Consider the following 57,671-nt stretch of genomic DNA (forward strand, 5'->3'; position numbering starts at 1 on the left):
TTGCTCAATAGCCGTAAAAAGTCAGGCGATAACGAATCAGGAATTTATTATGACAGCCTGAGGAATCAAATTATAGCATGGCAGAAAATAGCGCAGACCAAGAATGAAAGTACAGCCACAAATAAAAAAACGGTTTATATCAAAGGAGATAAACTAATAAAATATGTTCCGGTTAAATATATTCCTATGTGGGTTAAAATACTGGCTTTTATAGGTGGTTTGGCAATCGTGTTTTTATGTTGGAGAATAGCGAGAATTTTTATTTAAAAAATCAAAAAGATGAGTCTTAAAAAAATAGTTATTGGAGTGGGAATAGTTGCCGTTGCGGGTTATTTCTTTTTGGAATATAAGGTAAAAAAGATAATAGAGCAGTTCCAGTTTGTCAAGATTTATCCGGTAGCTTTTAAAAAATTGGATGCTAAGTGGAATGATGGCAAGCCATTTGTAACGTTCAATTTGGATTTTAAGTTAGTGAATCCCACTTCGGAGAATTTCAGCGCACAAATTCTGGCAGTTACCTTAAAGAGAATTTTATTTTACGATAAGAAAAATATGCTTTTAGGGTCAGCAAATGTAAATGTGAGTGCCGTCACCATTAAAGCAAATTCCAGTACTACAATTCCAAACGTACCCGTTCAATTGGATTTACAAACTACCATAACCAACATTCTTGCCTTTGTCAGTACCAGTAATTTTAATAGCAATGATATTCGAATGGAAGCCATTGTAAGTATTTTGGGTACGGAACATAAAATTTCTTAAAATGACATTAGCCCAAGAATTTAACAGCCTTAACGGACTGATCGTTTCAAGAAAAACACTTGAAAACCTGCTTTTGAAAGCAGAAAAGGAAAAGCACACCGTTATTTCTAAACGAGTTATAAAAGTGCTACAGGCTTTTAAAGACGATACATTTTTGATCGAAATAAATAACCTCGTTGAGCCTTATGGATTAAATGCTCCAGATAAAATGGCATTTGAAATGCATACCAATCTGAATCCAAAAAGGGTATGGAGAAAACCAGTTATACAACGAAAAGACAGTTATAAAAAGTCAAAACCAAAAGTCTTGGATCAGTTAAAAAAATCAAAGACCGTAATAAAAAATCAAAAAAAAATTGCGATCAAAAAAACCATTGCAAAGCCAATAGAAGAAAAGAAAATCTTTTTAAAGCCAGTTGCAAAGAAAACAGAGAGAGTTGCAACGAAAATAAAACCCGTTGCAATGGTCAATATCAATAAAAATTCATTGGCGTATAAAATGTCAAATAAGCCAACTAAGGTAGATTTATTTAAAATTGATAATACGGATATCTCGGAGTTTTTAGGTAAAATTGAGCGTAAAGAAAAAGAAAGTGTTGTTATTTCTCTTACTGGCGGTCAGGGTTCAATGAAAACAAGAATGTGTTTTCAGTTTATAAATACTTTTGCTCAAAATTACAAAGTTGGTCATGCCAGTATTGAAGAACATCCCGAAAGTTCGTTATATTATGACAAAGCAAATGAGTACCTAAATAATCAGGCTTTGATTGATACCGAAGCCCCCGAAATAAAAAGTATAGCTGATTTAGATAGACTGATAAAAAATAACGATGTTATTGTAATTGACAGTTTCTCTAAAATGCAGGAAATGCATAAAGGTTTTGAAGTCGATAAAGATTTGAGAAAGAAATATGACGGGAAATTATTCATTGTTATTTTCCAACAAACCACAGACGGCAAAATGCGTGGCGGGAGTAAAAGCCAGTTTGATGCCGATGTAGTTTTATTCACTGAGAAAATGTCCAATTATAAGGAAAATTATATTTGGGCGGATAAAAACCGTTATCAGGATAAACCGCTCGACGAATTAAAATTCAATATTTTCAGTAAAAAACTCGTGCGGGCGACACCCGAAGCACCGCCGGAACCGCTAGCAATCCAAATTAAAAAATTATCGTTCACGGTAAATTAATAAAGTAGATTTTTTTGATAACCGGCACTTCATTTCTCCAGGGAATTTTGCCTTAAAAATCTACAATTTAAAATTAATCAATCACAAAAACAATCAATCATGGCAGTAAAGAAAAAAACAGTAAAGGGATTAAAGAAATTATGCAGCAGTGTTGTAAAAGCCACAGGACTTAAAACAGACGGAACATTGAAAAAAGGTTTCAAGTATGTTAAAGGCGGTAAGATTGTTAAAACTACAGCTAAAAAAGCGATAGTTAAAACGAAAGTAGCCAAGAAAAAACCAGTAAAAAAGGTAGCTAAGAAAAAATAATGATAGCAAATCAAAATAGATACTTTGAAAAGCGAGAAGGTAATACTGTTGCTTTAATGACTGAGGGTGAAGATGGAGAATTAGGTTACGAGATTTGTTCTTTTGCTTCAAAACAAAGTGTAAAGAGATCAGGAGATGATTTTGAATTAAAATCAGATCAGTCAAGAGACTGGAGTACACAGTTTTTAAATTACAATGATTTTAATCTTAACTCCTGTAATCCTCCAATAATGGCTGAGAGTGCCAATGAGTTTTTTGCTCAATTATCCAAGAAGTTTTTTTCAATTTCATTCGCGCCACCAGCCGAGAAAAGGATTATAAAATTTTTAAAGGCTAAAAACGGAAATGTATTGCTCATGAAGATGGATAACACGTTAATTGCTTCGCTTTCATCCTCTCAGAGTGTTGTAAAAGATTTAAATCGTCCTGATATGGTTATGATACAGTCAGAAACGGCGTATAATATAAATCCTTTGGTGTTTAATTATCAGGAGGTTTGGGGTGAACTTTGCCAGCCTGCAATTGATAATAGTTCTATGGATAATTTGATAAATGCACTTTCACAGGATTATTTCTTTGATAAGGATTTATCAGCGGTGCAACAAGTATCTGTAAATAATTTTCCTAAAGAGAACATGAAGTTCTTTAAGGTTTATGATAGTCCACAGTATAGAGGAAATGTTTATGGTTTTACTTCTGCTGTTCGAATTCCTTTTATTGTTCAGAGTGTTTTAAATATTAGTAGTACCTCTTCATTTTCAGCATGGAGTATTAATCATTTTGACAATCAAACAGGAGAAAATACAATGACTCAGGATTTATCGGAAAATAGGCTGTTTCAAATGGCTGATACTTTTCAGTTAAATGGCATGTATATTAAAATTTTTACGAAATTTAATTATTATGGAGGGAAATATCATTTGCTAAGAATTTATCAGGACGTAAGGACAAACGAGGTTTATCTGATGGTAAATAGCAGTGATGCTACTGGCACTTATGTTCCTTTTGATTTTAGTTCCATAACGGCTAAAGATGGGGGTTTTGAAATTTATTGCTATGCATTCGGTTTAAAAGTGGAGATCAGAAATAAGTTTTTTTAGTTAGTTTTTTTGTTTTAGTTAGAAAATCCCCTTGCAAAACTTGCAACGGGATTTTTTAGTTATTTATTCTAAGGATTATTTGCTTAGTAATTTGTGATTTCCTTTTTTAAATTATCACAGGAAATATTTTTAAGTTCTAGTTTCAAACGTAAATTAAGATGCACATTTTGACTATGATTTATGAATCCGACTCCTGATTCACTTATAGCCACAAGACAGACAGAGTAATGAAAATATTTTGCAAGATTTGTTTTTAAATAATGAAACAATTCTGATTGCATCTGGTCATATTCAATTATTAGTGTCGATTCGCAATAAGAAGATATTTTAAGATATCCCGTATTTCCTAGCACACATAATAGGTATCTTCTAGCTTCCACATAGCTATCGCTGAAATCTTTTTTAACATTTATTGCATCATAAGATAATTGGTATTTTCTGCTCATAAAAAGTTCTTTAATTAGTTAAAATCAAATGTATGAAAAGTTTTATGATTACGACTGGGGTAATTTAAAAGTAGATTAATTTCAATCCCGGAAAGATCTCCAGAAAGAAGCGCATGCAAAAATAATCTACAATTCATTTTTATAAAAAATAAATTTATTTATCAATGGTTAATAACTCCAATTTTAAATCTTTTTGCTTAGATTTCACATTGGATGATACATAATAAAATCAATATTATATATTTTCTTACTTTTCGCACATTTTCACTCTTATAGTATCTTTTTCAAAAACAAAACCAACATCTCCTGTTATAGCTTTTTGAATTTGTTCAGGTGTCCATTTGTTCTCTCTTCTTACCCCGTGGATAAAAACATTTGGACGAAAAAAAAATGTTGCAACTTTTAATATTACAATATTTTTATCTGTTTTGGATGGTATTAAATAAGGGGATAGTAAATGAAAATAATCTTTCTCTTCTTCTCTTACAGAGTATAGTATTACATCCTGAAGTTTCTTAAAACTTAATTTCCCTTGTAAGAAACCCTCTTTATCTTCGATATATACATTGATTACAGATTCTGGGACGAGCATATCTAATTGAGAAATGTACTCCATTTTTATTACACACGGCTCTTCTTTCTTTGATTTTAAATTGCATGATACACACAATAAAATCAGAACTATAATTTTTTTCATAGTTTTTATTTAAAATAAGATTGATATTCAAGAGGATGAACATATCCTCCAATTACATACCAAATTTGCTTTTTAAACTCCGGAGAAGTTTTTACCCAAGTTGGATGGTTTAACTGATACATATAAGCTCGATGCTCAACCGCATATGGACCAGGAAACACATCCCAAAGAGTCTTTTTATATTTCATAAGATCTTTTATATGCTGTCCTCTTTCATGAGCAAAAAGATTTATTGCATCCCAACCCGTATTTATACTAGAACCAAAACGCAAAAGATTAACACTTATGTCTATTTCTCCTTCTCTTAACTCTTCTGAATGTGATGACGTGCTTCCTAATCTCGCTAAGGCGAAAGTTCCTCCGGGTATTTTATCAGGTACTTGTGTGATAGACTTGTATTTCAATTCATTCACATCATAACCCGCATCAGTGTAATAATGACTGAGAATTTTTTTAGAAACGATTAACTGCCTATCTGTCGGTACAGCAGTTATTATAGTACCGTATTTTGTCCCTGCTCTTAAATTCACGATATTGCCTATCCCATCGGTAAATGAGACTTGTTTATCAAAAAAATCTTCGGGAATGTTCCCAATAGAATATGGCGTTGCGAAAGAATTTAGTCCTGTGATATAAATTTTTTTCTGGCTATTTGCAGTTGAGCCTAAATAATTCCCTTGCATGTCAAAATAATCGCCATCGACATTTGGCGTAATTTTTAATGTTACGTGCTGAAAACTTGTATCTCCATTAACTGATTTAATTCTAAAAGTTCTATCCATTTAGTTTTTTATATACGTCTCTATTTTTACTTGTTCTTTTAGTTCAGCAATACCTTCGGCATTTACTTCTCCACTATATGTGATCTCTTTAGTATTGGATTTAAGGTATTTTCCGTCTGCTTCATCAACTATTATAGTTATTTTTTCTCCCTGCATGTAATTTACAGTTTTTACTGTAAGACTTGCTTTTTCACCGATGCCAACTTCTTTTATAGAATCTTTCATTTTTGCACACATCCATTTTATGTCAGTAATCCTTTTGGATTCTTGCGGTGCAATTTTTACAGGCTGTACGATAGCTTCTTTAGGTAAAAGAGTTCTAGGTTCAGATATTGATATAAATTGGTAAACCCAAACTCGTTTTTCAAATATAACAATGTTTTTCATACAAAAAAATAATAGGATCTAATTTTCGAATTAGTTTATTTTTTATAGGAAAAAATAAAAGCATCATGATATGGGAAATGATTAGCTGTTAAAATCAAAAATGATAATATTGTGAGGGTTTCGGTACTTACATGACTGCCTATTATAACTCGATTCCTAGACAATCTTAGAAGCGGAACATAGTAAAAAAAAACTACAATTCATTTTTACAAAAAGTAGATTTTATTACGAACCTGGACAAACTGCAGCTGCGGATTTATTCAAAAAAAATCTACTTTTTTAACTAATTTTTTTGCCTCAAGCCCAAATGTTTATAAATTTTTTTTACCTTGTTTATAAATATAAATATTTAAAAAAGCAGTTTATAAACCTTTTGTAAACAATATAAATAATTTATAATCAGTGTATTATGAAATAGAATTCAATTGTTTACAATGTTTACATTTTTTTTCTATAGCCTTACTCCGTAGTGTGTTAAAAATTAAATTTTGAGTTCCTAACCGTTTCGTCACAAGTTTTATTTCTGGCTGTATATCCCTCTGTTATTTTTAAATCATAGTGTCGTGCTTGATCTCTTACTTTTATGGCAGAAACACCGCTATTAAGTAAATCCGTAATTCCGGTATCTTTCAAAGAATAAAATTGATATATGTTTGCTACATTCTTTTTTATCCTAAAATAGTTCCATTTATCGGTTACTTTTTTAGAAGTTAATTGCTTTGGTCCGGGTGCGAAATTATCGTAGCTGAAAAGATAATCCTGATTGTTTGCTTTTTGAAGATGCATAGCCAACAACTCAACTAATTCATTCGGTATTGTAACCGTTTCATCTTTTTTGTTTTTGGTGTTATTTCCATGTAAAACGATGTAGCCATCATAAAGTTTTACATCTTGAACCTTTATTTTTGTCAATTCAGTAGTTCGTATATAACAGTAGTAAGTAAGCATGCAGGTGGTATAAAATGTAATGTTGTCTTCTCCGTATTCTCTGAGCTTTCTCTTTACTTCATCATCCAGTATTTGTCTAATTTTTGGTTGTTTTTTTTTCTTTAAAACGCCCTCTGCTGGATTGTTTTTCAAATAACCACGTTCAACACACCATTTAAAGAAAATTCCTAATAGGATTAGGTTATTATTGTAGGTAACGGCTTTGTTTTCCTTTACATAAAAAAGATAATCTAAATAGCGTACGATCATATCTTTTTTTATCTCTAGGATTAATTTCGTTTTAGCTTCTTTTTCCAGTAAGTAAGCATAGAATTTTTTGATTACACTTTTATAAGACCTCAGAGTATCATATCTTTTTTCATTTGAAGTAAAATCTTTTTCAAGATGTTCTAAATACAAATCGATACAGTATGAGATTGTTTTAAATTCCTTTATATCGGATATTTCATAAAAAGGCAACCAACCGCTTTTAAGTTTTTCGTTTAATTCAAATACTATTTTTTTTCCGTATTCTTTCCGCTCACGAATATTTTTTAAAGAAGGAACACGATTTCTAAAGCGTTCCATTTGGTTTGTTATAGGATTACGTGCATAGTAAACAATTATCCATGTTTTGCAAGTTCTAAGTTCAGCGGGTTTGTAATCTAAAAAAGCAGTCGCACTATTTTTGCGTGGGGATGTTTCTTTGAAATTTTCCATTTTTTTATTTAGCTCTAAAAAACAGTGTTTTTTGAACCAAATAGTTGTGTCACGGTTTTGACACAGGATTTTAAGAAAAAACCCGCTAACCTTACTGTTTGTAAGGGTCGCGGTTTTTTTGTGGAGGATACCGGATTCGAACCGGTCACCCCTTGCCTGCCAGGCAAGTACTCTAGCCAAATGAGCTAATCCCCCAAAGCGTTAGCAAATAAAGTCAATTAATTTTCAAAAAACAAATTTCAAATACGCTTCGATTAAAAATAGTTGTCAAAATTGTAACTTTACGATCAAATCTATTTTTATGAGTTCACAAAATCAAAACGGTTCTTTACAAACTACTTTTAATAATGCTGTTGCAACGGTACAATTTGGTCATCCGGCAAGTAATTCTTTTCCGAGGGAATTATTGAATCGTTTGACAGCCGAAATCAATTCTTTAAGCTTAAATGAAACTGTTTCGGTTATTATTTTGCAAAGCGAAGGAGTAAAGGTTTTTTGTTCCGGTGCTTCATTTGATGAATTGCTGCAGGTAGAAAATGAAGTTCAGGGAACAGAATTTTTTTCAGGTTTTGCACATTTATTAAATGCAATGCGCAATTGTTCCAAACTAATTATCGGAAGTGTTCAGGGAAAAGCAGTTGGAGGAGGAGTTGGTATTATTTCGGCTTGTGATTATGTTTTGGCTACGCCCGAAAGTGCCATTAAATTATCTGAATTAGCAATAGGAATTGGTCCGTTTGTTATTGAACCAGCGGTTTCACGTAAAATAGGAAAAGCTGCAATGACCGAAATGACTTTGGCTGCACACGAGTGGAAATCAGCAGAATGGGCTTTAGGAAATAAATTATTTTCGGAAATTCATAACGCAGAAAATCTGGATAATGCAGTTACAACTTTTGCTCAAAAATTAAGTTCGTACAATCCCGAAGCTTTACAAGAAATGAAGAAAATTATATGGGAAGGAACGGAACATTGGGAATCATTACTTCTGGAACGTGCATCAATTACCGGAAAATTAGTCTTATCTGATTTTAGCAGAAAAGCTTTGACACAATTTAAAAAATAGGTAAAAAGGAAATACAAATAAAAAATTCCAAATCCAGTGACATTCAGTCTTATTGGAATTTGGAATTTTTCTTTATTTGGAATTTATTATTTAAACGGTTATTAATTTGTAAATTTGCAACCTAAAATTAAAATCGATGAGTAATATCAGAATTACAAAACAATTTAGTTTCGAAACCGGACATGCTTTGTACGGTTACGACGGAAAATGTAAAAACGTTCACGGGCACAGTTATAAATTATCGGTAACAGTTATTGGTTCACCAATCACGGATAGATCGAATGTGAAATTCGGAATGGTAATTGATTTTTCGGATCTAAAGAAAATTGTAAAAGAAGAAATCGTCGATCAGTTTGATCATGCAACTGTTTTTAACGAAACAACACCACATTTAGAATTGGCAAATGAATTAAAAAATCGTGGACATCACGTGATTTTAGTAGATTATCAGCCAACAAGCGAAAATATGGTTGTTGATTTTGCTGATAGAATTATTGCGCGTTTACCAAAAGATATTTCGTTGTTTTCACTTAAACTTCAGGAAACAGAATCTTCATTTGCAGAATGGTACGCATCTGATAATATCTAAGTTAAATCCCAATTTTAAAAATTCCAAATTCCAATTCTTCGACTTCGCTCAGAATGACATAGGTTTAAATCTAATATTCTAAGAAATCTAACAATCTAATTATCTAAATGAAAAAAGTATATTTCGCTTCTGATCAGCATTTTGGTGCTCCAACTCCCGAGTTGAGTTTCCCGCGCGAACAAAAATTTGTCGCCTGGTTAGATGTTGTAAAACAAGATGCGGAAGCTATTTTTTTATTAGGAGATTTATTTGATTTTTGGTTTGAATATAAAACGGTCGTTCCAAAGGGTTTTGTGCGTGTTTTAGGCAAATTGGCCGAAATTCGGGATAGTGGGATTCCAATTTATTTTTTCGTGGGAAATCACGATTTATGGATGAACGATTACTTTCAAACCGAATTGAATATTCCGGTTTATCATGATAATAAAGAATTTACCTTTAACGGAAAAACATTCTTAATAGGTCACGGCGACGGAAAAGGTCCCGGAGATAAAGGATATAAGCGAATGAAAAAGGTATTTACAAATCCGTTTTCAAAATGGCTTTTCCGTTGGTTGCATCCGGATGTTGGGGTAAGTTTAGCCCAATATTTATCAGTTAAAAACAAACTAATTTCCGGCGCTGAAGATGTAAAATTTTTAGGTGAAGAAAACGAATGGCTGGTTTTGTACGCCAAACGCAAGCTCGAAACCCAACATTATAATTACTTTATTTTTGGTCACCGTCATTTACCAATGATAATTCCGGTTGGAGAAGATGCTAAATACGTAAATCTAGGCGATTGGATTGGCTATTTTACCTACGGAGTTTTTGATGGTGAAATATTTGAACTTCAGAAATTCGAATAATAATTACTTTTTATTGTTAGGATAAATTGCCATTTTATGCGTTCTCAATGAATAACTTGACATTGTTTTGCTGTTAGATTGCTGAAAACGGATTGCTTTTGAATCTTGTTTTGGCATATGACATTCCACACAATTTTGAGCCAATAAGTTTGCAGGCATTGTTTTTAATGTTGTGGCATTATGTTGGATTCCTTTATGGCAACTCATACAAATTTTAGAATAAGAAGCCAGATTTTGTGAAGCATTCTCATGCGGATTATGGCACGTCATGCAATCCATAGTAGCGCTTTTTTTGAAACATTTACTTTGGGCAAGTAATCCTAATTGATTGCCGTGAACATCATAATGTATACTGTCATTTGATCCCGGAACACCTCTGAAATATTCTAATAAATCATCTCCCGGTTTGTATTCAAAACGAGATTTTACTTTTAGTTTGTCATTTCCGGAATGGCAAAGGGCACAAGCGTCAATTTTTTGCTGTCTCGTTAGTTTTTTAAACGAAGTGATGTTTTGTGCTGTCTTTAAATCTGGAAATTTTAAATGTTTTTGAACGTGTTCTTTTGCCGGTCCGTGACAGCGTTCACAGTCGATTCCGTAAATTAAAGTTTTAGGATTCATGAAATCCTCTACTTCCTGATTTAAAAAATTAATACTATCTGAACTTGTAGTAATGTATCTGCTGGCAATATTAGAGCTATGACAACCATAACATTCCTTATCAATTTTTCGCTCAAAGTTTACTTTAGAAGCTGAATATCCCGGACTTGTTGCCCAACTATTTAAAGATTTATAGTAAGAAATTGGCAATTCGAAAGTGTAATGATTTTGCCAGAAAGCACTTGTTTGAGCATGTTTTGTTCCAAAAAGAACTTCAAACGGATGCGCTTCAACTTCTTTTCCGTTTTTATAAAGTATCTGATAAAGACTATCGTTGCGTTCTTCCATGACAAGTTTAGTGTCTTTGTCATAAACAAAAGTATTGCTGCCATTTGTAAAATGACCCAAAATATTTTCTTTTGTAGCGGGAGATGTTGCTTTGAAATGTGAATTATGAAAAGAAGATTCAGATTGTACCTGATGACATTGAATACAGCTTTGAGAACCAGCATAATCTGTTCCTCGTGGATCAATGTAATTGTCGGATTCGTTTTTACAGCTTGAGAGAAAAGCGATCAGAACAACAACAGCAAAAAGAATGCGGCTTTTTTTCATTGCTGTAAATATACTTTTTTCTGAAGAAAATAAAAATATATTTCAATAATGAAACGATGATGTTAAAATATTTAGAATGCTTCTTAGTTTAAGCCAACTCCGTAAACATATTCATCCAGCTCAATTCTGAACAAAGAACCTTCTACTAAATCCTTAATTGATTTTAATTCTTTGATTGAAACGGCTAAATCTATGGCGGCGCAAGGGGTTTTAAGTAAAAATTTGTGACATGAATTTTTTAATTCACAAGCTTCGCAACAAGCATTTTCGATCATGCTGTCCTCGATTAAATCACAAAACTGATTAAGTTCTGAAACAGTAAAGTAAAAACCTGTTTCCTTAAAAACTAACTGTATTTTATCAGTTAAAGTTTCATTTTCCTTTTTCCAGTAAAAGGCTATTCCAAAATTATTATGATATAATTGTTCTATTTCTCTCATTATAAAATCTTTTATTGCAACAAATATAAATATTATTTATATTAATTCTAAATAAAAAACTTATAAAGTTTAGAGAAATATTTACCATATAAGTGATGTGAGTTCATTTAAAAAGAAGATGCTATTTAGCAAACTATATTTTCTTATATCACTTATAGGGTTTAAAAAATTATTTTAACCATTTTTCGATATGAGACAGAAATTTATCTTGTTGATCTACAAAAAGATAATGTGAGCAATTATTTAGCAAAGCAAAATGATTTTCACCGGCTAAATTTTTAATATCGTTGATTTGTGAAGTAGAAAAAACACCGTCATCTTTTCCATAAATAGCATAAATTGGAACACCTATATCTTTTATTTTTTTTAAGGAAGTTTTGGTGTCAATATTATTTCGCTTTTCATTTTTATAAAAAAGTAAAGGAGCATTTTTATTTCGGATATTATTTTTAAAAAACTGGCTTGCTTCGTAATCAGCGTATAATTTTTTTGATTTTTTAGTTGGATTTGGCATTTTAAAATAATCGTTATCACCTGCCAGTTCAAAACAATGTTTTCGATATCCTGCAGAATTTTTATCCAGTTTTTCTACGTATGATATTTTATTTAGAGTTTTAGAGTCGCCTTTATGACTTTTCTTTAAAGAATTTAAAATATGGTCATATGTTTCTTGTTGAGAAAATAATGCACCGGCCAAAACAAGTGCGTTAACATTTTTGGGATATTTTTCAGTATAAAGAGTTGCAACTAAACCACCAAAACTATGTGCAAGAAGCGTGGCTTTTGTTAAATGATATTTTTTATAAATGACATTTATATCCTGAAAAGCTTCTGCATAAGTAAAAGTTGCATTAAGATCTGCAGATCTTCCTTCGCCTCTTCTGTCATAAACAAGCACGTAAAAACCTTGATTTGCTAATTTTTGAGCCGTTGTACTTTCGAATAAAGTCGAATTTCCACTTGGACCACCGTGAATAAAAATTATCGTTTTGTCTTTTTTGTTTCCATATGTTTTGATATAAAGATTCTGACCGTTTACAAAAACGGACATTATAAAAAAGAATGATAATATTACTAGTTTCATTTACTCCATATTCTGATGATCTTCCATATCTTTTCGAAGATCTAAATTTCTAAATGTCGGTGATTTTATTCCGAAGCCTAAAACGGTTAATAAAGTCATGCTTCCGCCAAAAACTACCGAAACTACAGTCCCCATCAATTTAGCGGTTAAACCGCTTTCAAATGCGCCTAATTCGTTAGATGAACCTACAAACATCGAATTTACGGCAGCAACACGACCACGCATATGATCCGGAGTTTTAAGTTGTAAAATCGTCTGGCGAATTACAACCGAAATTCCGTCAGCAAGTCCGCTTAAAAATAAAGCAACAACCGAAACCCAGAAAATAGTTGAAACTCCAAATAGAATAATCGATAATCCGAAAACAAAAATGGCTCCTAAAAGTTTTATTCCCGCTTTTTTGTATAGAGGTACGTAGGCCGAGATCATCATAGTAATAAAAGCACCAACTGCCGGCGCAGCTCTTAGAACTCCAAAACCTTCAGGTCCAACTTTTAAAATATCTTGTGCAAAAACTGGCAATAAAGCCACGGCTCCACCAAAAAGAACTGCAACCATATCAAGCGAAAGAACACCTAAAATGGTTTTGTTATTGAATACGAATTTTAATCCTTCTTTAAGGCTTTCCATTATTGGCTCACCAATTTTAGGATTCAATATTGGTTTCTTGCTGATTTGTGATAATGCGATTAAAGCGAAAAGGGAACAGGCAAAAACAGAACACATTGACCAGTGAACACCAATGTAATTAATAGAAAATCCCGCAATCGCAGGTCCTAAAACCGAACCAATTTGCCAAACTGAACTACTCCATGTTGCAGCATTTGGATATACTTTTTTAGGTACAATTAAAGATAAAAGAGAAAAAATTGTCGGACCAAGAAAAGCACGAACCAGTCCGCCAAGAAAAACTAAAAAGTAAATAGAATATAAAATGGCATCTGTCGACCAGCCTCCAATTACTTTTGGCCAGGTTAGTAAAAACAGCCCGAAACTAATTACAGAAAATCCCAAAATGCATTTTACCAACAATCCTTTTTTCTCTCTTTGATCGACCATATGTCCGGCGAATAATGCCATTGAAACAGCCGGAATGACTTCCATCAAACCAATTAATCCTAATGAAAGCGGATTTTTAGTCAAACTATATACTTCCCATTCTATCACGATAAATTGCATTGACCAGGCAAAAACCATAGCGAAACGCAATAATAAAAACACATTAAATTCTCTGTAACGCAGCGCCTGATAAGGATCTTGCTTATTTGTTTTAGTTGTCATTTGTTCTGATATCTTTAAGCATAAGTTGAGTCGAAACAGTTCCGTTCCACTCATTTTCAGCCAATGAATAAGCTAGCTGAAAAGATTGTTGATTTTTTACAATGTCTATTTTTTTTCCAAGTCCAAAACCAATTGCGGCAATTCCGTCTGTCCCGAGGCTTCCGGATTGTTTTACAAAAAGCCTTAAATGTTCTTCTTCAGGTCCTAAAGTTTTAGCATAACCAGTATCTTTTGCATTTTGGGTCATGAAAACCGGCGTCATATTTAAAGGGCCAAAAGGCTCGAATTGTTTTAAAATCCGGACTAGTTTTGGTGTAATATCTGCGAAGTTAATTTCGGCATCAACTTCGATTTCCGGAGTTCGCATTTCCGGTAAAATGGTTTGCTCGACTTGTTTTTCAAAAGCTTGCTTAAAAATTATATAATTTTCTGCTTTTAAAGTCATTCCTGCTGCATAGATGTGTCCTCCAAATTGTTCCAAATGTTCTGAACAAGCATCTAAGGCATTGTAAACATCAAAACCTTTTACAGACCTCGCAGATGCCGCGTATTTATCACCACTTTTTGTAAAAACTAAAGTAGGTCGATAATACGTTTCGATTAATCTTGAAGCCACAATCCCGATCACGCCTTTGTGCCAGTCTTCCTGAAAAACAACTGTTGAAAATCGTTCTTGTTCCTGATTTTGTATAATTTGCTGAAAAGCTTCTTTCGTAATTTGTTTGTCTAAATCTTTTCTATCTGAGTTATATTGTTCAATTTCTGAAGCGAATTGCTGGGCTTGCTCAAAATTGAATTCGGTCAATAATTCAACCGCATGATTGCCATGTTTAATTCGTCCGGCAGCATTTATTCTTGGTGAAATAATAAAAACAACATCTGTAATATCAAGTGTTTTCTTTTTTACCTGATGCACCAATGCTTTAATTCCGGGTCTTGGATCTGAGTTAATTACTTGTAATCCGAAATATGCTAAAACCCTGTTTTCTCCTGTAATAGGTACAATATCTGCAGCGATTGCCGTTGCAACTAAATCCAGATAAGGAATTAAATCTTCAATTGTTTCTCCGCGATTTGTTCCTAATGCCTGAATTAATTTAAAACCAACGCCACAACCGCATAATTCATCATAAGGATAAAAACAATCTTCTCTTTTGGGATCTAACACTGCAACTGCATCCGGAAGAAATTCTCCGGGTCTGTGGTGATCACAAATAATGAAATCGATGTTTTTTTCTTTCGCGTAAGCAATATGATCAATTGATTTTATTCCGCAATCGAGCGCAATGATTAATGAAATTCCGTTATCGTCTGCAAAGTCAATTCCTTTAAACGAAATTCCGTAACCTTCAGCATAACGATCTGGAATATAAGTGGCAATATTGGGATAATGTGATTTTAAATAAGAAGAAACCAAAGAAACAGCAGTTGTCCCATCAACATCATAATCGCCAAAAACCATAATGTTTTCCTGGTTCTCAATCGCAAGTTCAATTCTGGCAACAGCTTTATCCATGTCTTTCATCAAAAACGGATCATGAAGATGTTCTAACTTAGGGCGAAAGAAGTTTTTGGCATCTTCAAAAGTTTCAATACCACGCTGAATCAAAAGTGTTGCTACAAAATCTTCTACATTTAAGGCTTGTGCCAAATGTTTGATTTTATCTTCAGAAGGTTTTGTTTTTAATGTCCAACGCATTGTTTATTTTAGATTTTAGTCCCGATAGCTATCGGGATTGATTTTAGATTTTGCTGAGATTATTGTAGTTTATCAAAGCTTTTATTTATTAAAATAATTAAATCGTCAGGATTTTTATTTTGGTTTTTAAAGTTGTAAAATTCACTATTAATGGACTTGTCAGATGCTTTTCCGTTGCTGATTTTAATTATATATGGAAATCCTTTTCGATCAGAAATATTGTTTAACATGTGAGAGATATATTTCCGAGTGTATTCGGATTTTAAATTTTTACCTTCTAGAAAAACATACTCAATATCTTGTGCAAGATTAGCTATGATATTTTTTTCAATATAATGGTGGCTGTTTTTCCGGGTGTTATAGCAGAAGAATTTCTTTCCTTCAATGGATAATAAATAATTTTGATACCTTTTTTTGAATTGCTTTTTCTGAAAAAATTCAAATATTAAAAACAGTATAACTAAAGGAATAAATAATACAAATAAAGGAATGCCAATTATGAGGAGAAATATTATAGTTGGGATTTCTTTTAATGTGTCCTTCATTTTGTAGTTTTAAAAAGGTATTAGCATTTATTTCAACTCCAAGGCACTTCCTTCAAACTTAATTCCGTCCCAGCCTAAATTGATGAAGTTTCTGATGTTCTGGTGATTTGTTCCGTTTGGATCTTTTAAAACTTCTTCAAAATAGAAAGCGCCAAAACAAGCTAATGTTTCTTCTTTTGTTAAGTTTTGTAATCTCGCGAAAGAAAATAATTTGCAAGAACCAGAATTTTCGCCAGCTGCATTGTGCTGAGTTCCGTTTTGGAAAGCTGTTGGAGTAAAGTTGTAGTTTTCCTCGATTACAGCAATAGTTTCCGGGAATGTTATTAGGTTTGGAGTTTGTTTTACTTTTTCTAAAAAGGCTTGTATGCTCATAATTTTAATTTGTTTTTTTGCCACTCGCGATAGCTATCGGGATAAAAAGATTTAAAAGGATTTTTTTATGGTTTTTTTGCCACAAATTTCACAAATTATCACGAATTTAATTAGTGGAAATTTGTGAAATTCGTGGCGAACTTTTTTTATTTAATCTGTGAGAATCATTTTATCCCGATAGCTATCGGGAGTGCATAAATATTTTTAATCTTCTTCTTCTTCTTCTTCTTGATCCTTAGAAAATTTACTTTTCTTAGGTTCTTTTATTATTGTTTTTCCGGCAACTACAACGACAATTTCGCCGCGTGGAGCTGTTTTTTCAAAATGTGTTAATACTTCTCGGGCAGTTCCGCGAACATTTTCTTCGTGTAGTTTTGATAATTCTCGCGAAACACAAACTTGTCGGTCTTCGCCAAAATAGGTGATAAATTCAGCTAAAGTTTTAACGAGTTTATGCGGAGAAACGTATAAAATCATTGTTCTGGTTTCTTCGGCTAAAGCCAAAAACCGAGTCTGACGTCCTTTTTTATCAGGCAGAAAACCTTCAAAAACAAATTTATCATTTGGTAATCCGCTATTTACTAAAGCCGGAACAAAAGCCGTTGCGCCGGGCAAACATTCGACTTCAATTTTATTTTCGACACAAGCACGTGTCAATAAAAAACCAGGATCTGAGATTGCCGGAGTTCCTGCATCCGAAATTAAAGCGATAGTTTCACCAGCTTTCAAACGTGCAATTAAATTCTCAGTTGTTTTGTGCTCGTTGTGCATATGATGGCTGTGCATGTGCGTGCCAATTTCAAAATGCTTCAACAATTTTCCACTGGTTCTGGTGTCTTCGGCCAAGATCAAATCGACTTCTTTCAGAATCCTAATCGCACGAAAAGTCATATCTTCAAGATTGCCAATTGGCGTTGGAACGATATATAATTTAGACATAATTTTTTCGGTATTCTATTTAATTATAACACTAATTTCACTAATTGACACTAATTTTAAGTGTCATTAAAAATTTCACAAAAGATTAATTCGTGTTAATTCGTGTAATCTGTGTTTTATTTTTTTATGAGAATTTCTTTTCTACAATTGCAAGGAAACGTTCGGCATAATCATCTTTTCCTTCCCAGTTATTATAATCCGGTTTTACCATATTTTCTATAAAATCCTGTGCTTCGCTGTAATTGTCAAAAGTCAGTAACTGATTTAAAACACGGCTGTAATCCTCAGAATTATTTCCGAAAAGGTTTTTTGTAAAAGCGATTCTGTCATTTAAATCAACATGAAAACCTTTTGCCAGCTTTTCGTTTAAAGTAGCTGTTTTAGATTCTGATGGTTTTTCAATAACTTTAGTTTCAACAATCTCGTGCTTGTTTTCGAATTCATTAATGAGCGGAGTTGGAGTAGGAGAAACGTTTTCATAACTGTCTACTTTTACAAACTGAGCATCTGCATAATTCATTCCGAAATCTTCAAACGAAATTGTAACAGGACTTGGTTTTGATGGGATTTCTTGTTTTGGTTCTTCTTTCTCTGGTTCTTTTTCTTCTGGTAGTTCTAATTCAAAAGCAGGTTTAAAGTCCGGAATCGGTTTTAAATCACTTATAGTTCTAAACGAAAGTTCTTCGGTTTCGGTTTCTTTTTTAGTTTCAAAAATTGGTTCTTCAATTTTTTCAGAAGATGGTTCTTCAATAATTTCAGCAACAGGTTCCGGAATGGTTTCGGTTTCTGGCTCCGGAATTATTTCTTCGGGAACTTCAGCAACGATTTCTTCCTGAACTTCTTCGGGTTTAATTTCTTGTGTAATTTCCGGTTCAGGAATTGCTTCAATTGGAGTTTCTTCAACTGCAACCAGAGTTTCTGTAGTAACTTCTGCCGGGATTATTTCTTCTTTATCAAATATAGATTCAATTTCGGCAGCCACTTCACTATGACCAATTGTTGGTTTTGCAGAGTCGAAATTTTCATCAACAAACTTTAAGATTGCTAGTTTCTCATATAATTTCTGAGTTTCAAGATACAATTTATTGATATCGGATTTGTTTTTAAGCTTTAAAATTCGATGTGCAATGCTGATTAAATCGGCTTCCAATTTTTTTTTCATAACTGTTGAAATTATAGTGAATAGGGTATTTTAGTATATTTTGTATTTGAATATCTTTATTCTTAGAAGAAATCTGAAAGATATTTTTTTATTTCTGTTAATAAGCGTTCGCAAATCTTTGATTTGATAAAAATTTTCTACTTTTGAAAAAGTGTAAAAACAGCAATTTTCCACGTCGATTTATTACCAGTACAAAGTAATAAAAACTATTCATTTTTAAAGGTAGAAAAATACAAAATGTTTCTCGAAAATACAGTAAATCACAAAGAACAATTTGGTTGGATTGAAGTTATTTGTGGATCAATGTTTTCGGGTAAAACCGAAGAGTTAATCCGCAGATTAAAACGCGCTCAATTTGCCAAACAAAAAGTCGAAATTTTCAAACCCGCTATTGATACCCGCTATCATGACGAAATGGTAGTTTCCCACGATTCTAACGAAATTCGCTCAACTCCGGTTCCCGCGGCTGCTAATATTGCTATTTTAGCACAAGGCTGCGATGTTGTAGGAATTGATGAAGCGCAGTTTTTTGATGATGAGATTATTACGGTTTGTAATGATCTTGCCAATCAGGGAATTCGTGTGATAGTTGCAGGACTCGATATGGATTTTAAAGGGAATCCTTTTGGTCCAATGCCCGGACTTATGGCAACTGCAGAATATGTGACTAAAGTTCATGCTGTTTGTACCAGAACAGGAAATCTTGCTAATTACAGCTTTCGTAAAACCGATAGTGATAAACTAGTTATGCTTGGTGAAACCGAAGAATACGAGCCGCTAAGCCGTGCAGCTTATTATAATGCAATGAAAAAAAATCAGGAGAAATAAACATTTCTTTCTTCATAACAAATCAAACTATAAAATGGAGCAACCCACTAAGAAAAAGAATTTAACTGCTTTAATAATAAGTGCCATTGTAGCATTATCTTTGGCTTTAATCGTGTACTACTCTTTTAAAGAACCTGTTGCAGATAAAGAAATGGTTGAATTAGTAGAGAAATACAATGCAAATTGTCCTTTAACTATTCAGCAAGGAATTCGGTTAGATAATGTGACTTTACCAAAAGACAAAGTTGTTCAGTATAATTTGACTTTATTAAATGTTGATAAACAGACCGCTGAAGTCGATACAATAAAGTTAAATATTCAGGAAAGTTTAATAAGTACTGTTAAAGCAAATCCAGGACTTAAAATATTCCGAGACAATAATTTTACCTTAATTTATAATTACGACGATAAAAAGGCAGATTATTTGTTTGAAATTACAATAACGCCGGAGCAATATAAATAAAATTAGAAATTCTAATATAAATACACCCGACAGATTTTGAATTTGTCGGGTTTTTTGTTTGTATAAAAATGTTGTTTTTTTGTTTAAACTGGACTGAAGTCCAGCTCTACAATATAATTTGTTCCTTCGGAACTACAAAAGAGCCTTCGGCTCGAACTATTTTGTAGGGCCGGACTTTAGTCCGGTTTAGGACGAAATAATATAAAAAAATAAACCCGGCAGGTTGTAAAACCTGTCGGGTTTGCTATGTGTTATAAACTCAAAACTTAATTTTTCTTAATCTCTTAATGGTTAAAAAAATAAATTTAAATGTTTAGATTTTAAATCTTCTTTCTCATTCTCGCTACCGGAATATCAAGTTGTTCACGGTATTTTGCAATTGTTCGACGGGCAATCGGATATCCTTTTTCTTTTAAGATATCTGCCAATTGATCGTCTGGCAAAGGTTTCTTTTTGTCTTCTTCTTCAATTGTATTTTTAAGAATCTTTTTGATTTCTAAAGTCGAAACATCTTCTCCCTGATCATTTTTCATTGCTTCAGAGAAAAATTCTTTGATCAATTTTGTTCCGTATGGAGTTTCAACATATTTGCTGTTGGCTACACGCGAAATTGTTGAAATATCCAAACCAACCATATCTGCAATGTCTTTTAAGATCATTGGTTTTAGTTTGGTTTCGTCACCGTCTAAAAAGAATTCTTCCTGATAATGCATAATCGCATTCATCGTTACAAAAAGGGTTTCCTGACGTTGTCTGATCGCGTCGATAAACCATTTTGCAGAATCGAGTTTTTGTTTGATAAACTGAACCGCATCTTTTTGTGCCGATGATTTATCACGGGAATCTTTATACGTTTGCATCATTTCCTGATAATCCTTAGAAACGTGCAGGGAGGGAGCATTTCGTCCGTTTAAAGTCAATTCCAGTTCGCCGTCAATAATTCTGATTGCGAAATCAGGAACTACATTTTCAGTTACTTTGTTATTTCCTGTAAAAGATCCACCTGGTTTCGGGTTTAATCTTTCGATTTCGTGAATTGCTTTTTTAAGCTGCTCGTTTGAAACAGCGTATTTCTGCAATAATTTATCGTAGTGTTTTTTGGTAAAAGCATCAAACTGATTTTCGATAATGTCAATTGCTAAATCAACATATTCAGTTGGTGTTTTATGTTTCAATTGCAATAACAAACATTCCTGTAAATCGCGTGCTCCAACCCCTGAAGGTTCTAGTTCATGAATAACTTGCATCATTTTTTCGACCATTTTCTCATCCGTATAAATACCCTGAGTAAATGCCATATCATCTACAATATCAGCAACGCTTCTACGGATGTAGCCCATGTCATCAATACTTCCAACAAGGAATTCGGCAATTTCACGTTCTTCATCATTCAAAATAAAAGTATTCAGCTGATTGATCAAATCCTGATGAAAACTTATTGGCGAAGCAAAAGGAGTTTCTCTTTCTTCGTCTTCACTATAATTATTCACCTGAGTTTTGTAATCGGGAGTATCATCGTCGCTTAAGTATTCGTCGATATTGATATCGTCTGCTTCGATTCTGTCACCTTCAGCATCATCATAATCGTCGTATTCTTCATTAGCGAATTCATCCGCTTCGTACTCGTCTTCTTTTCCAGCTTCCAGAGCCGGATTTTCGTTCATTTCTTCTAATAAACGTTGCTCAAAAGCTTGCGTAGGCAATTGAATTAACTTCATCAGCTGAATTTGCTGAGGAGATAATTTTTGGGATAATTTTAAATTTAAAAATTGCTTTAGCATTGATAATGTTTAATCGTTTATTTGTTTAATCGTCAATTTGGTAATTCGTGAAAATCGGTTAACCGAATGAACGATTAACCGATTAAATTTATTTAGAATTCTGCATTTCCAGGAGTTCTCGGGAAAGGAATTACGTCTCTAATGTTTGTCATTCCTGTAACAAACAATACCAAACGCTCAAATCCAAGTCCGAAACCTGCGTGAGTTGCAGAACCGAATCTTCTGGTATCTAAATACCATGATAATTCTTCTTCGTCGATTTCTAAGGCTTTCATTTTTTCGATCAAAACGTCGTAACGCTCTTCTCTTTCAGAACCACCAACGATTTCTCCAATTCCAGGGAAAAGGATATCCATTGCACGAACCGTTTCTCTTCCTGGTTCAGTGTTGTCGTTCAAACGCATATAAAACGCTTTAATGTTAGCAGGATAATCAAACAAGATTACCGGACATTTAAAGTGTTTTTCTACCAAATAACGCTCGTGTTCTGATTGTAAATCAGCTCCCCATTCGTTGATGATATATTGAAATTTTTTCTTTTTATTTGGAGTTGAATCTCTTAAAATGTCAATTGCTTCCGTATAAGAAACACGTTTGAAGTTGTTCTCCAATACGAAGTTCAATTTCTCCAACAAAGCCATTTCGCTTCTTTCTGCCTGAGGTTTTGATTTTTCTTCGTCTAAAAGTCTTCCTTCTAAAAATTTCAAATCATCCTGACAATTGTCTAAAGCATATTTAATTACGTACTGAATAAAATCTTCAGCCAAATCCATGTTATCATCAAGATCGTTGAAAGCAACTTCCGGCTCGATCATCCAAAATTCTGCAAGGTGACGAGAAGTATTCGAGTTTTCAGCTCTAAAAGTTGGTCCAAAAGTATAAATCTGACCCAAAGCCATTGCATAAGTTTCTCCTTCTAATTGTCCCGAAACTGTTAAGTTGGTTTCTTTTTCGAAGAAATCTTCTTTATAATTTACTTTTCCGTCTTCAGTTCTTGGCGTGTTGTCAAAAGGTAAAGCCGTAACTTTAAACATTTCTCCAGCACCTTCAGCATCAGAGCCTGTAATGATTGGCGTGTTTACATATACAAAACCTTTTTGTTGAAAATAATTGTGAACCGCAAATGACAATACTGAACGAACACGCATAATAGCACCAAACATATTGGTACGAACACGTAAATGTGCATTCTCACGCAAGAAATCTAAACTAGGTTTATTCTTTGGCTGTATCGGGAATTTCTCCGCATCAGAATCTCCTAAGATTTCCAGTTTGTTTACCTGAATTTCATATTTCTGACCTGCACCTTTACTTTCAATCAAAGTTCCCGTTACAGAAATTGCAGCTCCAGTTGTAACTCTTTTTAAAGTTTCATCCGGTGTATTTTCAAAATCAACAACACATTGTATATTATTAATGGTAGAACCGTCATTAAGAGCGATGAACTGATTATTTCTAAATGTTCTCACCCATCCTTTTGCATTAACCTCCTGAAGCGTCGTCGTACTGTTTAATAAGTCTTTAACTTTTGTGTGTTTCATTTTATATATAATATTGAAATTAAATTATTTGTTGTGTAATAACTGCAAATATAAACGATAATTATTGAAATTAGAAGCTGTTTCCCGCTCTCCGCTGTATCTTTATGTTTTTAAAGAAAAAACACAAAGGATGCCGCTGCGATCGGGGCTAGGGTTTTAGTTTTTATAAGGCATTTTTGTCCTTGCGAGGACCGAAGCAATCTCACTGAAATAGGACCCAAAGTTTGATTTAGCAAATGAGATTGCTTCGTTCCTCGCAAAGACTAAGTTTGTGTTTAATAAAACTTTGACAAAGATTTTGAGCTATAAATTCGAGATAATTCGTGCAATTCGTGGCAAAAAAAAATCTACCCTTCCAAATTCTCCAAATCTTCTTTCTTAGCCTTCTTTTTCTCAAAAGTCAAAACCAAAGCCGGTAAAACCAATAAATTTGCAAACATCGCAAATGCCAATGTGCATGAAATTAATCCGCCAAGCGCAATTGTTCCGCTAAAGCTGGAAAGTGTAAAAGTAGCAAAACCTAGAATTAAAACTACTGAGGTATAAAAAGTGCTAATTCCAGTTTCTCTTAAAGCGCTGAAAACAGATTTTTTGACTTTTCCGTTGCTTTGAATTAAATCATGTTTGTACTTCGCCATAAACTGAATCGCATTATCTACTGAAATACCAAACGCAATACTGAATACCAAAATCGTTGAAGGTTTTAACGGAATCCCGAAATAACCCATTAATCCTGACGTAATACAAAGTGGTAAAACATTTGTAATTACAGATGCCATCACCATTTTAAACGATCTGAATAAATACAACATCAATCCCGCAATTACTAAAATCGCAAAAATCAAGGATTCGATTAAGTTATCAACCAAATAAGATGTTCCTTTCTGGAAAACCAATGCTTTTCCGGTCAAAGTTACCTCGTAGCGATCTTTCGGGAAAATTTCAGCAATTTTTGAGCGTAGTTTTTTCTCCACTCTTGCCATTTCCTGCGTTCCTATATCTTTCATGAAAGTCGTGATTCGGGCATATTGTCCAGTTGAATCTACGTAAGCTTTCATTAAATTGTCTTTGCTGTTTTTCGTTGCATTCTTCGCATACGATAAAATAAAAGTCTGTTCCTGCGAAGTCGGCAACTGATAATATTCAGGATTTCCGTTGTAAAAAGCCTGTTTTGAATATTTAACCAAATTCACGATCGAAACGGGTTTTGATAATTCAGGAAGTTCGGCAATTGTATTTTGGAGTTCATCCATTTTACGCATTGTCGATATTTTCATAACACCTTTTTTATGTTTGGTGTTAATCATTATTTCGAGCGGCATTACACCGTTGAATTCTTTTTCGTAAAATAAAATATCTTTATAAAATGAAGCGCTTTTTGGCATTTCGCCAATCAAACTTCCGGAAACTTTCATTTGTGTAACTCCAATGATACTAAAAACCAAAAGTAAACCGTAAATGATATAAATTGTTTTTCGTTTGTTTTTTACCACATTTTCGACAAAATCCAATAAAGTCGAAATGTATGTTTTTGTCAGATGATACAAATGTTTTTCGCCAGGAACCGACATGAAACTGTACACAATGGGTACAATTAAAAGCGTCAGTAAATAAACCGAAATCACATTTATAGAAGTTACCAATCCAAATTCAAAAAGCAAATCATTGCCTGTAATCATGAAAGTAGCAAAACCAATCGCCGTAGTTAAATTCGTCATTAAAGTCGAAACTCCAATTTTAGAAATAATACGCTGCAAAGCTTTAGCCTGATTGTTGTGCAGTTTAATTTCCTGCTGGTATTTATTAATCAGGAAAATACAATTGGTAATCCCAATAACAATAATTAATGGCGGAATAATAGCCGTTAAAATCGTGATTTTATAATGAAATAATCCAAGTGTCCCAAAAGACCAGATTACACCAATAACTAGAATACAAATTGAGATAAAAGTAGCTCTGAACGAACGGAAAAAGAAAAAGAAAATCAAGGAAACGGTAAACAAAGCTGCGCCAATAAAAAGTCCGATTTCGCCTTTCATATTATCAGCATTAATCGTTCTGATATAGGGCATTCCCGAAACTTTCAAATCAATTCCGGTTGTTTTTTCGAATTTATCGATTTTCGGAACCAGATTTTCAAGGATAAAAGTTTTCCTTTCGGCAGTATTTACAAGCGCTTTATTGATGTAAACCGCAGAACGTATACTTCCGCTTTTTTTGTTAAACAACAATCCTTCATAAAAAGGCAAATTGTGAAACAACTCATATTGTACCTTTTTTAAATATTCCGGATCTAGCGCTTTCTTTTGATCAATAAACGGATTCAGAACAAATTTTTCGTTTACCGTATCTTTCTCCAGTTTCTTTAAATCGTTTAATGAAACGACCAAATCAACCTCTTTAGAATTTTTTAAACCTGTCATTAATTCATTCCAGGCGGCGTAGTTTTTCGGCGTAAAAAATTTCGGATCCTGAAATCCAATTACCACTAAATTTCCTTCTTCACCAAATTTATCTAAAAACTGTTGGTATTGTCTATTTACGATATGATCTTTCGGAAGCAAGTTAGCTTCAGTATAAGTCATAGCAAGGTTTTTCCATTGATAACCAAGGAAAATCGTTAAAGCAGATAGGATTACTAGTATTACTATTCTGTTTTTAAGTATGATTCGGGCTAGTTTTTCCCAAAATCCAACTTGTACTGCGTTTTTCATAAATTGTTTAAAATGGATGCAAATGTAGTGAAAAGCACTCTAAATCATAATTTATCACCTCGGTTTTTACTGTTTATTAACATTGTTGGTATTGTGATTTTTAGGAAAATTTATATGTTTTGTCCAATTCTACGTTAGCTTTTCTCATATTTGTACTTAATTTAAAAATGAAACGAAAATGAACTGGATTTTATTAATAATAGCCGGACTTTTTGAAGTTGGATTTGCGTCTTGTTTAGGCAAAGCCAAGGAAACCACAGGTATGATCTTAACTTATTGGATGGTTGGATTTTTTGTTTGTCTTTCTATAAGTATGTTATTGTTGTATAAAGCGACGCAAGTTTTACCAATAGGAACCGCTTATGCCGTTTGGACAGGAATTGGAGCGGTTGGAACTGTTTTAGTAGGGATTTTGGTTTTTAAGGAACCGGCAACTTTCTGGAGAATATTTTTTCTTTCGACTTTAATCGCTTCGATCATTGGGTTGAAGTTTGTTTCTAGTCATTAGAAATATTGCCCACGGGTTTTACAGGTTAAACTGATTTACACTGATTAATTTATTTTAATTGAATAAAAAAAAGTTCTCGCAGATTTGCAGATCAAGCAGATATTATAATTCGTGCTTATTCCTGAAATTGCTTCGCCTGTTCGCTATTGCTCGGGTCATGGCGCAAAAATAGCTCACAGATTTTACAGATTAAACGGATTTACGCAGATTAGGTTATTTTTTTTATGCTCTTTTAAAGTGTAAATCTTAAAAAGAGAATCTGTGATAACCAGTTTAATCTGTAAAACCCGTGGGCAAAAAAAACTTTTTAACTTTACAACTATGCAAGAAAACAATACCATCACTTTTATATTTCTGGCAATACTTTTATTGCTAATCGTTATCATTTGTTTTTTGATCTATCAATTGATGCAGTTCAAAAAAGCAAAAGACGATGCCGAAAAGAGTTTTTATGCACTCGAAATGAAAGTAAACGATTTGCAGTTAGAAACTTTAGAATCAAAATTGAATCCCCATTTGTTTAAGAATATTTTGAATTCGATTCAATCGCACGCGTATCAAACTTATTTTGCATTAGATAAACTGGCTAATGTGCTGGATTATATTTTATACGAAAGCAAAAAGAAATTTGTGACTGCAAAAGAAGAAATTGATTTTGCATTGAATCTAATCGAAATCAATAAGATTAAAATCAGTCCGCTTTTTGAGTTGAAGATTAAAACAAATATTAATAAAGAAGATAAGTTATACGACCAACCTTTACTGGCACCTTTAATTTCGATAGATTTAATCGAAAACGCTTTTAAACATGCTGATTTGCAAAGTGCCGATGCTTTTATCTCGGTTGTTTTTGAGTTTAGGGATAATGCTTTTTTTATGACAGTTTCAAATAAAATATCAGACAAAAAAGTATTGAAAAAAGAACGAAGCGGTTTTGGTCACGCAACATTAGAACACCGATTGCGCATCATTTATAAAAACAATTTCAAACTTGATAAATTCGTAGAAAACGACGTTTATATTGCTCATCTTAAAATAGATTTACTTGAATACAAAACTGAAATGCTTGCTTCTGGACGATGAGTTACCGGGATTAACGTACCTAAAAATGCTTTGCGAACAAGTTCCTGAAGTTGAAATCGTAAAAACGTACAACAATCCTGAGAAACTCCTTGCAGATATTCCAAATCTTGATTTTGATTTGCTGATATCAGATATCGAAATGCCCGGAATTGATGGTTTGCATCTTGCCGAAATGCTGGATAATAAATTAGTAATTTTTTGCACAGCTTATAAAGAATATGCCGCCGATGCATTTAATATTGATGCCGTAGATTATATCACAAAACCTGTAAAACTGGAACGTTTACAAAAAGCAATCTCAAAAGCCTATGAACGTTTTCATAAACCAAATTCGGCAAAAAAGTTTATCCAGCTAAATACGGATAAAGGAAAAACGTTACTTTATTTCAATCAGATTCAATACATCAAAACCGCGGTTAGCGATAGTCGGGACAAAACAGTTTTACTTACTGATGGAAGTTTCCTGAATTTGAAAAACGTGAAATTCGATACACTTTTAAACGAATTGCCCGATGCTGATTTTTGTCGTGTAAACAAAAAAGAAATTGTTGCGGTAAAAGCCATTAAGTTTTTTAACCATAACGAAATTGTCTTGCATCATTTAGAGAAAAATGATAAAAACAGCACCTTGATTTTAAGTGAAACCTACCGCTCTGACTTTTTGAAAAAGGTAAAAATATAACTTATTACAAAGTTTTTCCGACTTGTTACATACATTTAAAATTAAGTTAAAAAAATCTTTTTCACTTAATTCTGAGTGTAGATATTTGCACCATTAAAATCAAAAAAACGAGTTATGAATAATATTAAAAACTCCTTGTTTTACGTTACTGTTATTGGTGGTTTTACAGCTCTGATATATTGGGTAATTTCAAAAGGTGCAGCACTTGAAGTGGGGCGCGGAATCGTTCAGAAAAAAATAGAAGGAAATCATTGGAATGATTTTCTTACTTCGATGGTTGATAATTTAAAACATCCTTTGGCTATTTTACTGGCTCAAATTGTGACTATTATTTTGGTAGCAAGATTGTTTGGATGGGTTTTTAGAAAAATCGGACAGCCATCTGTAATTGGGGAAATGATTGCAGGTATTGTTTTAGGACCATCCTTAGTCGGAATGTATTTTCCTGAATTTTCAGCTGCTTTATTTCCAAAAGAATCTTTAGGGAACTTACAATTTTTAAGTCAGATTGGTTTGATTCTTTTCATGTTCGTTATTGGGATGGAATTAGATTTAAAAGTCCTTAAAAATAAAGCACATGATGCTGTTGTAATTAGTCACGCCAGTATTGTAATTCCTTTTGCATTAGGATTATCATTAGCCTATTTTATATACCACACATTTGCTCCTGTTGGAGTTGAGTTTGCTTCTTTTGGGTTATTTATGGGAATCGCCATGAGTATTACGGCATTTCCTGTTTTGGCAAGAATCGTGCAGGAGAGAGGCATGCAAAAAACAAAACTGGGAACCATTGCCATAACTTGTGCTGCGGCAGATGATATTACGGCTTGGTGTATTCTTGCTGTTGTAATTGCAATTGTAAAAGCAGGTTCGTTTACAAGTGCTTTATATGTAATTGGGTTGGCGATTTTGTATGTAATTGTCATGCTAAAAATAGTTCGCCCGTTCCTGAAACGTGTTGGAGATTTAAATTCAACCCGCGAAAGTCTGAACAAACCTGTTGTTGCTATTTTCTTTCTTACACTTTTATTTTCTGCTTATGCTGCTGAATTAATCGGAATTCATGCTTTGTTCGGGGCTTTTTTAGCGGGAGCAATTATGCCGGAAAACAATAAATTCAGAAATATATTTATCGAGAAAGTTGAAGACGTTGCGATCATCGTTTTATTGCCATTATTCTTTGTCTTTACTGGATTACGTACGCAAATTGGTCTATTGAACGATCCGTATTTATGGAAAGTTACTGCTGTAATTATTGCAGTTGCAGTTGCTGGAAAATTTTTAGGAAGTGCTTTAGCAGCAAAATTTGTGGGACAAAGCTGGAAAGATAGTTTAGCGATTGGTGCTTTAATGAATACTCGTGGTTTAATGGAATTAGTAGTACTAAACATTGGTTACGATTTAGGAGTTCTTTCTACAGAGATTTTTACCATGATGGTAATTATGGCATTAATAACCACTTTTATGACGGGTCCGGCTTTAGATTTTATAGGTTATATATTTAAAGATAAAGTTACTGCAGTTCCTCAGGAAATTGGAAATAAAAGTAAATACAAGATCTTACTATCTTTTGCAACTCCGGAAAGAGGTAAAAAATTATTAAGAATTGCCAATAGTTTGGTTAAAAAACAAGGCGATAATTCGATTGTAACAGCGATGCATTTGTCGTTAAGTACAGAGATACATTCGTTTGACGTAAAAGATCACGAACGTAAAATGTTAGTTCCGGTTATTGAAGAATCAGAACGATTGAATCAGAATATGGTGAGCGTTTTTAAAGTGACAAATGATATTGATACAGATATTATTGATACTGCAAATCAAGGCGAATATGATTTATTATTAGTTGGTTTAGGACAATCGATTTTTGACGGAACTTTACTTGGAAAAATTCTTGGTTTTACCACACGAATCGTTAATCCGGATCGTTTGATTGATAAGTTTACAGGAAAAGAAGGTTTGTTTGAAAATTCTCCTTTTGATGAAAGAACGCGTCATATTATTGCAAAAAGTAAAATGCCGGTTGGGATTTTTATCGATAAAGATTTAGAAGAAGTAGATCAGATTTTTATGCCCGTTTTCAGTAAAGAAGATTCTTTCCTGATTGAATATGCTAAAAAACTAATCAACAATAATGGGTCTCAAATTACGGTTCTGGATGCAAGTGGCGAAGTAAAAAACACAAGAGATATTCAGGAAACAATTCGCTCGATTGAACAAATTGCACCCAATCATATTATGATCATGCACGACAGAACAATCAAAAAAGAGTTTCTGGAAACCCAAAACCTGATGATTATTAGTTTAGATAGTTGGAAAAAACTAATCGAATCTCAAAGTACATGGTTGAATAATACGCCTTCGGTTTTGATTTTGAAACCATAAAATAGGTTTAAATTACAATATTTTAAAATTCCAAATTCCAATTTTATGATTGGGGTTTGGGATTTTTTTTGTTTTGTTTTTTTTGAAGATTTTCGGGATTGCGAGATGGCACGCGGATGACACGGATTCGCTAACGCGAAAACACGGATTTGGACGGATTTTTTCTGTTGCTTTATCCGCATTTTTTGTCATCTCGACGGGAGGGAGAGATTACACTCGTAGATTGACAAAGATTGGCGACAATCTTGTCATCCTGACGGAGGAAGGATCTTCGCTAGAGGCTCGACAAAGATTGGCGATATTCTGATCTCTTCGGTCAAAATGACAAAATTGTCTGTAAAGTTGGAATTTGGAATTTAAAAAATATTGGAATTTAAAATTTAATTATTGGAATTTAAAATTTAATTATTGGAATTTAAAATTTAAACCCTAAAGCCCCAAATCAAGGACATAAGAAATCTTAACAGCGATATTATCCTCAAATTTCGAGAGTTGGTTTGGACCATAGCGGTAAAAACCTCCAAGACCAAAGCCTTTGTAAATCTTGTTTAATTCGATTCCGGATTCAAAATAACCTTTGTCTAATGTTTTGTATTCAGGACCAACATGCTGTTCGGGATTTTCCATATGTCCCCAAGCCATTCTGGTTACTAATACTAATGATGGACGAACTTTTTTGAGGATTCTGATTCGGTCAAAACCATGTTTTACTTGAAAAAAGACATATTGACTGGAGAAGAATTCATTAAAAAACATGGTTTCAAAACTGTTTCGTCCAGCAAATGTAATACGCTGAATAACGGTTTCTTTAGTTAAATTATTAGGCATTGTATTGTACAAATGCGTCAGCGGAACATCGCCAATTGCATAACCTCCTTGTAATAACAAACTGGTTTTTTGACCATTCAGGTATTTTTTTTCATATTCGGTTTTGAAATCTATTTTACCAAAACTGAAATCATTTCCTAAAACATCGGGTAATGATTGTGTGTACTGAAAAGTAAATCTTGGAAATTTTTTATCAGATTCATTTCTTCCCGTTGGCGTTTGCATGAAATTGCTAAATGGTGCCCAAACAATCGAAACCATCGCCGTTGTCATAACATAATGTGAATACAATTGTCCGTTATAATTAAAAAGATAATCAAATTGCGGTTCCACATAAGTTCTTGCCAATTCTAGAACAGCTTCGGTTTTTGGAATAATTTTAGTCTGAACGTTCCCTTTCCAGGCCACATATTTGTAGAAAGTACTAATGTTGATTGGGCGGGGATCATAAATTTTAAAAACGCGTTTATCAACAGCAAAAACGGTACTTGCTATTTCCCGAACATCATCTGTATAATAGCCATTTATCCATGTATTAGTGCTTTTGTCCAATAAAACGCCCGCGCCTAAACTGTATTTTACTTCACCATCTTTTGTTCCGTAAGCAGAATATCCTTCTATTCTGAAAATTTTAGAAAATTTGTCATTGGTAATTCCGCCAAGACCTAAACGAAAACCTTCGTAATTATTATAGCTGATAATCTTTTTTAGATCAAGATCAACAGGTCCAATTGGAATATAGCCGTTAATGATTTTTCGTCCAAAACCTAAACGATTTTCTATCTTTTTACTAATCGAAAGACTGTCTATTAATTGATATGTTCTCTGGCTTTTAAGGTCTAAACTTTCCTTGCGGTATTCATTCCAGAATGCTTCCGGTTTTTTATTGGCATCGTCTTTAATTTCGATATAAAGCGACGGATCTTTTATTGATGTATTTGTGTTGTAATGAATATCAAAATTATTACTTTCTGAAAGCAAATAAGTAAAATCTGAAGCTGATTTTTTTCTGGTCTCAAAATTATCTTCAACGTCTCCGTCAAACTGAATCGTTCCGCCCAGGATTTTAATATCATCATCGCTTTTTCCCTTTACGATTTTGAAAGTTGTATTACTCTGAAACCATATTTTTTCACTTGGAACATATTCAAACTCATGGATTCCGCTAATGTCCAGAACGCCTTTTATGCGCATTACGGCTTTAGCGACAGCAAAATTTTCCTGATCGATATACAATACGCCTTCTAATCCTGATGCTTTCCTTTTTTGTTTATTTTTAAAGTAAATCATATAAGTATCGCGACCTTTTATATTTACCGTATCGAGTAATTTATAATTGTAACTTTCAGGAGCGCCGTTCGAAATTGGATTTTCATATTTAGTTTCGAATAATTCATATTTAGTCCCATAAATCGAAATTGACTGCAAGTTAAATGCAATTACTTCGTAAATTGGCTGTTTAAAACCAGCCATTTTTGTACCCAGAATAGTTTCTTTCAGCTTATTATTTCCAAACTGATATTGTGATACTTTTTCGGTTTGAAATAAATGCTGTTTGCTGATTATTTCTTTGAATTTATAATCAGATGAATCTATGTTGATGCGTTTTTTATTAAGGTCTTTATAAGCGGCTGTTGAATCAATTCTGCCATCGATAGAATCCGGATTTGCAGTAACAATAAGTTTATTGTAGCTTTTATATTCAAAAGTGCTTAGTTTTTTTTGGGGGTTGTTTTTGTTTTTATTCGCAATCACTTTCCGTATAATTGTCAAAGCCGGATTTTCATTAGAAATAATAACTTCTTTTAAATCGTCGGTTTTTAGTGAAAGCGAAATTTGATAATATGTTTTTTCTGTAATGGCAATAATCCTGGTTTGGAAACCGATATAGGAAACTGAAAATGTTGTTGCTTTTCCCGATGGTTTAAAGATAAACTTTCCGTCTACATCAGTAATTGTATTGATATTATCAGACGTTGTTATTGTAGCAAAAGGAAGCGGTTTGTTACCGGAGTCAGTTACAATTCCGTTTATTTGAAATTGCGCCTGAATGGAAAGCGTGAAAAACAAAGTCAATAAACAAAATAGCCTCATACAGAATGTTATAGTTTCAAAAACGAAAAGAATATAATTTTCGTATGCAAAAATAGGAATAAAAAAATCCGTCCAGTAACAATTTAACTAAACGGATTTTTATTTTGTGTTGAAAAAGATTACACTTTCATGATTTCAGCTTCCTTGGCAACCAGCAATTCATCAATTTTTCTGATGTAAGTGTTGGTCAAATTCTGAACTTGCTCTTCTGCTGATTTACAAACGTCTTCAGAAGTTCCTTCTTTTTCTAATTTTTTGATATCTGTATTCGCATCTTTACGCACATTACGCACACCAATTTTTGCATCTTCAGCCTCAGATTTTGCTTGTTTGGCAAGATCTCTACGACGCTCTTCTGTTAATGGCGGAACACTAATAATGATCATGTCACCATTATTCATTGGGTTAAAACCGATGTTGGCAATCATAATTGCTTTTTCGATAACATGTAACATGTTTTTTTCGAAAGGCTGTAATGTGATTGTTCTTGCATCAGGAACACTAATTTTTGACACTTGCGAAAGTGGTGTTGCTGATCCGTAATAATCTACAAAAACACTTCCTAGCATTGCCGGAGAAGCTTTTCCTGCACGAATGTTAAGAAATTCTTTCTCTAAATGCGCAATCGAACCATTCATTGATTCTTCAGTACTATCTAATATAAATTCTATTTCTTCAGTCATTTTTTTAGATTTTTAGATTTTCAGATGGTTAGATTTTTAGATTTCTAAAAATGTTAGCATCTAATTATACTAACTAATATGTTTTTTTGTTTTTTTAATATTGTACGATTATCAAAATTTAGAGAAATCTAATGATCTAAAAATCGAACAATCTAAGTAGTCTAAATATTAACTACGGTTCCTATGTTTTCGCCTTCACAGATTTTTAATAGATTTCCAATTTTGTTCATATCAAAAACAACGATTGGCAATTTATTTTCCTGACTTAATGTAAAAGCTGTTGTATCCATCACGTTTAATCCTTTTTTAAGAACATCTTCAAACGAGATCATGTCGAATTTTACTGCTGATGCATTTTTTTCCGGATCTGAATCATAAACACCATCAACACGTGTTCCTTTTAATATTACATCTGCATTGATTTCAATACCTCTTAAAACGGCAGCGGTATCAGTTGTAAAATATGGATTTCCTGTTCCTGCACCAAAAATTACAATTCTTCCTTTTTCAAGGTGACGATCTGCTCTTCTTTTAATATATGGTTCTGCTATAGATTCCATTTTTAAGGCAGTTTGCAAACGGGTTTTCATTCCTTTTTCTTCAAGAGCGCCTTGTAAAGCCATTCCGTTAATTACTGTAGCAAGCATTCCCATATAATCGCCTTGTACTCTATCCATACCAGCACTTGCACCTGCAACGCCTCTAAAAATATTTCCTCCTCCAATAACAATAGCAATTTCTACCCCTTTACTGTGAATTTGCTTAATTTCTTCGGCATATTCGGCAAGTCTTTTAGGGTCAATTCCGTATTGTAAATCACCCATTAAGGCTTCGCCACTTAGTTTTAGAAGAATTCTTTTATATTTCATGTGTTGTTGCGTTAATTTGTGCAAATATAGACATATTCTGATTTTTAAAAATAATGTTTTAAAAAAAATAGTAGTTCTTTTATATTTAAATTTATAGTGATTTTTCAGGATTTTTTTGAATGTGATAAAAGTCATTCTTTGAGTCTCCTTGAAATGTGTAAATTTATCCAATTCAAAAATTGTACAAATATGAAAAATAGTATCGCTAAATCATTATTTAAAAGTTACCCATATTCTGAATATCGAAAATTAGTTACAGATTTATTATCAGAAGGAAAATCAACCGGTAATCAACAATCTGAAAGTCTGACGAATTACAGTAAGCTCAATGATGCGAGAATGAATCGTTTAGATAAAACGACCAAAATTGCTGATGATGTTGTTTCAAAGCTGGAAAACCTGGATCATAAATATATTTGGCTTGTAATTTCTGAAGGATGGTGTGGTGATGCAGCGCAAATATTACCAATATTGAATAAAATGGCTTTGGCATCAAATAAAAAGATTGATCTGAGAATTGTTTTGCGTGATGAAAATGAGGAATTGATGAATCAATATTTGACAAATGGAGGAAAAGCAATCCCAAAAGTTATTGTAATTTGTAAGGAAGCGGGAATTGTCAGATCAGATTGGGGACCAAGACCAAAAGGCGCAACGGAATTATTAGCTAACTATAAAAAGGAGTTTGGCGTAATTGATGAAAAAATCAAAACCGACTTGCAATTGTGGTATTTGGCAGATAAGGGAATTTCGGTTCAGGAGGAGCTAATGCAAATAATAGAAAATATAAAATATAACCGATTATAAATTTTGTAATAAAAGCGGTGGAAATAATAGTTAATGAGTTAATATGTTGACAATAAATGCTATATGATATAAAAACACATTAAAATATTTTTTTTATTACAAATATTTTGTAACTTGCTTACTGATTCCCACTTCTATTATTTATTTTTTGATTTACTGTTTTTATTGGTGTCTAATTTAATGTCTAACAATTAAAAATGCACTATTATGAATAAGTTATTCGAAGATTTTTACGATTTAGTTTCAGAGTTATTATTTGGAGGAAAAAACATTCCGCATTATTAACTTCGGGAAACACAAATTAAGCAGTAGAAATATTTTAATTAAGAAGTTGGCACATTACTAATAATTTAAATTTGTAATGTGCTTTTCGCTTTTGTTACTTTAAACTTTCTTCAAATAGAGTAACATCAATAGCATTTTTCACATCGTAATCACCAATTTTTGTTCGGCGTAAAGCGGTTAAATGCGATCCGGAATTCATAGCCTTTCCAAAATCATAAGCTAATGAGCGAATATAGGTTCCTTTGCTGCAAACCACTCTAAAATCTATTTCGGGAAGCGAAATTCTTGTAATCTCAAACTCGTGAATAGTAGTTTTTCTGCTTTCAATTTCAATAGTTTCTCCGGCGCGGGCGTGTTCGTATAACCGAACTCCGTCTTTTTTGATTGCGGAAAAAATAGGTGGTTTTTGATCAATCTCACCTAAAAACTGTTTTACAGTTTCGTGAATTAAAGCTTCATCAATATGTGAAGTTGGAAAAGTTTCGTCAATCTCGGTTTCTAAATCATACGATGGAGTAGTGGCTCCAATATAAAAAGTTCCCGTATATTCTTTAGCCTGACCTTGTAATTCAGTAATTCGTTTAGTAAATTTTCCAGTACAAATTAATAATAATCCGGTTGCTAAAGGATCAAGAGTTCCCGCATGACCAATTTTGAACTTTTTTGGAAGTCCCACTTTATTGATCAAAAGATATTTTAATTTATTGACAGCTTGAAACGAACTCCATTTTAAAGGTTTGTCTATCAATAAAATTTGTCCGTTTAAATAATCTTCAGGCGTCATTATATGATTGTAAGGGGATGAATAAAAAAGTGAATCAGTAATAAAACGATTCCGGCGATTATCCTGTAATAACCAAAAACTTTAAAACCATTTTTAGTCAAAAAACCAATGAAGGTTTTAATTGCTAGAAGTGCTACAATAAAAGCAACAACATTACCTATAACTAATAAATTTACCTGATCGTGTGATAATTCAAATCCTGCTTTATAATAATCGTAACATTTTTTTGCCGTTGCTCCTAACATTGTTGGTACGGCTAAAAAGAAGGAGAATTCAGCAGCAGTTGTTCTTGATAATTTTTGCGACATTCCGCCCACAATACTTGCTCCGCTTCGTGAAACTCCCGGAATCATTGCTAAACATTGAAACATTCCAATTTTGAAAGCCTGTAAATAGGTGATTTCTTGTGATGTTTCGGCAGTATCTGGTTTATTGAACCATTCGTCAACTTTCAATAAAATTAATCCTCCTATTAAAAGAGAAACAGCAACCGTAACCGGATTTTCTAATAAACCATCGATAAAATCGCTTAATAATAATCCTAAAACTACGGCTGGAATAAACGCAACCAAAAGTTTAAAATAAAAATCAAGCGTTTGAAAGAAACGTTTAAAATATAATACCACTACAGAAAGTATCGCACCAAGCTGAATAACAATCGTAAAAAGTTTAGTGAAATCTTCGTGAGCAATTCCGAAAAAAGAAGAGGCAATAATCATGTGGCCAGTTGAAGAAACAGGTAAAAATTCTGTGATTCCTTCAATTATGGCAAGGATAATAGCTTGTAATGTATTCATTAAATGAGATTGTTGGATTATTAGACTTCTTAGATGTCAGACTTTTTAAAGAGATTAATCTAAAGATCTAAGTTGTCTAAGCAGTCTAAAGAAAGTCTACTTAGATTTTTTAAAAATAGAATAAATTGTGATTCCAAAACCAATTAAAACAGTTGTTGGAGCTAAACGAATACGTCTAAAACTAAAAACATCTTCACTAAAAACATTCGGATTATCACTTCCTCCGCCAGACATTAAGATAAAGCCTAATGCGATAACGCCAATTCCTATTAATAAGATTTTGTAGTTGATACCATCAAAAAGGAATTCTTGCTTTTGTGGATGTTGTTGAGGTTCTTCTTTATAATTACTTTTCATTGTTGTCTATTTGTCAGCCTGAACGATGTCAAAGGCATTTTTTAAGTCTAAAATCTAAAATCTGCGATCTAAAATTAATAAAGATCGTCGGTTCTTAAATTAAGGAAACGTTGTGTTGCAAAATGTGTACTTACCCAGGTGATTAAAACTCCTAATCCGAAAACGGCCAATAAAACCAATCCTATTAGAACTTTGTCTTCTAAAATTCCTAATCCCGGGAAGTTACTTTCTACGTAGAATAAAACACCAATCAAAGCTACAATTGCTAATCCGGCGCCTAACATTCCTAATTTTACGCTTCGCATTACAAAAGGTTTACGAATAAACGATTTTGTTGCTCCAACCATTTGCATCGTTTTAATGATGAAACGATTTGAATGTATGGATAAACGCAATGAACTATTGATTAGTAAAACGGCGATTACAGCCAGGAAACAGCTAATAATCAAAATCCACATACTTACTTTTTTGATGTTGTCATTTACCAGATTTACTAATTGTTTGTCATAAACAATGTCTTCAATCATAGTGTTTTTGCGCAACTGGCTTTCAATTTGTAAAATACTGTCTCTTTCAACATAATCCGCTTTTAAGTGAATATCGTATGAATTCAATAAAGGATTTTCTCCTAAAAAGGTCAGGAAATCTTCTCCAATAATGTCAGTATGTTCTTTTGCTGCTTTTTCTTTGGTCACATACGCATAAGATCTCGCGAAAGGAGCTCTTTTTAATTCTGTGTTGAAAGCTTTTATCACACTATCATTAGCTTCGTTTTTAAAGAAAACCGTCATGGCGATTTTTTCTTTAAAATCATTGGCTAGTTTTTTAGAATTGATAATGAATAATCCCAGTACTCCTAAAAGGAATAAAACCAGAAATACACTTAGTACAACCGAAAAATAAGAGGAAATTAACCTGCGCTTTTGAAATTTATCAAAGTTAGAACTCATAGTTTGCTTAAATTATGTGGTAAAAATAATAAAGTATTTCTTTATTTGAAGTTAATAACGTTCAAAGTTTTGACTTTCGTGCTATAAAGATACAATTTTGAATTTGAAATTATATTTAACCTCGAAGTTTGGCAAGGATATTTTACCGTTGCGAACTTTTGCGGTTAAATTTTGCCATAGATTAAAGGATTAAAGATTGTGGACTTTGAGTATAAAGTTTAACGCAGATTTTACAGATTTAAGCAGATCTGTTTTTATATTATTAATAAAAAATCAAAAGAAAAAATCCGCTTAAATCTGCCAAATCTGCGTGAAAAAAAATCAGCCAAAGATTAAACAGATCAAAAATATTAGCGCACTCCGCGGTTAATTAATTTTTTGTTTTCATATAAAGTTGATTTGTTTTAGATTTTTTTGGTTTCCCAAACTAAAGACAAATAATATAGTCCGCCAATTGATGGCCCGCCCAGAATTGAACTATAAGGTTTGTTCAAAATATTAGTTCCGCCTAATTTGGCAATAATTCCTGTTTTTTTAAAATTATAATTAATTTGCGCATCCATAGACCAATAAGCAGGAACGGTCCCACTCACCAAAAAAGAAACATAATCAAAATTGTTTTGATAACGAGCCGTTGCGCTTGCACCAAGATTTCGCCAGATATTGCCTGCAATTAAAGTTCCGTTAACGTTAAATTCGGGCGTATTAAAACCATCTTCAAGCCCGTCTTTATCATCTGTTCGGTCCAGTTTAGTGTACGTTAAATTCGTTAAAGCGGTGAAAGTTTCATCAAAGCGATATTTTAAACCTAAACTTCCTCCGTAATTATAAATTTTACTTTTAGAATTCGTCCACAAACGATATCTGTTTTGAGTGTTTTTTGAATATAAAGCAGTAGGAATTTGAGCAGGATCTGTTGTGTTTGGAATACTTGCTTCAACTTGCGCAATAAAATTTTTATAAGCATTGTAATAAAAATCAGCATCAATAAAGAGATTATTGTTTAACGCAATTCCTCTAAAACCAAATTCAAATGAATTAACAAATTCTGGTTGTAAATAGGTATAAGGATTTTTCTGAATCGTATTTTTATTCTTTTCAATCGCTTGTGCCTGCGTTATTCCTAAAGTATTTACATCATTATTTACCTGCGATTGAAATTTATCGATAGAAGCTTTGGTATATGAATTCTCAAAAATTCCATCAGACATTATTCTTAATCCGCCAACACGTTTTACACCGCCGGAATTCACATTCGAAAAACCTTCAAAAATACTCGGGAAGCGATATCCTTTTTGATACGACGCTCTAAAACTTATTGTTTCTTTTGGAGAATAAACAGCCGTAAATTGTGGTGTGAATTTCGCATCAAAATAATCCGCTTTATCAATTCTTAAAGTCGCGCCAAGACTTAATTTATCCTGCCATAAATCTTTCGTCAATTGTGTAAATCCACCTGTTTTTTGATAGGTTAAATTTTCAGAAGGATGAACCGGATTGATAAAATAATTTCCGTCAGGAACTATTATATAGGTTCTGTAATCAAAACCGCTTAATAATTTTGCGTCTATTTTTTCAAAGAAAGAAGTAAACGCTTTGTCCCAATTCAATAAACCTTCGGCATGAACCAAAGTCGATTTTACGCGTAAAGCCGCACCAATATCCCAATTATTAATATCAATTAATTCGTTTTTCTTTTTTTCATACGCTTCGGTTCCGGGCTCAAATCGTCCCTGATCAGATGTTGTTCGCGCAATTTTATGAGCATCCGCAATAGCAGAACCGTTTGTTATGGCATTTTTATAAGCCGTGCTATAATCTGCAAACCATTTATCATCAGATTTATAAGCGCGATCCATATTCTCAGCAAGTGAACGCATATTGTATGAGTTTCCGGTATTTTCGGTTGTTGCATACGCTTTAACCTGAAATAGTGGCGTGTGATAATCTGCCGAAAATTGATTTAAGTTATAATCGTCTAGTCGAAATCTATTCGAACGCTGATAAATCGTATTGATTAAAGCCGTTTTATAAGTCACGACTAATTCATGGTCTTTTTTAGGACGAAAATACAAACCAATATCAGCTATGTAATTTTTGATATCATAATCAGAAATATCAGTTTCGCGATATCCGGTTCTGGCAACGACATAATTTTTGCCGTTTAGGTTTAATGTTTTCCTGTTTGCCGATTCATTTCCGTAGCCATTTACTTCATCATAAGCGGGATTGTCAGCGCCGTATAAATTGGTCGAAGCATTCGCGTTTGGAGCCAAATCGGTTCTGTCATCCGCAACCCAATCTGTTCCTCCGGTCGATGAAGCATTTAGTTTAATCGCAAATTTAGAACTGAATGCTTTTGCAAAACGCATATTAAACTGCGAATAAACCTTTGGTGAAAACCGGTCAATATTGCCAACATGATTTACGCCTGTTAATTGCTGAATGCTGATGCCCTGATAGTCAAAAGGATTTTTAGTTTGAATATTTGCCAGGCCGTTTATGGCATTCATTCCGTACAAAGCGGCGGCTGTTCCCGGAATAATTTCGATTTTATCTATATCGAGATCATTTGCGCCGAGTGCATTGGCAATTGGAGCGCCCAAATGAGGAGCCTGATTATCGATTCCGTCCACTAATTGTGCAAAACGAACGTTTGTTGAATTGGCAAAACCTCTTGTATTGATGACTTTAAAACCTAAACTGGGCGTAATAATCTGGACACCTTTTACATTTTCCAGCGCTTCATAAATACTTGGCGATCCCATTTTTTTGGCTTCCGCCGATTTTAATTGTTCAATGCTGATAGGCGAGCGCATGATTTTTTCAGATCTTCTGGAAGCAGTAATTACAACTTCATTTAATTCTTCTTTTTTGATACTGTCCTGATTTTTTTTGGAATTTTCTATTTGAGAAAAGCTTTTAAAACTTATAAAAAGCAGGAATATGTAAGCTTGTAATTTCATAAATCAATTAATATTTTCAGTATGTTTTGAAATGAATACTGACAGTTTGAAAAATTGGTTTTTAGTTATTTGTTTTTTAAATGAATTTGATGTTTTTTAAAATTTCAGATTTTGAGTTTCTTTTTGAGCAAAATCTTTAATTCGTTTTTCGATTTCGTAAAAAATTACAATTGCTTTTTCTCCCGCTTCGGTCAGTTTTGCACCTCCGCCGCCTTTTCCACCAAGAAGTTTTTCGACCAAAGGACTTTCAGCACGCTGATTCATTTCTTCTACGAGTTGCCACGCTTGACGATACGACATTTTCATTTCTTTCGCAGCATTTGTAATAGATCCTGTTTTTCGAATATTCTCTAATAACCATATTTTTCCAATTCCTAAAAATGGACCTTCGGTTTCCTGAATCCAAAGTCGGACTTCGACAGAATATTTTTTACTATTATCCATTTAATCATTTAATAATCTAACAAAAATAGTGGTTTTTATGTAATATTATTCTCTCGATGCTTCTTTTGTACAGGATTAAAATCCAGCGCTACAATATAATTCGTTTCTGCGGAATTTTAATAACAAAAGATATTCTGCTACGTATTAAAACGTAAAAATAAGTATTTTTACGTAATCATAAATAGGTGTTTTGTTATTTTATTTTTTTGTCAACGAAATAGCTTTGGTACAATCTGTAATAAATGTAAATTTGCGAACTTAAAACTTAGAAACTTAGTTACTCAGTAGCTTAGCAACTCAAAAAAAAATGAAATACAATCCAAACGAAATCGAAGAAAAATGGCAAAAATATTGGGCTGAAAACCAAACTTTTGCTGCATCAAACAATTCTGAAAAACCCAAGCATTATGTTCTGGATATGTTTCCTTATCCGTCAGGTGCAGGATTACACGTTGGGCATCCGCTGGGTTATATTGCTTCAGATGTTTATTCTCGTTTCAAAAGACATCAGGGTTTCAATGTTTTGCACCCAATGGGATATGATAGTTTTGGATTGCCGGCAGAACAATATGCGATACAAACGGGACAGCGTCCTGAAGATACAACGCGCGTAAATATTGACGGTGGAGTAGATAAAGAAGGAAAGCAAATTGCAGGATATAGAAAACAATTAGATAAAATTGGTTTTTCATTTGATTGGAGTCGTGAAGTACGTACTTCAAATCCTGATTATTACAAACATACACAATGGATTTTTATCCAATTATTTAATTCCTGGTATTGCAGAAAAGAAGGAAAAGCATTTGATATTTCAGAGCTTGTAAAAGTTTTTAGTGAAGAAGGAAATGTTTTGGTTGAAGCTGTTTGCGATGATAATGTTGCCATTTTTACAGCAGAAGAATGGAACTCCTATTCTGAAGATCAAAAAGAAAAAATCCTTTTGCAATACAGAATGACGTATTTAGCAGAAACAGAAGTAAACTGGTGTCCTGGTTTAGGAACTGTTTTGGCAAATGATGAAATTGTAAACGGAGTTTCAGAGCGTGGAGGATATCCTGTAATCCGCAAAAAAATGACCCAATGGAGCATGCGAATCTCTGCTTATGCAGAACGTTTGTTGCAAGGTTTAAATGATATCGACTGGAGCGAATCTATAAAAGAATCACAAAGAAACTGGATTGGAAAATCGGTTGGGGCAATGGTAACTTTTCATGTGAAAAATCATGATGAAGTGATTGATGTGTTTACTACAAGACCTGATACTATTTTTGGGGTTACCTTTATGACTTTGGCGCCGGAACATCCTTTAGTCTCAAAAATAGTTACTATAGAACAAAAAGCGATTATTGAGGCATATATCGAAAAAACAGCAAAACGTTCAGAACGTGAGCGTATGGCCGATGTAAAAACTATTTCTGGCGTATTTACCGGAGCTTATGCAGAGCATCCTTTTACAAAAGAAGCAATTCCGGTTTGGATTGGGGATTATGTTTTGGCAGGTTATGGAACTGGTGCTGTAATGGCGGTTCCTTGTGGAGACGAAAGAGATTATGCTTTTGCTAATTTCTTTAAAGGTCAAAACGGAATGCCGGAAATCAAGAATATTTTTAATAAGGATATTTCCGAAGCTGCTTTTGGAGCTAAAGAAGGGTTTGAATTAGTAGATTCTGATTTCCTAAATGGATTAAATTATAAAACAGGAACTCAAAAAGTAATTACCGAATTAGAAGCGATAAACCAAGGAAGCGGAAAAACAAATTACCGTTTGCGTGATGCTGTTTTCTCTCGTCAGCGTTATTGGGGAGAACCTTTCCCGGTTTATTATGTAAATGGTTTGCCAAAGATGATCGACGCGCAATATTTGCCAATTATCTTGCCGGAAGTTGAGAAATATTTACCAACCGAAGATGGTTTGCCTCCGTTAGGAAACGCAACAATCTGGGCTTGGGACACAAAAAATAATGAAGTTGTTAATACAGATTTAGTTGATAATTTCGAGATTTTCCCTCTTGAATTGAACACCATGCCGGGTTGGGCAGGAAGTTCATGGTATTGGATGCGTTATATGGATGCGCATAACGAAACCGAATTTGCAAGTAAAGAAGCTTTGGCGTATTGGGAAAGTGTAGATTTATATATTGGAGGAAGCGAACACGCAACCGGACATTTATTATACTCTCGTTTCTGGAATAAATTCTTAAAAGACAAAGGTTTTGCTCCAACCGAAGAACCATTCAAAAAACTGATCAATCAGGGAATGATTTTGGGAACAAGTGCTTTTGTGTATAGATTAGAAGGAACAAATACTTTCGTTTCTAAAAACAAAATTGGAGATCAAAAAGTACAGCCAATTCACGCTGATGTTTCAATAGTAAATTCTTCTGATGAACTGGATGTGGAAAAATTCAAAAATTCAAGAGAAGAATATAAAACCGCAGAATTCGTTACAGACGAAAACGGAAAATACATCGTTGGTCGGGAAGTCGAAAAAATGTCGAAATCAAAATACAATGTAGTAACTCCGGATGATATTTGCGATGAATATGGAGCTGATACATTGCGTTTGTACGAAATGTTTTTAGGTCCGTTAGAACAGGCAAAACCTTGGAATACTGCAGGAATTTCAGGAGTATTTGGATTCCTGAAAAAATTATGGAGATTGTATTTTGACGATAATGGTTTAATAGTAAACAACGACGAACCAACAAAAGACAACTTAAAATCATTACACAAAACCATTAAAAAAGTAGCAGAAGACATTGAGAGTTTTTCTTTTAATACTTCAGTTTCTCAGTTTATGATTTGTGTAAATGAATTATCAACTCAAAATTGCCATTCAAGAGCAATCTTAGAACCGTTAGCGATTTTGGTTTCGCCTTATGCACCACATATCGCAGAGGAATTATGGTCACAATTAGGAAATAAGGAATCAATTTCAACCGTTGCTTTTCCTGTTTTTGAAGCAAAACACTTAGTTGAAACTAATAAGGAATATCCGGTTTCTTTCAACGGAAAAATGCGTTTCACAATCGAATTGCCTTTGGATTTAACCAAAGGTGAAATCGAAGAAATCATTATGAAAGATGAAAGAACATTGAAACAATTAGATGGTAAAACACCAAACAAAGTAATTATCGTTCCTGGTAAAATCATCAATTTGGTTGGTTAACCAAATAAATTCCATCCCGATAGCTATCGGGATTAAAATTCCAAATTCCAACTTTTGTTGGGGTTTGGAATTTTTTTTATTTTTTTTGCCACAAATTTCACAAATTTTCACCAATTCAATTCGTGTAAATTCGTGCAATTTGTGTCGAAATGATAGAAGCGCAAGCATTGCGTCTCCATATTGAAAAGTTTGTTGTTTAAAAAAAAACAAATTCCGACCGAATTAATAATATTTCTTATCAAAATAATCTTTTAAATTAATTTGATTTCAAAATGCCAAAATGACATTTTTTGAAATTGGTTCATAAATTGCAGTTTGTTTTGTAACTTTAATAATCAATCAAATAAAAATTATAATATGGGAAGTGAATATTTAATTCTGGCAGGAGCAATTATGTTGTTCAGTTGGATGGTGAGTTCAAAGCTCAAAAGTAAATTTGAATTATACTCGAAATTGCAATTACGAAACGGAATGAGCGGCGCCGAAATTGCCGAAAAAATGTTAGCCGATAATGGTATTACTGATGTTCGTGTGATTTCAACTCCGGGACAGTTAACGGATCATTATAATCCTACAGATAAAACTGTTAATTTAAGTGAAGCAGTTTATAATCATCGTAATGCTGCTGCGGCTGCTGTTGCGGCACATGAATGCGGTCACGCCGTACAACATTCTATAGGTTATGAATGGTTGACAATGCGATCTAAATTAGTGCCAATTGTAAACGTTGCATCAAATTATATGCAATGGATTTTATTGGCGGGAATTCTGATGATTAGAACTTTTCCGCAATTGTTATTAGTTGGAATTGTAGTTTTTGCAGTAACAACTTTATTTTCGATTATAACTTTGCCGGTAGAATATGACGCAAGTAACAGAGCGCTTGCGTGGTTAGAAAATAAACATATGCTTACACAAGAAGAACAAGCAGGAGCAAAAGATGCATTAAAATGGGCGGCCAGAACTTATTTAGTAGCTGCAATAGGATCTATTGCCACATTGTTATACTATATCTCGATTTATTCCGGAAGCAGAAGGAACTAAAAAAAACAAATTCCAATTTAAAAAATCCAAATTCCAAATTATTGGAATTTCAACCCTGGAGATTTTTATAAAAAACCATATAGGGTTTTGTTGTTTACATATGTATATTAAACCGGATTAAATCCGACCCCAAAATATAGCCCACGCCAAAGACTTTTTTTTAGTTCCGAAGGAACATGTTATATTGTAGGGCTGGACTTCAGTCCAGTTTATTTCATGAACATTATATTTATAAAAGACAACAAACCCGACAGGTTTCAAAAATCTGTCGGGTTTGTTATTTGTTTAAATTAAAATTTGGAATTTCTATAATTGAATCTGCCTGTCAATCTGCTGATCCAATGATATAAATGTTTCAGTTCTTGAAACGCCTTCAATGGCTTGAATTTTTGTATTTAAAAGCTGCATTAAATGCTCATTGTCACGACAAATGATTTTTATCAAAACCGACCAGTTTCCTGTTGTATAATGACATTCGAGAACTTCGGGAATTTTTTTTAAATCTTTTACGGCTTCAGAGTTTCGCGAAGCTTTGTCGAGGTAAACGCCAATAAATGCCATTGTGTTATAACCTAAAACTTTTGGGTTTACAGTGAATTTAGATCCTGAAATTACGCCTGATTGTTCGAGTTTCTTCAAACGCTGATGAATCGCAGCTCCGGAAATGCCTATTTTATTGGCGATTTGTAAAATAGGTTTTCGGGCATCATACATTAAATAGCGTAGAATTTCTTTATCGATACCGTCAATTTCAATTATAAGGGAGTTGATTTTCATAAGAGTTGTAATTTCAAACTAATTTTGGTTATTTGGTTTTAGTTATAAATCAAATATAATCAAAATGCTTTAAAAAGAAAAATTCCAATATTTGAAATTCCAAATTCCAAATGAAGATGAAACTTTCTTATTTATTTGTTTGCCGGGCTTTAAGACTTTGATAAAAATTAGTGAGATTCAATTAAAAAGAAAAATTCCAAATCCCAACGGTAAAGTTGGAATTTGGAATTTTAAAAATTGAATATTTTGAAGGAATTACTTCCCTTTGTTTGCTTCGCTAATGTATTTTTCTAAAGCCATTGTCATTGAAGGAGTTTCAGGAGTTGGAGCAAGAATATCGATTCTTAAACCATGATCAAGAGCTTCTTTTTGAGTTGTGCTTCCAAAAACTGCAATTCTGGTATCGTTTTGTTTGAAATCAGGAAAGTTTTTAAACAATGATTTAATTCCCGTTGGACTAAAGAATGCCAGAACATCATAATAAACATCTGCAAGATCAGATAAGTCACTCATTACTGTTTTATAAAAAACAGCTTGTGCCCAATCAACTTTCAGGTTGTTTAGTGTTATAGGAGCATCGGCATTTAATTGGTCAGATGCAGGAAGCAAAAACTTTTCGTCTTTGTACTTTTTAATAAGAGGTGATAAATCCGCAAAATCTTTTGCTCCAACGTAAATCTTACGCTTTCTATACACAACATACTTTTGCAGGTAAAATGCAACAGCTTCAGATTGGCAGAAATATTTCAATCCTTCAGGAACTTTATAACGCATTTCATCTGCTACTCTAAAAAAATGATCCACCGCATTACGGCTTGTCAAAATTATTGCAGTATAATGATTAAGATCGATTTTTTGTAATCGTATCTCTTTTGCATTAACCCCTTCCACATGAATAAATGGTCTGAAATCAATTTTTATTTTGTGTTTTTGTTGGAGCTCAAAGTAAGGAGAATTTTCCACTTTAGGTTCAGGCTGTGACACCAAAATTGTTTTCACTTTCATATAATAAACGTTTTCTAAGCACTCCCTTTTGTAATCCAATAATAGAGAAAATAATAAGGTGCTATTTCAAGAGCGCAAAGATATAAAATAAAATAAAATAACTTACCGATTATTGCGTTTTGATACGTTTTTATTGAAATAAAATATGAGTATAGGCTAATACACAGTGAAATAGCGATTATTACCAGCGGTATAACCTGAGGAATATTGTCATAATAAAACAAAATTGCATTAACAGGAAGGATTAAAATGCCAATATAAGTTCTGTATGTAACTTTTTGTAAGTTAAAAAGATCGGCAAATTCATCAATGTTGAATGAAGTTGCAACAATTTTTTCGATTAGAAATTTTGCTAAAATAAAATAAAGTAAAAATGTAGCGATCTGAATAAACAGTAACCAGTCCGTTTTATCGGTTTTTCCGGGATATTCAAAAATATGCATCGTTAACTGAATAAAAAAAGCATATGAAATGACTTGTACAAAAAACAAGCCAACCGTAAAGCTGCTTTTTAAATGGTTGTTATCACGATAAATTTTTGCGTATTTGTCTGAAAAAATAAGCTTGCTAAATTCGCTAAATCGAGTTTCGTAAGCTGATTTAGTCATAGCAACAACAGCAAAAGTCAACACAAATAAAAGTGTCGCCCAGTCTCTGTTTTCGATAATTCGAGGGTGAAGTTGTTCAATCATAACGATGCAAAATTAGTAATTTTTTGTTTCAATACTTTTATTATAAATTTATTATGAATGAAATGCTATAAAAAGTTTACTTTTGCGATGAAATTTACGCAGAAAAATGAATGATTGTATTGTCATAATTCCCACTTATAACGAAATCGAAAATATTGAAAGTATAGTTAGAGCTGTGCTCTCGCAACATAAACCTTTTCATCTTTTAATTATAGATGATAATTCTCCGGATCATACGGCTGCTAAAGTAATTGCGTTGCAGGAAGAATTTCCTGACAGATTATTTTTAGAACAAAGAGCCAAAAAATCAGGTTTAGGAACTGCTTATGTTCATGGTTTTAAATGGGCTTTAGAACGCAAATACGATTATATTTTTGAGATGGATGCTGATTTTTCGCACAACCCCAATGATCTTGAAAAATTATTTGATGCTTGTCATTTTGGCGGGGCACATTTATCAATTGGTTCCCGTTATGTAACGGGTGTAAATGTGGTAAACTGGCCTTTGAGCCGTGTTTTAATGTCTTATTTTGCATCGGTTTACGTAAAGTTTATCACCGGAATGAAAATTCACGATGCTACGGCGGGTTTTGTTTGTTATAAAAGAGAAGTGTTGGAAAAAATCAATCTTAACAAAATAAAATTTGTGGGTTATGCCTTTCAAATCGAAATGAAGTACAGAACGTATTGTGCTAAATTTGAAATTACAGAGGTTCCAATTATCTTTACAGACAGAACTAAGGGAGTTTCAAAAATGAGCAATGCCATCATAAAAGAAGCTATTCTGGGTGTTATTTCACTTCGATTAAAAAAATTAGTCAATAAATTATAAATACATGGCGATGAATAGGATTTTAATAAAAAATGCTAAAATTGTAAACGAAGGATCTGTTTTTGAAGGAGATGTATTGATCGAAAACGACTTAATTGTTGAGGTTGCCGACAGCATTAGCTTAAAAACATCCGATTGTAAAGTGATTGATGCCGAAGGAAGTTATTTGATTCCGGGCGCAATTGATGATCAGGTACATTTTAGAGAACCGGGATTAACACATAAAGGTGATATAGAATCAGAGTCGAGAGCTGCGGTTGCAGGAGGAATTACTTCGTTTATAGAACAGCCCAATACAGTTCCTAATGCAGTTACTCAGGAGATCCTTGAAGATAAATACCAAATTGCAGCTGTGAAATCATTTGCGAATTATTCGTTTATGATGGGTGCAACAAATGATAATCTGGAAGAAGTTTTAAAAACAAATCCAAAAAATGTTGCGGGAATCAAGATTTTTCTAGGTTCTTCAACAGGAAATATGCTGGTGGATAACGAAGCGACTTTAGAAAAAATATTTTCAAGTACACCAATGTTAATAGCGGTTCATTGTGAAGATGAAACTACAATTCAAAATAATCTTGCAGAATTTAAAGAGAAATATGGTGATGATGTTCCGGTAACGGCGCACCATTTGATTCGTAGTGCTGAGGCTTGTTATATTTCGTCTTCAAAAGCGGTGGCTCTGGCAAAAAAAACAGGAGCTCGTTTGCATATTTTTCATCTTTCGACTGCGAAAGAAATGGAATTGTTTACCAATAAAATTCCTTTAGAAGATAAAAAAATCACGGCAGAGGTTTGTGTACACCATCTTTGGTTTACCGATGAAGATTATAAAACAAAAGGTAATTTCATTAAATGGAACCCGGCTGTTAAAACTGAAAAAGATCGAAAAGCGCTTTGGGATGCTTTAAATGACGGACGTATTGATGTAATTGCTACAGATCACGCGCCACATACTAAGGAAGAAAAAATGCAATCGTATTTAAACGCTCCTTCTGGTGGACCACTTGTTCAGCATGCTGTCGTTGCAATGTTTGAAGCGCATCATCAGGGGAAAATTAGTGTGGAGAAAATTGTGGAGAAAATGTGTCACAATCCTGCTAAAATTTTTAAAATAGAAAAAAGAGGTTTTATAAAAGAAGGATATTTTGCTGATTTGGTTATTGTAAATCCAAGTTTGCCGTGGAGCGTAAAACCAGAGAATATTTTGGCAAAATGTGGCTGGTCGCCTTTTGAAAATTATACTTTTAAATCAAGAATTACCCACACTTTTGTGAACGGTGAATTGGTTTATAATAATTTTAAAGTGAAAGATATCCGCAACGGAAAGAGATTATTGTTTGATAGATAAAAAACTGAAATGAAAAATTTTATAGTAATAGTATTGGTTTTGTTTCTTTCTGTAAGTTGTAAAAAAGATTTGGTCAAACAGCCTGCAAAACTTATTGAGAGAGAAAAAATGATTGATATTATGTATGATTTGTCTCTGTTGGATGCTATGAAATATCAACATCCCTTGTCAGCTGATTCTACCGAAACTGATCCGACTAAATTTATTCTCAAAAAATATAAAGTTGATAGTTTACAGTTTGCGCAAAGTAATATATACTACGCCACTGATTACGAAAACTACAAGAAAATGTTTGATGAAATTGGTAAAAGACTTGCCGTTACTCAAAGAGCTACAGATTCAATAGTGAAAATTGAAGATAAAAAAGCAGCGAAAGAAAAGAAAAATAAACCGAAGGATTCTATAAAAGATGCGGTTAAAAAACCTTTGAAACAACAAGTAAATATTGATTCAATAAAACAGTTAATTCAATCGAGAAAAAACAAATAGTTTTATAATTTCGAAACGTCTTTTATATATTGATGCACATCAAGAAAAACCGTTCCCAGAGCGGTTTTTATTTTTTCATTAGAATACAAATTTTTAGAATAAGAAGCTTTTGCAGTCGCTTTTGTAATTCTTCTTTTCTGAAAAAACAAAGTAGCAAAAATCAAATCTGCCATCCATAGAAAATTCATCAATAATGGCTTAGCATGAATAGTTGGTTTTTTTGCTTTCAAAGCATCGGCAATTGTGTTTAGAATGTCCCTGAAAACAATATTATCTGAAATTAATGTAAAGCGCTCGTTTTTGATGTCACTTTTCATTAATTCATGAGCAATTTTTACCACATCATTTATTGCTATAAACCCTGTGCTTCCAAGTGTGTAAAACGAAAGTCCGTTAGCTACTTTTGTATAAAGTTCAGCACTTCCTTGTGCGCAAATTTTTGCAGTTGGAACTGGTCCTAAAATTACGCCCGGATTTAAAATAATAACATCAAGACTTTCTTGAAGTCCACGCCAGACTTCCATTTCGGCACCATATTTAGAAATGGCATAATCGCTGTGAGGTTTTTCCGGATTCCAGTCTGTTTCCTCGGTAATATAGGTTTCGTGTGGAGCGATATCTCCTAAAGCAGCAATAGAACTTACAAAACAGAATTTCTTTATTCCTTTGGCGATAGAAAAATTGACCATATTGGCGGTTCCTTCTATATTAGTTTTTCGAAGTAATTCTTCATCTTTTGGATCAAATGAAATTAAAGCCGCGGAATGGTAAACATACTGAATGTCAATAAAAGCAATTTCTAACGAAGGAACATCTAAAATATCGGCTTCAAGCCAATTGATTTTTTCGAATAGATCCTCTTTTTTATACAGTTCAAAAACTGATTTTGTTTTTTTGATATTATTTTGGTTGCGGTAAATAGCCCGAACGTTTTCTCCATTTTCAATTAAATGAAGCAATAAATGTGCGCCTACTAAACCTGTTCCTCCAGTTACTAATACCATTTTGTAAAGATAACTTTTTGCTTTAAAGGTGCAAAGTTACAAAGGTTTTTTATAAAGGTTCAAAGGCTCAAAGTTGCAAAGGGACAGAGGTTCTAAGTTTCTGTTTGCATTACCATTGAAATTGCTTTTGAAACTGGTATTACTATTTTCATTGAAATTGTTTTTTGTCATTGCCATTGCCTTTGATTACATTTGCACAAATTATTTTAAAAATGAAGAATCTAGTTGAAGAATTAAAGTGGCGCGGGTTATATCATGATAGCATGCCAGGAACGGAAGAACAATTGCTTAAAGAAGTAACTACAGCATATATAGGTTTTGATCCAACGGCAGATTCACTACATATTGGTAGCATGGTTCAGATTATTTTATTGGTTCACTTAAACAGAACGGGGCATAAAGCGATTGCTTTGGTTGGTGGTGCAACGGGAATGATTGGTGATCCATCCGGGAAATCTGATGAGAGAAATTTACTGAATGAAGAAACTCTGGCTAAAAATGTTGCCGGAATCAAAAGTGTTTTGTCTCGTTTTTTAGACTTTAATTCAAAAGATGAAAATGCTCCTGTTATGGTGAACAACTATGACTGGATGAAAGAATTTTCGTTTATTGATTTTGCACGTGAAGTTGGAAAACGTATCACGGTAAATTATATGATGGCGAAGGATTCTGTTAAAAAGAGACTTGCCGGAGAAGGCGAAGGAATGTCTTTTACAGAGTTTACATACCAATTAATTCAAGGTTACGATTTTTATCATTTATATAAAAACAACAATTGCGTTTTGCAAATGGGAGGTTCTGATCAATGGGGTAATATTACTACCGGAACAGAATTAGTGCGCAGAATGGGAGGAGAAGGTGCAAAAGCTTTTGCATTGACAACTCCATTAATAACAAAAGCAGACGGTTCAAAATTCGGGAAATCTGAAGGCGGAAATGTTTGGTTGGATGCTGATAAAACTTCAGTGTATAAATTTTACCAGTTTTGGGTAAATGCCACTGATGTTGATGCTGAGAAATATATTAAAATTTTTACTTTTCTGGATAAAGAAACGATCGATGCTTTAATCGAAGAGCACAAAACAGCTCCGCATTTAAGAGTTTTACAGAAGAAACTGGCTGAAGAAATTACAATTTTTGTTCATTCTGAAGAAGAATTAGAGAAAGCGATTCAGGCTTCGAATATTTTGTTCGGAAATTCTACAGCTGACGATTTGAAGAAATTAGATGAAACTACTTTTTTGGAAGTTTTTGACGGAGTTCCTCAAGCTGAAATCGCAAAAGCTGATTTAGAAAACGGATTGGATATTGTTGCTGTTTTAAACGAAAAAACGGGTTTTTTTAAATCAAACGGAGAAGCAAGACGTGCATTGACAGCAAATTCAATTTCTGTAAACAGAGAAAAAATAAAGGAAGATTTTGTATTAACATCTAATGATTTAATCAACAATCAGTTTGTGTTATTGCAAAGTGGGAAGAAGAATTATTTTGTTATTAGAGTAAAATAATTGTCTAACTTTACGTGAAATACAATTATAGCTATGAAAACGCAATTTTTAACAGATAATAAGGGAAAGAAAACTGCTGTTTTATTGCCGATTGATAAGTATAATAAAATGATTGAAAAGTTAGAAGACTTGCATGATATTAAACTATATGATGAAGCTAAAAAAGAAGATGATGGCTTTAGAATTTCATTTGATGATTATGTGAAATCAAGAGAGTCTAAGAAGAAGGATGTATAAAATTGATTTTTCGAAAAAAGCACAAAAGAAACTTGATAAATTGTCAGATGAGATTGCAAATCCAATTTTATTTGCAATTGGGAATCTTTCTCTTGATCCGAGACCTAGCGGTTGTAAAAAGTTAAAAGGAGGTCAGGTTATAGAATAAGAATAGGTGATTAAAGAGTTATTTATGAAATATTTGATGGGAAACTTTTGATTGATGTTGTCGATTTAGGACATCGAAAAGATATTTATGAATAATTAAATGAAATTGCGAATATCAAAATCCCAATAGCTCGAAAGAGTTGTTGGGATTTTTTTGTTGTAAAGCGAAAGAAAATTTCTGTTAACGATAAAATCAAATGATTTATTTCATTAAGTTTATCACTTAAAAATCAAATATATTTTTGGATTTATATTTATCTACTGGATTTGGAAAGCATTCAGTGATTTAGCTATTCACTTCAATAAAAACAAATGGAAATATTTCTTTATTGGATTAGTATCTTATTATGGAATGACTTTTATTTCCGGATTTATTTACGCTATCATACTTGGATTCATTAATGGATTTGATTCTCTTGCTGATGGAGATTATGATGATGCAGGGTTAAATTTAATTTTTGCACTCTTTGGTGGACTTGGATGCTATGGTGTTTATAAGTTTCTAGAAAGCAGAGGATTTAAACAAAGAGAATTAGCAAGTAAAGACGGAATAGAAAGTATAGGGGTTATAGAGGAAAACTGAACATTGTCTGGTTCCGATTCACCAATTAAACAAATCAATATTAAACTATAACACCATCAAATTGCAACCACGAATATCAGAATTATCAAAACGTCCCAATACCTCAAAAGAGTTGTTGGGATTTTTTTTGCCTAAATCTTGTGTTGCAATAAACGAACAAGAATTGATGTTAGCTAAATCAATAACGTTGATTCCGCCGGTTTTTCCATCTTTGACATATGTGAGCGCGTCTTCGGGATCACGAACTAAAATATGCATCCAGGATGGACATTCGAATACGCCTTCGCCTAAAGAATAAGCTTGTCCTAAAAGTTCGGTCATTCCGTATTCTGAATGAATTGCCGAAACTCCAAAGCCTTTGCAAAGCTGTTCGTGCAATTCTTGACGAATCATTTCTTTACGTTTGCCTTTCATTCCTCCGGTTTCCATAATAATGGTATTTTGAAGATTGAATTGATGCTTTTCGATTAAATCCAATAAAGCATAAGTAACACCAATCAAAATTACATTTTGACCGGATTGGTCTAATGCGGTAAGTTTTTTGATTAAGTCGTCGTGATTGTGCAAATAAAATCCACTGTCAGGTTGATTGGATAGTTTTATTAAGTCTTCGACCATGTAAATAAGCGAAGATCCATCACGCTCTAAATAAGACGGCAAAAGAGCTAAAACAACGTAATCCTCAATATTTCCATAAAATTGAGAAAATCCGTTACGGTAACTTTCTTCATAAAGTGAAGCATCAGTAACGATATGTCTGCTGGTAATCATTCCGGTTGTTCCGCTGCTGGTAAAAGTAACCTGCGCAGGATCATTATTAGAAATAACATCATGACTTTTGAAAAACTGAATAGGTAAAAACGGAATTTGTTCCAATGATTTTACCTGCTGTGGATTTACTTTTAAAAAATCGCAGAAATCACGATATACCTTGTTATTCTCATGCTGAAAACGAAACACTTTTAATGCTGTTTTTTCAAATTGTTTCTGACTCGAAATCGTGAATATATCGTTGGCTGTGATCAAAACTTTTTTTGTGCAAAGATATTGATTTTAGTTTTCAGTCGCAGTTTTTCAGTCGCAGTTTTTGGAATGTAATGAAACTGAAAACTGAGACTGTGACCGAAAACTAAAAAAGCTCCTGAAAAGGAGCTTTTTTTTTGTTGTATTTTGATTTATCGAATAATAAGCTTTCTGGTTGCAGAAGCATTTTCTTCGCTTATTTTAATGATATAAACGCCGGGAACAAGATCAGACACGTTTAATTCTCTTGAACTTAAATGTGTTTGAAGTATTTTTTTGCCCAGAATATCAAAAATTATGATTTCTTTTTCTAAATCGTTTTTAGACGAAATATTTACTTTTCCGTTTGTAACCGGATTAGGGTACAAGCTTAAACCCTCAATGGTAGTTGCATCTTGAGGTTTTGGTAATTGCTTACTATCTTGCGCCGAGACACTTAAAGTAAAGAAAAAAGCCAATAAGAATGTAATATAAAAGTAGTTTTTTGCCATCGCGTTATTTTGATTACTGTAAATATATACAAAAAAAATTACAAAAACTACGCCATAAAAAAACATCCTAAAAATTTAGGATGTTTTTAACAATTATATTTGAAATACTTGATTAGAAACCAACTGACCAACCAGCAGCCCATGTTGGAGCCAAAACTCCATTTCCAGCTCCTGTCGCAGTCGCTGATTCAGTTAAGATAGCAGATACATCAGCACTTACTCCACTTGTAGCAGGAGCAACAGCAGTTTTCTTTCCTTTAGTTTTTGCAGGTACATCAGTAACAAATAATACGTTTGATACTTTTAAAGATGTTCCAACAAAAGCAATAGTTTCGTCGTTTTCAACATCAATTCCAGTTGCCCAAGCGCTTAAAACTACGTTTGTAATGATTCCTTTAGTTCCTCTTCTTAATTTGATAGCTTGATTTTCAGCAAAGTTAGCAACAGCTGCAGTACTTCCAGGTCCAACAAGACTTATGTTTGTGATAGTAGGGTTAGCGATTGGAGTAAAAGCATATCCGAATTCAAAGTTATCAGCTTCGATTCCTCTGTTTCCTTTTCCAAAATCTAATTTACCATACCAGTTTGTGTTTGTACCATTCCATCCTTCAGTCCAGTCAAATTGATCATCTTCGTTACCGATAGAGATTAAGTTTGTAGTGTTTACAGATCCTCCGAAGAATTCAAATCCGTCATCAGCACCGTGGTAAGCTTCTACGTTTTCAACAACAGTTCCAGAACCAACTCCGAAGAATGAAAGTCCGTTAAATTCTTTTTCAGAGTTAAAAGCAGCACCAGCGTACTCAATTCTTAAATATTTGATAGAACCTGAGTTATCAGCAGAGTTAGTTCCTCCGTAAGTTAATTCGGCAACTTCAGATGTAGCTGTACTAGCACCACCACTTACG

General features: G+C 33.2%; 57 protein-coding genes and 1 tRNA gene (2 of these 58 running past the window's edge). 24 read left to right on the forward strand and 34 right to left on the reverse strand.

From position 1 onward, the window contains the following. The 5 genes from KHA90_RS11910 to KHA90_RS11930 all read left to right on the forward strand — a co-directional run. Positions 1–267: the final stretch of a hypothetical protein gene (locus KHA90_RS11910; protein WP_213299790.1), read on the forward strand. Its footprint begins 288 nt before the window's first position; 267 of the gene's 555 nt are visible here — the last part of the coding sequence; its start codon lies beyond the left edge, outside the window; the stop codon is at positions 265–267. A gap of 12 nt (positions 268–279) precedes the next feature. Then, entirely contained in the window at positions 280–762 is a 483-nt protein-coding gene (locus KHA90_RS11915; protein WP_213299792.1) for a hypothetical protein, read from the forward strand. A gap of 1 nt (position 763) precedes the next feature. Continuing rightward, positions 764–1,954, forward strand: a complete 1,191-nt coding sequence (locus KHA90_RS11920; RefSeq protein WP_213299795.1) for a P-loop NTPase family protein — start codon at positions 764–766, stop codon at positions 1,952–1,954. Between the two features lie 99 nt (positions 1,955–2,053). Further along, the gene (locus KHA90_RS11925; protein WP_213300202.1) at positions 2,054–2,263 is read left to right on the forward strand and encodes a hypothetical protein; all 210 of its coding nucleotides are present in this window, start codon (positions 2,054–2,056) and stop codon (positions 2,261–2,263) included. Continuing rightward, complete coding sequence (locus KHA90_RS11930) at positions 2,263–3,363, forward strand: hypothetical protein (protein ID WP_213299798.1); 1,101 nt, start codon at positions 2,263–2,265, stop codon at positions 3,361–3,363. Before KHA90_RS11925 ends, KHA90_RS11930 begins: the two co-directional genes overlap by 1 nt. A gap of 83 nt (positions 3,364–3,446) precedes the next feature. Here KHA90_RS11930 and KHA90_RS11935 read toward each other — a convergent pair whose 3' ends face one another. The 6 genes from KHA90_RS11935 to KHA90_RS11960 form a co-directional block, all read right to left on the reverse strand. After that, positions 3,447–3,809 (reverse strand): hypothetical protein, encoded by a 363-nt coding sequence (locus KHA90_RS11935; protein WP_213299801.1) that lies wholly within the window; start codon positions 3,807–3,809, stop codon positions 3,447–3,449. Between the two features lie 247 nt (positions 3,810–4,056). Continuing rightward, on the reverse strand, positions 4,057–4,506 hold the full coding sequence (locus tag KHA90_RS11940; RefSeq protein ID WP_213299804.1) for a hypothetical protein: 450 nt from the start codon (positions 4,504–4,506) through the stop codon (positions 4,057–4,059). Positions 4,507–4,511: 5 nt separating this feature from the next. After that, complete coding sequence (locus KHA90_RS11945) at positions 4,512–5,288, reverse strand: hypothetical protein (RefSeq protein WP_213299807.1); 777 nt, start codon at positions 5,286–5,288, stop codon at positions 4,512–4,514. After that, positions 5,289–5,675 carry a hypothetical protein gene (locus KHA90_RS11950; protein WP_213299809.1) on the reverse strand — a complete coding sequence of 129 codons (387 nt, stop codon included), beginning with the start codon at positions 5,673–5,675 and terminating at the stop codon, positions 5,289–5,291. It lies immediately after the preceding gene. A 474-nt stretch (positions 5,676–6,149) separates the two neighbouring features. Beyond that, a complete protein-coding gene (locus KHA90_RS11955) occupies positions 6,150–7,322 on the reverse strand; it encodes a tyrosine-type recombinase/integrase (RefSeq protein ID WP_213299812.1) in 1,173 nt (390 codons plus the stop codon). Between the two features lie 121 nt (positions 7,323–7,443). Then, positions 7,444–7,517, reverse strand: a tRNA-Ala gene (locus KHA90_RS11960). A gap of 106 nt (positions 7,518–7,623) precedes the next feature. On the opposite strand from KHA90_RS11960, the gene KHA90_RS11965 reads away from it, so the two are divergent. The 3 genes from KHA90_RS11965 to KHA90_RS11975 all read left to right on the forward strand — a co-directional run bounded on the left by KHA90_RS11965 (position 7,624) and on the right by KHA90_RS11975 (position 9,825). Further along, a complete protein-coding gene (locus tag KHA90_RS11965; protein WP_213299815.1) occupies positions 7,624–8,388 on the forward strand; it encodes an enoyl-CoA hydratase/isomerase family protein in 765 nt (254 codons plus the stop codon). A gap of 136 nt (positions 8,389–8,524) precedes the next feature. Beyond that, positions 8,525–8,977, forward strand: coding sequence for a 6-pyruvoyl trahydropterin synthase family protein (locus KHA90_RS11970; RefSeq protein WP_213299818.1), 453 nt, complete (start codon positions 8,525–8,527; stop codon positions 8,975–8,977). A 107-nt stretch (positions 8,978–9,084) separates the two neighbouring features. Further along, a complete protein-coding gene (locus KHA90_RS11975) occupies positions 9,085–9,825 on the forward strand; it encodes a UDP-2,3-diacylglucosamine diphosphatase (protein ID WP_213299821.1) in 741 nt (246 codons plus the stop codon). Positions 9,826–9,828: 3 nt separating this feature from the next. Here the strand turns inward: KHA90_RS11975 and KHA90_RS11980 are convergent, their stop codons facing one another. The 9 genes from KHA90_RS11980 to KHA90_RS12020 form a co-directional block, all read right to left on the reverse strand. Next, on the reverse strand, positions 9,829–11,040 hold the full coding sequence (locus tag KHA90_RS11980) for a cytochrome c3 family protein (protein ID WP_213299824.1): 1,212 nt from the start codon (positions 11,038–11,040) through the stop codon (positions 9,829–9,831). A gap of 83 nt (positions 11,041–11,123) precedes the next feature. Next, positions 11,124–11,480, reverse strand: a complete 357-nt coding sequence (locus tag KHA90_RS11985) for a hypothetical protein (protein ID WP_213299827.1) — start codon at positions 11,478–11,480, stop codon at positions 11,124–11,126. Between the two features lie 169 nt (positions 11,481–11,649). Further along, positions 11,650–12,564: an alpha/beta fold hydrolase gene (locus KHA90_RS11990; RefSeq protein ID WP_213299830.1), complete on the reverse strand. Its 915-nt coding sequence runs from the start codon at positions 12,562–12,564 to the stop codon at positions 11,650–11,652. Then, positions 12,565–13,845 carry an MFS transporter gene (locus KHA90_RS11995; RefSeq protein WP_213299832.1) on the reverse strand — a complete coding sequence of 427 codons (1,281 nt, stop codon included), beginning with the start codon at positions 13,843–13,845 and terminating at the stop codon, positions 12,565–12,567. Continuing rightward, positions 13,835–15,544, reverse strand: a complete 1,710-nt coding sequence (gene recJ / locus KHA90_RS12000) for a single-stranded-DNA-specific exonuclease RecJ (protein ID WP_213299835.1) — start codon at positions 15,542–15,544, stop codon at positions 13,835–13,837. Before recJ ends, KHA90_RS11995 begins: the two co-directional genes overlap by 11 nt. Positions 15,545–15,603: 59 nt before the next feature. Next, on the reverse strand, positions 15,604–16,089 hold the full coding sequence (locus KHA90_RS12005) for a hypothetical protein (protein ID WP_213299837.1): 486 nt from the start codon (positions 16,087–16,089) through the stop codon (positions 15,604–15,606). A gap of 27 nt (positions 16,090–16,116) precedes the next feature. After that, positions 16,117–16,461, reverse strand: a complete 345-nt coding sequence (locus tag KHA90_RS12010) for a HopJ type III effector protein (RefSeq protein WP_213299840.1) — start codon at positions 16,459–16,461, stop codon at positions 16,117–16,119. 204 nt (positions 16,462–16,665) lie between these two features. Then, positions 16,666–17,400, reverse strand: a complete 735-nt coding sequence (gene rsmI / locus KHA90_RS12015) for a 16S rRNA (cytidine(1402)-2'-O)-methyltransferase (protein ID WP_213299842.1) — start codon at positions 17,398–17,400, stop codon at positions 16,666–16,668. Between the two features lie 124 nt (positions 17,401–17,524). After that, complete coding sequence (locus KHA90_RS12020; RefSeq protein ID WP_213299845.1) at positions 17,525–18,562, reverse strand: hypothetical protein; 1,038 nt, start codon at positions 18,560–18,562, stop codon at positions 17,525–17,527. 237 nt (positions 18,563–18,799) lie between these two features. On the opposite strand from KHA90_RS12020, the gene KHA90_RS12025 reads away from it, so the two are divergent. Both KHA90_RS12025 and KHA90_RS12030 read left to right on the forward strand, forming a co-directional pair. Next, positions 18,800–19,390: a thymidine kinase gene (locus KHA90_RS12025; RefSeq protein WP_213299848.1), complete on the forward strand. Its 591-nt coding sequence runs from the start codon at positions 18,800–18,802 to the stop codon at positions 19,388–19,390. A 34-nt stretch (positions 19,391–19,424) separates the two neighbouring features. Further along, a complete protein-coding gene (locus KHA90_RS12030; protein WP_213299851.1) occupies positions 19,425–19,853 on the forward strand; it encodes a hypothetical protein in 429 nt (142 codons plus the stop codon). A 320-nt stretch (positions 19,854–20,173) separates the two neighbouring features. Here KHA90_RS12030 and rpoN read toward each other — a convergent pair whose 3' ends face one another. The 3 genes from rpoN to KHA90_RS12045 all read right to left on the reverse strand — a co-directional run bounded on the left by rpoN (position 20,174) and on the right by KHA90_RS12045 (position 25,889). Beyond that, positions 20,174–21,634, reverse strand: coding sequence for an RNA polymerase factor sigma-54 (gene rpoN / locus KHA90_RS12035; RefSeq protein ID WP_213299854.1), 1,461 nt, complete (start codon positions 21,632–21,634; stop codon positions 20,174–20,176). A gap of 92 nt (positions 21,635–21,726) precedes the next feature. Continuing rightward, the gene (gene asnS / locus KHA90_RS12040) at positions 21,727–23,175 is read right to left on the reverse strand and encodes an asparagine--tRNA ligase (RefSeq protein WP_213299857.1); all 1,449 of its coding nucleotides are present in this window, start codon (positions 23,173–23,175) and stop codon (positions 21,727–21,729) included. A gap of 347 nt (positions 23,176–23,522) precedes the next feature. Next, positions 23,523–25,889 (reverse strand): efflux RND transporter permease subunit, encoded by a 2,367-nt coding sequence (locus tag KHA90_RS12045; protein WP_213299860.1) that lies wholly within the window; start codon positions 25,887–25,889, stop codon positions 23,523–23,525. A 178-nt stretch (positions 25,890–26,067) separates the two neighbouring features. On the opposite strand from KHA90_RS12045, the gene KHA90_RS12050 reads away from it, so the two are divergent. From KHA90_RS12050 to KHA90_RS12065, 4 genes are all read left to right on the forward strand, one after another. Next, positions 26,068–26,397: a DMT family transporter gene (locus tag KHA90_RS12050; RefSeq protein ID WP_213299874.1), complete on the forward strand. Its 330-nt coding sequence runs from the start codon at positions 26,068–26,070 to the stop codon at positions 26,395–26,397. A 321-nt stretch (positions 26,398–26,718) separates the two neighbouring features. Then, a complete protein-coding gene (locus tag KHA90_RS12055) occupies positions 26,719–27,480 on the forward strand; it encodes a sensor histidine kinase (RefSeq protein WP_213299877.1) in 762 nt (253 codons plus the stop codon). Beyond that, the gene (locus tag KHA90_RS12060; RefSeq protein WP_213299880.1) at positions 27,443–28,162 is read left to right on the forward strand and encodes a LytR/AlgR family response regulator transcription factor; all 720 of its coding nucleotides are present in this window, start codon (positions 27,443–27,445) and stop codon (positions 28,160–28,162) included. Before KHA90_RS12055 ends, KHA90_RS12060 begins: the two co-directional genes overlap by 38 nt. Before the next feature lie 114 nt (positions 28,163–28,276). Beyond that, a complete protein-coding gene (locus KHA90_RS12065; RefSeq protein WP_213299896.1) occupies positions 28,277–30,547 on the forward strand; it encodes a cation:proton antiporter in 2,271 nt (756 codons plus the stop codon). A gap of 429 nt (positions 30,548–30,976) precedes the next feature. Here KHA90_RS12065 and KHA90_RS12070 read toward each other — a convergent pair whose 3' ends face one another. The 3 genes from KHA90_RS12070 to pyrH form a co-directional block, all read right to left on the reverse strand. Further along, on the reverse strand, positions 30,977–33,469 hold the full coding sequence (locus tag KHA90_RS12070; protein ID WP_213299899.1) for a DUF5686 family protein: 2,493 nt from the start codon (positions 33,467–33,469) through the stop codon (positions 30,977–30,979). A 119-nt stretch (positions 33,470–33,588) separates the two neighbouring features. Then, a complete protein-coding gene (frr, locus tag KHA90_RS12075; RefSeq protein WP_213299902.1) occupies positions 33,589–34,152 on the reverse strand; it encodes a ribosome recycling factor in 564 nt (187 codons plus the stop codon). Positions 34,153–34,313: 161 nt separating this feature from the next. Then, entirely contained in the window at positions 34,314–35,021 is a 708-nt protein-coding gene (pyrH, locus tag KHA90_RS12080; protein WP_213299919.1) for a UMP kinase, read from the reverse strand. A gap of 189 nt (positions 35,022–35,210) precedes the next feature. Between pyrH and KHA90_RS12085 the strand changes: the two genes are divergently transcribed. Continuing rightward, positions 35,211–35,828, forward strand: coding sequence for a thioredoxin family protein (locus KHA90_RS12085; protein WP_213299921.1), 618 nt, complete (start codon positions 35,211–35,213; stop codon positions 35,826–35,828). 379 nt (positions 35,829–36,207) lie between these two features. On the opposite strand, the gene truB is transcribed toward KHA90_RS12085, so the two are convergent. From truB to KHA90_RS12115, 6 genes are all read right to left on the reverse strand, one after another. Next, complete coding sequence (gene truB, locus KHA90_RS12090; RefSeq protein ID WP_213299924.1) at positions 36,208–36,897, reverse strand: tRNA pseudouridine(55) synthase TruB; 690 nt, start codon at positions 36,895–36,897, stop codon at positions 36,208–36,210. Then, the gene (locus KHA90_RS12095; protein WP_213299927.1) at positions 36,897–37,694 is read right to left on the reverse strand and encodes an undecaprenyl-diphosphate phosphatase; all 798 of its coding nucleotides are present in this window, start codon (positions 37,692–37,694) and stop codon (positions 36,897–36,899) included. The genes truB and KHA90_RS12095 overlap by 1 nt, the downstream gene beginning before the upstream one ends. A 96-nt stretch (positions 37,695–37,790) precedes the next feature. Beyond that, positions 37,791–38,051, reverse strand: a complete 261-nt coding sequence (locus KHA90_RS12100; protein ID WP_213299930.1) for a DUF3098 domain-containing protein — start codon at positions 38,049–38,051, stop codon at positions 37,791–37,793. A 74-nt stretch (positions 38,052–38,125) separates the two neighbouring features. Continuing rightward, complete coding sequence (locus KHA90_RS12105) at positions 38,126–39,001, reverse strand: cell division protein FtsX (RefSeq protein ID WP_213299933.1); 876 nt, start codon at positions 38,999–39,001, stop codon at positions 38,126–38,128. A 404-nt stretch (positions 39,002–39,405) separates the two neighbouring features. Then, complete coding sequence (locus KHA90_RS12110; RefSeq protein WP_213299936.1) at positions 39,406–41,967, reverse strand: TonB-dependent receptor; 2,562 nt, start codon at positions 41,965–41,967, stop codon at positions 39,406–39,408. Positions 41,968–42,063: 96 nt separating this feature from the next. Next, positions 42,064–42,411 (reverse strand): winged helix-turn-helix domain-containing protein, encoded by a 348-nt coding sequence (locus KHA90_RS12115; protein ID WP_213299939.1) that lies wholly within the window; start codon positions 42,409–42,411, stop codon positions 42,064–42,066. 307 nt (positions 42,412–42,718) lie between these two features. On the opposite strand from KHA90_RS12115, the gene leuS reads away from it, so the two are divergent. After that, positions 42,719–45,580 (forward strand): leucine--tRNA ligase, encoded by a 2,862-nt coding sequence (leuS, locus tag KHA90_RS12120; RefSeq protein ID WP_213299942.1) that lies wholly within the window; start codon positions 42,719–42,721, stop codon positions 45,578–45,580. Between the two features lie 357 nt (positions 45,581–45,937). Continuing rightward, positions 45,938–46,624: a zinc metallopeptidase gene (locus tag KHA90_RS12125; protein WP_213299945.1), complete on the forward strand. Its 687-nt coding sequence runs from the start codon at positions 45,938–45,940 to the stop codon at positions 46,622–46,624. A gap of 306 nt (positions 46,625–46,930) precedes the next feature. Here the strand turns inward: KHA90_RS12125 and KHA90_RS12130 are convergent, their stop codons facing one another. From KHA90_RS12130 to KHA90_RS12140, 3 genes are all read right to left on the reverse strand, one after another. After that, the gene (locus KHA90_RS12130; RefSeq protein WP_213299948.1) at positions 46,931–47,401 is read right to left on the reverse strand and encodes an Lrp/AsnC family transcriptional regulator; all 471 of its coding nucleotides are present in this window, start codon (positions 47,399–47,401) and stop codon (positions 46,931–46,933) included. Positions 47,402–47,656: 255 nt separating this feature from the next. Then, a complete protein-coding gene (locus KHA90_RS12135) occupies positions 47,657–48,406 on the reverse strand; it encodes a uroporphyrinogen-III synthase (RefSeq protein ID WP_173965978.1) in 750 nt (249 codons plus the stop codon). A gap of 14 nt (positions 48,407–48,420) precedes the next feature. Continuing rightward, entirely contained in the window at positions 48,421–49,098 is a 678-nt protein-coding gene (locus tag KHA90_RS12140) for a DUF4271 domain-containing protein (protein WP_213299951.1), read from the reverse strand. A 106-nt stretch (positions 49,099–49,204) separates the two neighbouring features. On the opposite strand from KHA90_RS12140, the gene KHA90_RS12145 reads away from it, so the two are divergent. From KHA90_RS12145 to KHA90_RS12155, 3 genes are read left to right on the forward strand one after another with little or no spacing between them, the layout of a single operon-like run. Beyond that, the gene (locus KHA90_RS12145) at positions 49,205–49,930 is read left to right on the forward strand and encodes a polyprenol monophosphomannose synthase (RefSeq protein ID WP_213299954.1); all 726 of its coding nucleotides are present in this window, start codon (positions 49,205–49,207) and stop codon (positions 49,928–49,930) included. Between the two features lie 10 nt (positions 49,931–49,940). Continuing rightward, complete coding sequence (locus KHA90_RS12150) at positions 49,941–51,281, forward strand: dihydroorotase (RefSeq protein ID WP_213299957.1); 1,341 nt, start codon at positions 49,941–49,943, stop codon at positions 51,279–51,281. 9 nt (positions 51,282–51,290) lie between these two features. Beyond that, positions 51,291–51,770 (forward strand): DUF4296 domain-containing protein, encoded by a 480-nt coding sequence (locus KHA90_RS12155; protein ID WP_213299960.1) that lies wholly within the window; start codon positions 51,291–51,293, stop codon positions 51,768–51,770. A gap of 2 nt (positions 51,771–51,772) precedes the next feature. On the opposite strand, the gene KHA90_RS12160 is transcribed toward KHA90_RS12155, so the two are convergent. Beyond that, positions 51,773–52,774 carry an NAD-dependent epimerase/dehydratase family protein gene (locus KHA90_RS12160; protein ID WP_213299963.1) on the reverse strand — a complete coding sequence of 334 codons (1,002 nt, stop codon included), beginning with the start codon at positions 52,772–52,774 and terminating at the stop codon, positions 51,773–51,775. 212 nt (positions 52,775–52,986) lie between these two features. Here KHA90_RS12160 and tyrS point away from each other — a divergent pair, with 212 nt between their 5' ends. From tyrS to KHA90_RS12180, 4 genes are all read left to right on the forward strand, one after another. Next, positions 52,987–54,282 carry a tyrosine--tRNA ligase gene (tyrS, locus tag KHA90_RS12165; protein WP_213299965.1) on the forward strand — a complete coding sequence of 432 codons (1,296 nt, stop codon included), beginning with the start codon at positions 52,987–52,989 and terminating at the stop codon, positions 54,280–54,282. Between the two features lie 33 nt (positions 54,283–54,315). Continuing rightward, positions 54,316–54,519, forward strand: coding sequence for a hypothetical protein (locus KHA90_RS12170; protein WP_213299967.1), 204 nt, complete (start codon positions 54,316–54,318; stop codon positions 54,517–54,519). After that, complete coding sequence (locus KHA90_RS25385) at positions 54,512–54,667, forward strand: type II toxin-antitoxin system RelE family toxin (protein WP_244860311.1); 156 nt, start codon at positions 54,512–54,514, stop codon at positions 54,665–54,667. Before KHA90_RS12170 ends, KHA90_RS25385 begins: the two co-directional genes overlap by 8 nt. Positions 54,668–55,018: 351 nt before the next feature. Then, the gene (locus KHA90_RS12180) at positions 55,019–55,249 is read left to right on the forward strand and encodes a hypothetical protein (protein ID WP_244860312.1); all 231 of its coding nucleotides are present in this window, start codon (positions 55,019–55,021) and stop codon (positions 55,247–55,249) included. A 45-nt stretch (positions 55,250–55,294) separates the two neighbouring features. Here KHA90_RS12180 and KHA90_RS12185 read toward each other — a convergent pair whose 3' ends face one another. From KHA90_RS12185 to KHA90_RS12195, 3 genes are all read right to left on the reverse strand, one after another. Beyond that, positions 55,295–56,275 carry a LuxE/PaaK family acyltransferase gene (locus KHA90_RS12185; protein WP_213299970.1) on the reverse strand — a complete coding sequence of 327 codons (981 nt, stop codon included), beginning with the start codon at positions 56,273–56,275 and terminating at the stop codon, positions 55,295–55,297. Between the two features lie 149 nt (positions 56,276–56,424). Further along, positions 56,425–56,763 carry a T9SS type A sorting domain-containing protein gene (locus tag KHA90_RS12190; protein ID WP_213299972.1) on the reverse strand — a complete coding sequence of 113 codons (339 nt, stop codon included), beginning with the start codon at positions 56,761–56,763 and terminating at the stop codon, positions 56,425–56,427. 112 nt (positions 56,764–56,875) lie between these two features. Next, on the reverse strand, positions 56,876–57,671 hold the 3' portion of the coding sequence (locus KHA90_RS12195) for a hypothetical protein (protein WP_213299975.1). It continues 404 nt past the right edge of the window; the window shows 796 of its 1,200 coding nt (coding positions 405–1,200); its start codon lies beyond the right edge, outside the window; the stop codon is at positions 56,876–56,878.

Source organism: Flavobacterium psychroterrae, assembly GCF_018380615.1.
In the GTDB taxonomy this organism is placed as follows: domain Bacteria; phylum Bacteroidota; class Bacteroidia; order Flavobacteriales; family Flavobacteriaceae; genus Flavobacterium; species Flavobacterium psychroterrae.

Excerpts from the sequence above, each read along its gene's own strand:
- KHA90_RS12155 (WP_213299960.1), top strand. The coding sequence starts at position 51,291 with ATGAAAAATTTTATAGTAATAGTATTGGTTTTGTTTCTTTCTGTAAGT.
- KHA90_RS11935 (WP_213299801.1), bottom strand. The coding sequence starts at position 3,809 with ATGAGCAGAAAATACCAATTATCTTATGATGCAATAAATGTTAAAAAA.
- KHA90_RS12140 (WP_213299951.1), bottom strand. The coding sequence starts at position 49,098 with ATGATTGAACAACTTCACCCTCGAATTATCGAAAACAGAGACTGGGCG.
- KHA90_RS12070 (WP_213299899.1), bottom strand. The coding sequence starts at position 33,469 with ATGAGGCTATTTTGTTTATTGACTTTGTTTTTCACGCTTTCCATTCAG.
- KHA90_RS11915 (WP_213299792.1), top strand. The coding sequence starts at position 280 with ATGAGTCTTAAAAAAATAGTTATTGGAGTGGGAATAGTTGCCGTTGCG.
- KHA90_RS12100 (WP_213299930.1), bottom strand. The coding sequence starts at position 38,051 with ATGAAAAGTAATTATAAAGAAGAACCTCAACAACATCCACAAAAGCAA.
- pyrH (WP_213299919.1), bottom strand. The coding sequence starts at position 35,021 with ATGAAATATAAAAGAATTCTTCTAAAACTAAGTGGCGAAGCCTTAATG.
- KHA90_RS11955 (WP_213299812.1), bottom strand. The coding sequence starts at position 7,322 with ATGGAAAATTTCAAAGAAACATCCCCACGCAAAAATAGTGCGACTGCT.
- KHA90_RS11995 (WP_213299832.1), bottom strand. The coding sequence starts at position 13,845 with ATGACAACTAAAACAAATAAGCAAGATCCTTATCAGGCGCTGCGTTAC.
- KHA90_RS12110 (WP_213299936.1), bottom strand. The coding sequence starts at position 41,967 with ATGAAATTACAAGCTTACATATTCCTGCTTTTTATAAGTTTTAAAAGC.
- KHA90_RS11925 (WP_213300202.1), top strand. The coding sequence starts at position 2,054 with ATGGCAGTAAAGAAAAAAACAGTAAAGGGATTAAAGAAATTATGCAGC.
- rsmI (WP_213299842.1), bottom strand. The coding sequence starts at position 17,400 with ATGTCTAAATTATATATCGTTCCAACGCCAATTGGCAATCTTGAAGAT.
- KHA90_RS12045 (WP_213299860.1), bottom strand. The coding sequence starts at position 25,889 with ATGAAAAACGCAGTACAAGTTGGATTTTGGGAAAAACTAGCCCGAATC.
- KHA90_RS12130 (WP_213299948.1), bottom strand. The coding sequence starts at position 47,401 with ATGAAAATCAACTCCCTTATAATTGAAATTGACGGTATCGATAAAGAA.
- KHA90_RS12145 (WP_213299954.1), top strand. The coding sequence starts at position 49,205 with ATGAATGATTGTATTGTCATAATTCCCACTTATAACGAAATCGAAAAT.
- KHA90_RS12170 (WP_213299967.1), top strand. The coding sequence starts at position 54,316 with ATGAAAACGCAATTTTTAACAGATAATAAGGGAAAGAAAACTGCTGTT.
- KHA90_RS12055 (WP_213299877.1), top strand. The coding sequence starts at position 26,719 with ATGCAAGAAAACAATACCATCACTTTTATATTTCTGGCAATACTTTTA.
- KHA90_RS12180 (WP_244860312.1), top strand. The coding sequence starts at position 55,019 with ATGACTTTTATTTCCGGATTTATTTACGCTATCATACTTGGATTCATT.
- KHA90_RS12020 (WP_213299845.1), bottom strand. The coding sequence starts at position 18,562 with ATGAAAAAAAAATTGGAAGCCGATTTAATCAGCATTGCACATCGAATT.
- KHA90_RS11950 (WP_213299809.1), bottom strand. The coding sequence starts at position 5,675 with ATGAAAAACATTGTTATATTTGAAAAACGAGTTTGGGTTTACCAATTT.
- KHA90_RS11975 (WP_213299821.1), top strand. The coding sequence starts at position 9,085 with ATGAAAAAAGTATATTTCGCTTCTGATCAGCATTTTGGTGCTCCAACT.
- KHA90_RS11945 (WP_213299807.1), bottom strand. The coding sequence starts at position 5,288 with ATGGATAGAACTTTTAGAATTAAATCAGTTAATGGAGATACAAGTTTT.
- KHA90_RS11940 (WP_213299804.1), bottom strand. The coding sequence starts at position 4,506 with ATGAAAAAAATTATAGTTCTGATTTTATTGTGTGTATCATGCAATTTA.
- rpoN (WP_213299854.1), bottom strand. The coding sequence starts at position 21,634 with ATGCTAAAGCAATTTTTAAATTTAAAATTATCCCAAAAATTATCTCCT.
- KHA90_RS12160 (WP_213299963.1), bottom strand. The coding sequence starts at position 52,774 with ATGGTATTAGTAACTGGAGGAACAGGTTTAGTAGGCGCACATTTATTG.
- KHA90_RS12030 (WP_213299851.1), top strand. The coding sequence starts at position 19,425 with ATGGAGCAACCCACTAAGAAAAAGAATTTAACTGCTTTAATAATAAGT.
- KHA90_RS11990 (WP_213299830.1), bottom strand. The coding sequence starts at position 12,564 with ATGAAACTAGTAATATTATCATTCTTTTTTATAATGTCCGTTTTTGTA.
- KHA90_RS12095 (WP_213299927.1), bottom strand. The coding sequence starts at position 37,694 with ATGAATACATTACAAGCTATTATCCTTGCCATAATTGAAGGAATCACA.
- KHA90_RS11920 (WP_213299795.1), top strand. The coding sequence starts at position 764 with ATGACATTAGCCCAAGAATTTAACAGCCTTAACGGACTGATCGTTTCA.
- KHA90_RS12010 (WP_213299840.1), bottom strand. The coding sequence starts at position 16,461 with ATGAGCATACAAGCCTTTTTAGAAAAAGTAAAACAAACTCCAAACCTA.
- leuS (WP_213299942.1), top strand. The coding sequence starts at position 42,719 with ATGAAATACAATCCAAACGAAATCGAAGAAAAATGGCAAAAATATTGG.
- recJ (WP_213299835.1), bottom strand. The coding sequence starts at position 15,544 with ATGCGTTGGACATTAAAAACAAAACCTTCTGAAGATAAAATCAAACAT.
- KHA90_RS11980 (WP_213299824.1), bottom strand. The coding sequence starts at position 11,040 with ATGAAAAAAAGCCGCATTCTTTTTGCTGTTGTTGTTCTGATCGCTTTT.
- KHA90_RS12135 (WP_173965978.1), bottom strand. The coding sequence starts at position 48,406 with ATGAAAGTGAAAACAATTTTGGTGTCACAGCCTGAACCTAAAGTGGAA.
- KHA90_RS11985 (WP_213299827.1), bottom strand. The coding sequence starts at position 11,480 with ATGAGAGAAATAGAACAATTATATCATAATAATTTTGGAATAGCCTTT.
- truB (WP_213299924.1), bottom strand. The coding sequence starts at position 36,897 with ATGACGCCTGAAGATTATTTAAACGGACAAATTTTATTGATAGACAAA.
- KHA90_RS12085 (WP_213299921.1), top strand. The coding sequence starts at position 35,211 with ATGAAAAATAGTATCGCTAAATCATTATTTAAAAGTTACCCATATTCT.
- KHA90_RS12065 (WP_213299896.1), top strand. The coding sequence starts at position 28,277 with ATGAATAATATTAAAAACTCCTTGTTTTACGTTACTGTTATTGGTGGT.
- KHA90_RS12125 (WP_213299945.1), top strand. The coding sequence starts at position 45,938 with ATGGGAAGTGAATATTTAATTCTGGCAGGAGCAATTATGTTGTTCAGT.
- KHA90_RS11970 (WP_213299818.1), top strand. The coding sequence starts at position 8,525 with ATGAGTAATATCAGAATTACAAAACAATTTAGTTTCGAAACCGGACAT.
- KHA90_RS12050 (WP_213299874.1), top strand. The coding sequence starts at position 26,068 with ATGAACTGGATTTTATTAATAATAGCCGGACTTTTTGAAGTTGGATTT.
- KHA90_RS12105 (WP_213299933.1), bottom strand. The coding sequence starts at position 39,001 with ATGAGTTCTAACTTTGATAAATTTCAAAAGCGCAGGTTAATTTCCTCT.
- KHA90_RS25385 (WP_244860311.1), top strand. The coding sequence starts at position 54,512 with ATGTATAAAATTGATTTTTCGAAAAAAGCACAAAAGAAACTTGATAAA.
- KHA90_RS12115 (WP_213299939.1), bottom strand. The coding sequence starts at position 42,411 with ATGGATAATAGTAAAAAATATTCTGTCGAAGTCCGACTTTGGATTCAG.
- KHA90_RS11965 (WP_213299815.1), top strand. The coding sequence starts at position 7,624 with ATGAGTTCACAAAATCAAAACGGTTCTTTACAAACTACTTTTAATAAT.
- KHA90_RS12150 (WP_213299957.1), top strand. The coding sequence starts at position 49,941 with ATGAATAGGATTTTAATAAAAAATGCTAAAATTGTAAACGAAGGATCT.
- asnS (WP_213299857.1), bottom strand. The coding sequence starts at position 23,175 with ATGAAACACACAAAAGTTAAAGACTTATTAAACAGTACGACGACGCTT.
- KHA90_RS12005 (WP_213299837.1), bottom strand. The coding sequence starts at position 16,089 with ATGAAGGACACATTAAAAGAAATCCCAACTATAATATTTCTCCTCATA.
- KHA90_RS12190 (WP_213299972.1), bottom strand. The coding sequence starts at position 56,763 with ATGGCAAAAAACTACTTTTATATTACATTCTTATTGGCTTTTTTCTTT.
- KHA90_RS12025 (WP_213299848.1), top strand. The coding sequence starts at position 18,800 with ATGTTTCTCGAAAATACAGTAAATCACAAAGAACAATTTGGTTGGATT.
- KHA90_RS11930 (WP_213299798.1), top strand. The coding sequence starts at position 2,263 with ATGATAGCAAATCAAAATAGATACTTTGAAAAGCGAGAAGGTAATACT.
- frr (WP_213299902.1), bottom strand. The coding sequence starts at position 34,152 with ATGACTGAAGAAATAGAATTTATATTAGATAGTACTGAAGAATCAATG.
- tyrS (WP_213299965.1), top strand. The coding sequence starts at position 52,987 with ATGAAGAATCTAGTTGAAGAATTAAAGTGGCGCGGGTTATATCATGAT.